The organism is Corynebacterium sp. HMSC064H12 (assembly GCF_001809925.1).
In the GTDB taxonomy this organism is placed as follows: Bacteria; Actinomycetota; Actinomycetes; order Mycobacteriales; family Mycobacteriaceae; genus Corynebacterium; species Corynebacterium jeikeium_D.
The window spans coordinates 1-41,845 of record NZ_KV799325.1 but is presented as its reverse complement, the minus strand read 5'-3'; the positions used below and the strand labels follow the sequence as shown (position 1 = coordinate 41,845).

Sequence of the window (41,845 nt, the reverse complement as noted above, 5' to 3'; positions counted from 1 at the left end):
AGATCTGGTTGGTGCCCTCGTAGATCTGGGTGATTTGGTTGTTTGTGGTGGTGGTTGTGTTTGTGCTGGTAGGTGGGCTATGTGGGGTCTGGTGGCTATGTGGAATCTGGTGGCTCTGGTGTTTTTTGCGGGACGGATGCGGGACGGGAACCGATTTTGGGCATGAAAAAGGTGCCCCCACCGGCCAACTGTTCGGAAATCCCGAACAGCTCAAACCAGCAGGGGCAAACCTCTAGTCAATGCTTTTAATCGCTTCCTCAATTTCCTCTATCGTCTGCTGCACATCAGGCGGTGGGGGTTTTGCCCCGGCTCCTATCCAGATAGCGATTTCGTGGAGTGCGTCGAGGCTGCGTTTCAACGACCTTGTTAAATCCCAGGCGTGATTCTCCCAGCGGATACGCAACCCCCGTTCGGCGTCGAACTCTGTTCGCAAATCTCGCATGCTTTTTTCTAGGTCGCTGACGCGCTGCAGCAAATCGTCTGTGAACGCCCCCTGCTTGTCGCCTTTTTTACCAGCGTAGGCACCATACGCGGTAACGGCTGTACCGGCCAGGGCAAGTAGCCCAACGATGATTGCTGGATCCATACGGGGCTACTCCTTTTCATGTCGGCTCCGGGTGTTGCGTCCCATGACGGGGCTGGTGGCCATTGCTGCGAGGGCAAGGAAGGCATAGTTTTTGCCGGACACCCACATGCGTGACTGTTCGGTGAGGCCTTCGTAGATGTAGGCGGTTGCCCAGGCAAGCAGAAGCCAAGTTGTGATGATGAGCCCTACGATGCGTGCCCACCTGCCGATGACGGGGTGCCTGCATACGGCACCCAGGGTGAGCACGGCTGCGGTCACCACCCAGCCCAGGAAAATATGCTGCCCCGGCACCAGACGCGCCACCGGGTCAAGCTGGGAGGGGGTTGTGCCCCAGTATGCAGCTGCTGCGAGCCATGCCCATGCTGCCCAGAATGCGGAGAGGATTTGGGGGTTAGTGATGATTTTCATCTGCTCGGTGTTCCCCTACGTATTCTTCGGTTGGGGTGTTGGCTGCAGCGTAGCCCGCGCCGAGGGCGGGGGCGACGATAGCCAAAATGGACTGCCACTGCGCGTCCGTACCATACCCCCAGGCGGTGAGTGCTGCGGTGATGGCTGCGAGTAGCAGGTACACGGCAGTACGCGGGTTGCTGGTGGAGTGCAGCACGGCGAACACGAGGGTAACTACTGCCGTGAGCACACCGACAACAGCCGCAGCCTTCACCTCATCGAGGACACCCCAGGCGATAAGCGCCGGTGCGATTGCTGCCACGACAGCGTATGCGGTGCCACGAGCGCTAGCGGGGACAAGATTCTTGATGGTTTCCATGATGTTTCTCCTTTGGGTATGAAAAATGCCCACGCCGGTCGACGCAGGCAAAAGAAAAACACCCCGGGCGGGGTGCCTTAGTTGGTTTCTGGTGGTAGGTCGTCCGTGTAGTAGAACGTGGACATGTTCATGCGGTTAGCGCCGGTTTCCTGCACCACAGCCAGGGCATCATCCACTTCAACAGCGAAGTTTGGGGCCATATCGTCCGATGATTTCACCGCTAGCCTGACTAGATATTTTTGCAGTTTCGTAACGAACTTCGCGCCCTGATACAGCTCAACATCGCAGAGGGCGAACCCTCCTTGCGGGAACATTTTTACCTTCGGGAAGTGCGGGAGCTTCAGCCCATCCAGCGCGCGCAGTAGCCCTTCGAGGTCGAAGGCGGAAATGTTGATGTCCACGCGCCCAGCGTGCTGAATTACCTGGACTTCCGAACCTAAGTCGTAGATAGCCGCAAAATCTTCATAGATTGCTTCATCATCAAGCAGCTCTACTGGTGTGAGGTGTGCCCGCAGTTCTGCGAGTTGGGTTTTGAGCTCTGCCGGGTCGAACAGCTCCGGGTTCAACTTCTCCCATAGCGCGTTGGTTTGGTTGGCGACAGGCCAGAACGCATCCCACTTCATCTTTAGGCTGTTCGATACCTCATCAAGTTTTGGCTCGAGTTCCCCTACTCGCTTTTCCAGCGGGGCGAGGTCAACCTTCGGTGCTCCCTCTAGCGCGTCTAGGCGCTGCTCCACCGGGGCAAGGTCAACAGCCGGGGTGTTCTCCAACGCCTCCACGCGCTTATCGAGTGCAGCCCACACCGTTTCCTGAAAGTCTTCCGCCTGCCACTCCAGCAACTCGAACAGGTCATGCTCACCAGACTCCGGTACCATAATCTGCCAGTCCTTCGACCAACAACCAGCACCCACACGAACACGCATCGCACCCGGCAACAGGTCATCAACCCTGGCTTTACCGTCACGAATCTTCACCTCCACCGCAGAAGGCACAACATCCGGGTCACCCAACACCAGACGCTCCAAACTGAACCGCAACGACCCCTCCGGACGCGAACCGTCCAAGTTCACAAGGTCAACAAAAATAGTGGTCATAAATCCCTCCTACAAAAGAAGCACCCCGGTGGGGTGCTTACTTGTTCTGTTCCTTCAGCTGTCTCTCAACAGCAGCCAAACGCCCATCCAGGCGCTCAAGCGTCTTCAGAATCAGCTCCGTGTTCTTCATCGCCACAAACGAATTTTTGTCCGCGTGGAGGATATAGTTACCGCGCTTATCCTTGAACGTTGACCCGGCAACGAACGTCTGCACGACATCATCGAGAGTTTGTGTCATCGTCTTGACCTCTTCCTTAATCTCCGTGACCGACTGCCCGGCCACACGTTTCTTCGTTTCCGCCAGCACGTAATCCCACGGGAACCCACCATTAGTTGGCGGCTGACCGTTGGAGCCGTCATATCCGCCCGGGTCCCAGTGGTCAGACCCGCCCAGGACCTTTGAGCAGTCCCAGTGACCGCCGATTCCGGTTTGCGACGGGTCGCGCATGATCGATGGAGTCAGCCGCTGCACGGTGAAGCCGTTGAGCTTACATTCGTGGGCAAGGTAGTCCACGAGCTTGTTTAACTGCTTCGGGAAAGATAGCCACTGCTCGCGGGACTGGAAGGCCGAGCCATTAAGGCAGACGTGCAGATACAGGTCGTTTCCGATACTGCCGACGGCCCACACCCCATAGACGTTATCGTTCTGCCGGCACGTGTCGCCCTCACGCCCAATCCCCATGTGGTACGAGCCGCCATTGATATCGCGCCTGCGGTTGTATTCCGCGAGCTGCTTTGCAGTCCACGCGGTAGCACGCATTTTGCCAGTTGCGTAGTTAAAACTCGACTCGTCCGTGTGGATGATGATGCCGCGACGTTTATGGCGGGAAATACCGTTGTCCCTCCATGTCAGGAGGTCAGCATCCGCCTTAAACTGTGCGGTTGGTTTCGGCGCTGGCTTCAACGCCGGTGGCTCGGGTGGTGCGACTGGTTCCGTGGTTGGGGTGTCCGCTGCCTGGTCCGGTCGTGGCGGGTGTTGCCCCCAGTACACGTGCAGTACTTGGTTGACGTCGACTTGGACACCGCCTGGGCCGGGGACGTTGTGGACGTTCTGTAGCAGCACTGCTTGGGGGTGAACTACCCCGCGTGACCATGAGATGGTTTGCCACATGAGGTATTTGCCGTCTCCGGCGGTGCCGATTACGCCGTCTTCACGCGCCCAGTCGCAGACGCGGGAGTGGCCGTAGATGCCGACGCGTTCCCGACCTAGAACCTCACACGCCGCCTTGAAATAGTTGACCGCCGTTTGGTTCCACTGGTCTAGTGTGATGTCGAAATCGACAGCGAAGAACACCGGGTAGCCGGTGCGTTTCACGGCCTTGAGCTGCTTGTCCGCTGCTTCCGCGTCCGCCCGACCCCCCTCAGCGCCGCGCATACAGTCGGGGTTAGCGACCCCGCCGTATTGCCACACGAAAGCGGTATCGAGCGCGTTTGCTTTGAAGTCCGCTGTCTCCTGCTCGGTTGCTGGTTTCCCCTGCATCCACTTCTCGCGTGGAGGTGAAATGTAGCGGACTGCGCCGAGGTGCCCCGCGTCACGGATAAGCCGCGCGGGGATAGGCTTCGCTGAATAGTCCAGGACTGTAGCCATGTTTCCTCCTTTGTTAGGTATGAAAAAAGCCCCACTGCGGGGGCTAGTTGATTGGTTGGCCGTCAGGGGTGAAAAACGGCTCACGAGACAAACCGGAATATTGGATCATACCGCTCCGGTTTGCTGGTTTGGTGCCGTCGCTGCGAATAAGGAGCACGTTGCCATCAGTAAGATTTGTGCAACGAAAAAACATGCTGGTCACAGCCGTGACCTGGGAAGTATCCAAATCCGGCACAGTGGTCAACGCCAAACATGCCTCGAACATGCTGCTCATGTCCGTGACCTGGGAGGTGTTTAAAAGCAAGGGGGCTTCCCGCAGCTTACTGCAGCCATTGAATAGATTCGAGAGTGATTTATCTTTCGCGTTTCGCGCGTCGATACTAAACGGGATTTTCTCGACTGTCTTGTAGTCCAGCCCCCGCCTAGTTAATTCTTTTTGGAGTTGAGTCCGCGCGAAACCGTCCGGGGTGAGGACAAACACGTCTCGTAGCGTTTCCAGGCGTTTTAGTTGGTTTGCCAGCGCTGCTAGCCCCGGTACGGTTGGCGCGTCCCACGTGCCCGATAGGTCACCAGCAAGCTTCACACCACCAGCGGACGAACCCGTGGCAGTCGGCACCACAGTGATAGCCGAATCAGCCCGCCCCAGAGACTCACGAACACCCTGCGACAAAGAACCAATCTCCCAGCCGCCCTCCGGCGCACCCACCTTAGCCCGACCAGCCGCAGCAACCGCCTCATCACGCGCCAACTCAGCACCAGTCCGCGCAGCCGTGGCGGTGGACACCGCCGTGTTCACGTCGCCGAGGGAGCTTGCGGCAGCGTCAGCCGACGACCTAGCAGCCCTAGCGGAACCCTCCGCCGACTCCGAAGCCGACTGCGCCGAAGTTGCGTGGCCTTCCGCCGTCTTAGCCGACCCCTCAGCACGACCCGCCGATGCTTCCGCAGCCGACGCAGAACCCGCAGCCTCACCAGCCGACGCTTCCGCCACCGATACGGAACCAGCCGCGCCGTCAGCCGACGAAGCAGCCGCGTCACGCGCCTCCTCAGCACGCGAAGCCGCCGACTCCGCACGCTCCGTCAAGTCAGTGAACTCCCCGCGCACCACCGACACCGCAGACTCAACAACCCGCGACACACTAGCCTGCGCCGACACCGCCTCATCCCTCGCACGACCAGCCACCGCAGCCGACCCAGCAGCCTCACCAGCCCACCGCTCAGCCTTAGCCGCAGCCGCAGCAGCACCATTCACCACAGCAGAATCCGGCGAATAATCCACCGCCAACTCCACCGCATCAACCAGGCTCACGGTCCCGTCCGTCGGCAAATCAAACGTCCAGCTTTCGAAAACACCAGGGGCAACAAGCTCCACCGTCGTCCTGCCGGGATCCAACTCGCCCGTCCTGAACCGGCCAGCCGACAATGGGTAATCCCGGCGCTCACGAGTAATCACACCACCAGCGTTATTCGCACGCCGAGTACGCGCCGAAAAAACCGTGACAGTACCCTCCGTAGGGGAAAGCCCCACGTCCTTAATGTCACCAACCAGAATCGTCATACCTACTCCTCAATGTAAGAATCTTCGGAGCCAGTACTACCGACACCGACCTTGTTGGAAATGTGCTGCACAACCAGGCGGTTATTACGCGGCCCACCCAGCAGTTTTCGGGAACCGTGAATCCAGGACACCTCGATTTTCACGACATAGCCCGAGTCAGGCACCACCACCGACGAGACGATAAGAGACGATTTCGCCCACGGGTTCGCTTCCAAACCAATCTGCTCCGAATACAACGTGCCGTCCGGTCGGTAAACCCTCACAAACCACTCGACCGTGCCATTACCAACACCCAAAGCGTTATTCCCGTACGCCATCTGACACCTGATATCCCACAGACCAGCAGACAAAAACCTGATGCCGTTATCGTGCAGCTCGCAGCCCTGCATCTCCCCAATCGGTCGTGTAAACGGCATCACACCATGGTTATTACCGAACTGCAGAAAACCGCCCTTAGCGTCCATATACGCGGAACCGTAATCAAGCAACGGAGACAGCAGCTCAAGCGTGTTCTTCAACGCCAACTGGCCGTCCTGAAACTCATCCGCCACGTGCTCCCAGCCCGCTGGTTTCCGACCCGCAAAAATCTGCTGCAGGGGCTTCACAATCTTCTCCTGCCCCCACTCATCAATCCGCTGGAACAGGTTCCGGTTCACATCACCCCACGCCCGGTCAATCGGCTGACGCAACTTCCGCAAAACCGCAGCCTCATCCAAAGCCTGCAACTCCGCCAAATTCGACACCGAGTAGCCGCCCTCAGGCACACCCTCACCAGGAGCCGTCATGACTGATTCCTCCGATCAAGCGCCGCCTGCACCGCAGCCGCCTCCGCATCACTAAGATTCGACAAATCCACCGACGGGGCAGGAACCTTCTCCTCATCCTCCACCGGCACCCAACGCACACCCGCCGACTGCAACGCCGCCCTCGGGTCCAGAACCTGCTTCACCTGCTGCAACTCCGGATGATGCCGAAACCCGCAGTCCCACAGGAACCGAGACACCACCGGCAAACACATCACCGGCAGAACCATCGGCGTGCCATCGGCCATCACCGGAAACGACGCCAACGCCCACGCGAAATGCTGCTCCGGGTCGGCCATATCAGCCTTACGCTGGTCAATCGCCACTATGACCACACTCCTAGTTTCTTAATCGCCTCAAAGAAGAAGCGGGACTGGTTCAGCAGCCGCTCAATCGGCGCTTGGTCGGTTCGGGGGTCGCCTACGGTCATCGACCACTTCACCGGCTCGCCACGAGAACCAGCCAGCACAAGGCCGCTGATTTGATGCACCTCGTACTGGCCGCGCGGCATGCCCTCCAACGTCACGCCGACACGGTCACCGAGCCAGCAGTGCCCCTGGCCCTCCGTGCCGATAGTCCACGGCCCGCCCTCGAGGTCAACGGTGACTTTGGAGCGTGACCGGGTTTCCCAGAACGCCTGACGGAACGCCACCAGACCGGACAGCGAATAACTTGTTTCTGCGCCGTCAGCCCAGCCCTCGTGGTAGTGCGACCAACCGGCCTTCGCCGACCGGAACGGCGACTTGATAGACCCGAACGCCAGGAAAATATCCTCGTACAGCGGTTTCAGCGCCGTGTCCGCAATCGCGCCGATACCGTTCATCAGGAACACCGCGCCAATCAGATTTCCGACCAGCTGAATGTTCGCCGAGATGAACGTATTCACCCCGGGCGCTGACCTACCGCCCGCGTTAATCTGCACCACCGTCGCGGGCTCCCATGTCCACGAACCGGATTTCACCGGGGACACATCCCCGTCTCGGAACACCACCCACGGCTGCGCCGGTTTCGTCCCCAAGAACCGAGACAGTGAGTACTCTGCGGGCTCCACCGGATTCACAACGTCCGTGATGACCTCATCAACCAGGTTGTCGCCCAGCCGGGTGACCGTGCGCCACATGCCGCCGAAGATCGTGCCGCCGGTCGCCGTCTGCTCATACACACCGGACTTGTCCACGATATCGATGATGAGCTGTCCCGTCCGCAGCGGAAACAGGTAACCCTTCGGCTTCGGGTCACCCTCAATCCACCGGCGGGTGACAATCATCAGGCCCGCGTCCTGCAGAATCGGCCGGGCCATCTCCATCCACGAATCAAACCGGGACGAAATGATGCACCACTGCGAATCATCCATGACCAGTGAATCGGGCTGCACGAGGATAGGCCACAGGTGCGGGACGATACCTTCTACCCACGTGCGCGGGTCAAGTGGGTTATCCGGCAGGTGCCAGAAATTCCCGGACAAGCGCATCAGGTTAATGAACAGCGCCAACTTCAGGGTGTAGCGTGACGGCCCCGCGAGAATGAACGCCTTCGGGAACTGCACCCCAGCCGGGAGGAACGGGTTCGGCCACACGTGAATATGGTCGAGTTCCTTCACATCGTCGAGGAACTTCAACTCGACATGGCGGGTGCCGTCCTCGTTTTTCACCAGCGTGGCGGACTGCATGCGCCCACCCCAGCGGGCACCGTCCTTATCCACAGTGATGTGAATATTGCGGGTCGGCCGCTTGTAAACGCCCATAGCCCACAGCGCGAGGTAATGATCGTGCGGGAGTTTCACGAACCCTCCACCGACGTCATTCATCCGCCACTCAAATGAGAAATCAATCTCGCCGGCGACCACGCCCCGGAAATTCCAGTCGCCATCCCACAGGCGAATCAGCGGACGCACCGACCTGCGAGCAACACGAGCAAGACGCTCATGCTGCAGTCGCTCCCACACCTCATCGAGGTGCTTATCCAATTTCTCGATAGGGTCACTCAACGCAATAGCCACGCTGCATCACTCCAAACCGTACGGGCGCGACCAGCGGCGCACCTGCCGAACCTGCACCGCAGCACCCGGCAGAGTAAACACCTGCCCCGCCGTGTAACCCACAGACTGCTCGAACAGCTGGCCGATAGTTTTCTTCGTCAGCTTCTTCGAAGCCTCCTGAACCCACGCGTAAGCATCGGTGCGCCCGTCGCCGTCCTTGTCCTTGTCGCGGAAAAACTGGAACATCTCCTGCAACGCCTGGTCCACGTACTCCGCCAGCTGGTCGATACCGAGCATGCCCGGATCACCAATATCCAGCGGGGCCATAATCCGGGTGAGAATCTCCGCCGTCTTCGCCAGAGCGTCGGTGGGGATAGCGAACGGAATCTGCAGAGCCCGCCAAATGTCGTTAGTCCACGGCAGCGGGTTCACGAACACCGGCAGTTCCGTCTCCGTTGTCCACGGTGGCACCGGGTAGCAGAAGAACTGGCCGTTCATCTTCGCACCCCAGCTAGGGCGCTGGATGGACACAATCTGCTCCACCTCCGGGTCAGTATCCACCGCGACATCGACTCCGTAGGGCTGGAACGGCAGGGTGATAAGGCGGCGCTGGTGCTCGAACCCCGGATACCCCTCGCGGGTCTCCCACGAAAAGTCCGGCAGAATCATCGAAGCCGGTCCAGTGAGCGTCCACCGCAGCCACATCGGCTGGTCGGTTGGATTCGACACCGTCACCGACCCGTTCCAGCGGATACCGTCGAAACGCCACACATCCGTGACGTCCTCGTCGTACCACATCGGGTCACCGGCCTTCAGATGCATCAGCATGCGGGCAGAGCCCTTAAACTGGCCGCCCTTACCCAACTCCACCTCCGGGGTGGCAGACAAACGACACGACAACACACGCCGCCCAGATGAGGAAATGATCTCAATCTGGGAGTCCTCCGTGTACGACCAGGCTTTACGCCACAGCGAGTCCGCCATCTGCCACGGCCGCGTTGGCGAGTCGAGGATAACCACCGGCAGGGTCACCTCACGCGCCTGGAACCGCAGCGCATTAAACGTCGCACCGACCTGCGCCGCCGACGATGACCAAATAGTCTCCACCGGCGTATCCAACAGGCCAACGTGCTCATCCATCAGCCAGATGCCCATATCCCCGGCCTTGTCGCCGGAGATACAGAACTTCATGCCGTTAACGCCAATGACGTTGACCGTGATTTTATGCCGACCATAAACAGACAAGAATTATCCTCCTACCTACCTAGGCCGAAACCGGCCAACTCACGGCGCTCCGCATGACGCTGCATCTCCAACGCCTCAGCCACCGAATGCACATTGATAACCGTTGTGGGGCCACGCAGCGAACCAGTTTGCTGCTCGCCCTGAGACTCCGACGCGCCAACGGTGCCACCACCAATCGGCATTTCATTCACCTTCGAGGACACCTGATTTACGGCACTGGATACGGGGCCGAGGATGTCCTGGAACGGCGCTTCCACCGTGCCGAACAGTTGCTCTCCGTACTGCAGGAACGCGTCAGTCCACCCGGCGGCGACCTCGCCGGTGTACCACGCCGCCATGTCCACGACGGGCTGGCCGAACGCGTCAATCGCCCCGCCACCAAGCGAGGTGACAGCGTCACCCAGCGAGCTGAACCCGGCGACCGCGCCGATACCCGGCACCGCGCTACCCGCAGCGCCAGCCACAGCACCAACACCAGCGTCCAACCCTGCCCCGGCCATACCAAGACCAGCCTTCGCACCAGACAGCGCCAACGTGCCGCCCGTGCGGACAGTGCCGGACACGATCTGGCGCGCCAGGTTCGGTAACTGCTGGCGGATGTTACCCATCGTCACACCCTGAATGTCCTTCAGGATGCCACCGTGCTTCTGCCCATCCTCACCGGTGCCGCCATTGATGGCGGTGGTGAGTTCCTGAGCGAGGTCACTGTTCATGGCACTATCGGCCATGCCCTGCAGCTGTTCCCACTGCTCGTTCGTCAGAATCGCTTCCGGCTTCTTCGAGAAGTTGAACGCAGCCGCACCGTGCTTGAGAATGCCACCGTTGTCGTACACACCGGCTTCAATCTGCTCTGGGCGCGTGACCGTGCCCTTCACATCATTCCGCCCGGTCTCCTGGTTGTAGGTGAACAGGCCAGTGTCGCCGTACAGCTGCCCCGCCCTGTCCATCTTCGCCGCGTACCGGTCAGGGAACGCGGAGCGCTGAACCTTCTGGGCAGCGTCGCCCGGCTCCATGCTCTGCCAATCGAACTTTGAGAGTTCGCGGTAGAACAGTTTCGCCGACTCGTAGGGATCCATGCGCTGTGCGACTGTGCCCCACGCACCGTTGTCGCGCTGCTGGAACAGCCCAACACTGTCATGGTCGGAGCCGACCGCGTCGTGCCGGTAGTTCAACGACTCCGGGACGCGATTGTTCGCATACATCTGCATTGGGTCACCAGACTCAACCAGCGCCGTCATCAGACCAATCTGCGCCGCGTCCGCCGCGTCACCCGACGGATTAAAACCAGAGTCAATCGCCGCACGAGAAATCTCATAAGCGAAGAACCCTGGCCCCCACTCCGGCACCTCCGGCTGCACAATAACGTCCCGCTCGCTCTCAGGAATCTGAGACAACTGCGGGTCAGCCGCAAGCTCCGCCGGAGTCATCGACGTAACAGCCGCATCGTGGTTCTCGATAGCGTGCTGCTCCGCCGTCGACGTACCCGGATTATCGCCCTGGCCGTACTTCTTATCGGGACCGTTCCAGAACTTCGATGCGAGTTTCTGCGCCCCAATCAGCCACGACGGGATAGTGTCCGGCACGCCAAACACTGCCAGCGCGTCACCGACCTGGCCGGTCACCAACTCCTGCACAACCGAACCGGCAGCACCAGAGATAGTGGTTTCCCCGCCGAACGCCTGCGGCTCACTAGCCACAGAGGTGTCCGGCATCGAGTCAGCCACATACGGCTCCGCCTGCTCCGCGTAATGCGCGGTCACAGCGTCCGGGTTCTGCGCATACGCCGCCATCTGCTCATCAGGCGACAAGTCGCCCAAATCATCTAGCTGCACGTCCTCAAACGCAGGGGCGACACTGATATAGAAAAACTCGTTGTAGTACGAGTCATCCGCACCAGCCGCGCCACCGCCCAATTGTCCGTTGCCGCGCGCACCACCCATCTCGAAGTTCGTGCCGTCCGGCAACGTACCGGAGGTGTGACCGCCCGCTGGGCCGCCGTTACGGAACCCGATACGTAGGTCGCCGGGTCCGCCATGCCCACGCTGGAACCCATGCGACGAAAGCCAAGCGGCCTCATCGCCGGTGAAGAACTTACGCGGGAACGGGTCAATACCCACAGCCTTAGCCGCAAACGCCGACGCGGTACCAGAGCAGTCACCCCAGTTAGAGCCGCCGAAAACATACGGCGCACCTTCAAGAGGGCGTGAAGCGCCCTCGCCCTGCGCTAGGCGCATCAAATCGTCCTCAGTAGCAACCACACCACCATCAGCGAACTGGGTTACGTGCTGTGGGCCGAGGTTCCCAGAGTAGTTACCGGCATACGGCTCACCGGTGCGCTCATTAACCAACTGGTAGCCGAACCGGCCAGCGACCTCATCAAGAATCGCAGTGGAGCGGCCACGCTTCGACCGAGCAAGCGGAATGTAAGCCTCACCGCCGGTCTCCGGCTCAGCCCACACACGCCACGAACCAGCCGGGGCGATCTGCGCCACATGACGCTCACCGCGACGGCCACCGTTGGCGTACTGCTCCAGCTGGTCAATGCCGCCGTCGATGTAGGCGCGCATAATGCCGCCCTCAGCGTTGACGACGATGCCGCCGGAGCGCAGACCAACCAGAGAACCAATCGCGCTAAACGACAGGTTGCTAGAGAGCCAGTTCTTCACGCTCGACCAGGCGGACTTCATGCCGTTCCACAGGCCGTTAATGATGTTCCGGCCAGCGGACACGAGCCACTGCCCCGCCGACGCGAATAGAGATTGAACCTGGCCTGGGAACTGGGATAGGCGGTCAACCATCTCCTGAATCTTCTGCTTCACCGTGTCAACGACGGTCTGCACGATGTCCTTGAACGCCTGCCAGGCGTTGCCGACCATCTCCACCAGGCCACGGAAAAAGTCCATCGCGGACTGAATCACACCCATGACAATGTCGTGGATATTCCGCCCCATGTCAGAGAAACGGTTCTTGATGTTGTCGAAATTACCGGTCAACACATCGGCGAGGACACCGACGAGGTTCTTCATGAACTCCCACACCGGGTTGACAACATTCGTCCACACCGACATAAACATGTCGCCCATGAACTGCCACGCCGGGACAATCACACCGTTGATGATGATCTGGAAAATCTGCCCCAACAGGTCAACACCGGTTTTGAAACCGTCGATAACCGGTTTGATGAACGTGTTCCACACGATCTGGAACGCCTGCCCCAGAAGGTCAAGCGCAGGCTTCGTGATGTTGTTCACCCACCAAGAAATAGCGGTGGAAAGCATGTCGATACCGGCCTTGAAGAAATCCACGACCGGGCGAATCCACGTGTCATAAATCTGGCTCATGGCGGGGCCGAGGCCAGCCCACTTCTGCCCAATCCAATCCACCGCAACACCGACAGCGTCCTTCAAGGTGGTGAACATGCCGCCGAGGTTGGAGTTCTCGCCGAAACCGGCGGAGAACAAGGACTTTAGCCCCTCCCACTTTTCGCCAATCCAGTCGAACACCGGCTCGACGTAGGCGCTGTAAGCGTCCTTGAAGAACCGGGTGGTTGCGTCCCACGCTGTTTTCATGAAATCGGTGAAGTTCGCCCAAATTTCACGGCCCTTCTCGGTCTTGGTGAAAAACGCCCACAGAGCCACACCAGCCGCCGCAATCGCGGCACCGATAAGGACAATGGGGTTAGCGGCCATGACCAGGTTAAACGCGGTCTGCACGCCCGTCCACAGCTTCGTCGCGCTCGTGAGCAGCTTCGTGGTTTTCAGCATCTGCAGAAGCCCACCAGCGGCCTTAGCCGTCTCGATAAACTTCATTGCCTTATACAGGGCAACAAACTGCGTCGCCGCAGCACCCAGACCAACCGCCAACGGCCCCAACCACGTCGCATTATCCTGCACAAACCGGCCAACCGCCTTGAAAGCGTCACCAACCGCGTCCATTACCGGACGCAAAGCGCCACCCTCACCAGTCACGTCCTTAATCGCACTGGTGACATTCTTCAGCCCACCGGTCACAAACTCGACAGCAGTAGTCAACGGGCCAATAAACGGCTCAATCACCGCAGCACCAAAATTAGAAAACGCCGTCTTCATGTTCGACATCTTCGCCGGCAACGTCTGACCCATCTCCTTAGCCAGGTCACCCGTACCCTTGTTCACCGCACCAACAAAGTCCTCGAAAGAAACCTTGCCGTCAGAAACAGCCTTCTTAATCTCCTCCTGCGACATACCCATATGGTCAGCCAAGTACTTCGTCGCATTCACACCAGCGTCGGCCATCTGGTTCAGATCCTCACCAGTGACCTTGCCCGCCGCGCTCATCTGCTGCAGCACACGACCAACATCAACGCCAGAACCCTCCGCAATCGAGGACAGGGCAGTGAACGCATCAATCGCATCGTTCATCGGCTTACCCAGCTGCACACCCGACTGGGCGAACATGGCGGAGTACTTCGCCGCGTCAGCCAAAGACACGCTGGTGCCGGTGACCTGCTCGGTCAGCTGCTCCATCTGCGCCTTCGTCTGGTCAGCAGACAAGCCCACCGACTGAAACATAATTTCAGCGCGTTGAACATTCATTAGGCGCTCGAAACCACCAGACAGCACACTAGTGACACCGCTAATACCAGCGAAAGCACCAGCCATACCACCGGCCTTCTTCGCGATATCCATCATGGAGCGGCCGAAACCACCGGCCTTACCGGTCGCGCCGCCCATCGCGCCACCGAACTTCGTGACATCACCAGCGGCCTTACGAGCTTCCGCACCGGCCTTATTAGTGGCTTGCGCTGCGTCCTGGACAGCCTGCTTATGCAGATTTTCCTTCGACTTCAACGAGTCGGTCGCGTTCTGTAGATTAGCCCGCGCCTTACCTAAATCGCCCTCAGCGCGAGCCGCCGCAGTATTCGCGCTACCGGACTGGCGCTTCGCCTTCTCCAGCTCACGCTCAGCCGCCGCCGTCTGCTTCGTACCCGCCCCATAACGGTCACGAGTATCAATCAGATTCTGCTCCGCAGCCTTCACCGCGTCAGCCGCAGACTTCGCGTTAGACCGCGCTTCATCCACCCCAGCTTCGGCGGCCTTGACCTTACCGACAGCATCCGTGGCCTTAATCCGCGCCTGAGACAGCTGATCCTCAGCACGCTTCACCGCATTAGAGGTCGTCGACTGCCCACTACGAGCAGCCTCCAAGTCCTTTTCCGAGCGGGCAACACGCATAGAAGCGTCTTCATTCTTCGCCTTCGCAGTCGCCACCTTATTCTCAGCGGCAATCATCTGCGACGCGGACGCATTACCCCTCGACCGCAGGTTCTCAAGCTCTTTCTCAGCAACCGCTAGCTCCTTCGCGGCCTGAGCCTCCTGAGAGCGGGCACGAGACAGGGTGTTAGTCGCGGCTTCTACCTTCTTCGCAAGCGACGCGCCTGCCTTCTGCCCACTCTTAGCAAACTCATCCTCAAAAGCCTTACCGGACTTCTTCGCAGCGCCGGAGGCCTCCTTCATGACAGTGGCGACAAAGCCCTTCATCTGCGCATTAACGGGAACCCAAACGCCACCAGCCATGATCTTGACCTCCAGTGCCTATAGCGAATCCAGGTAATCCGCCACCTGCTCAGGAGTAGCGTCCCCGAAATCACCGAACTTCGATTTGTTATCTGTCTCCGACCACGGGAACCGTGGCCTATTCTCCGAAGGCAGCTCAGCCTTCTTATCCCCCGCCGCGCGCGCCGCAATCACAGAGCCGCGCATGTTCTCCCACATGATTGCCCACAGCATGTCGAGTGTCGCGCCCCACTCCCTGCCGTCAGTGAGGTGACGGGTATGGGGGCCAGCGTCCGGCAACCCTTCGAGTAGGACCCGGAGTTTCCGCAGCGTTATCTCGCGCCGGAAATACGCCGCTATCGGGTCCCACCCGTAGAAACGCTCAAACGCGGCTTCTAGCGCTTCCGGCGACGCGCTGCCCGTCGCGAGGAGCGATTGCCACGAGTAGGGTTTCCCCCAACCTCATCGCGGGATTCGTTCATGTACTGGGTGAACACCATGAAGAACAGGTTGCTGGTGCCACCAACCTCAAGGAACTGGTCGTACTGCTCCGCGCCCATGTAGAACTCGGCGATATCCGGGCCGTCCTCCAGGTCGGAGAGCTCATCGAGTGCGTCATCATCCAGGAGGATTGGGTCGCGGAACGTGAACGTCTTGCCCTGGAAATCGAAGGGCACCATGCCCTTTTCGGCTCCGGTGGCTTCCTCGCGCTGCTTCAGCAGTTCATCGAGATTCAGGTTAGTCATGGCAGACCTCCAAAAAAGAGTTAAGAAAAAAGAAGTATGTGGTGGCAGACCCATTTACGCGGGCATGAAAAAAGAAAGGGGCGCGGGCCGGGTCTGCCACAAAAACAACCCGCACCCCACCCACAGCGGCCACCTGCTAGGAAGCGACCGGGATAGTCACCTGCTGCGACGCAGACAGGTTCTTCGTGTCCTTCACCGTCACGGTCGCGGACACGCTGGAACCGGAAACCGTAGACGCGGTGCCGGAAATCTTGCCGGAGGTCTTATCAATCGACAGGCCAGACGGCAGACCAGTAGCCGAGAACTCATACGGCTTCGTACCACCAGAAGCGGTAACAGTAGCGGAGTACTCCTGGCCCTTAGTCAGCTCCGGCAAAGTCGCGGCGGAGGACACCTTCAGGGTGTTCACGCCGTCGGTGGACTCACCAGTAGCGGCACGGCCACCAGAAGCCCACTCGGAGTTGAACTGCCAGTTCGCGGTCTTACCGACCGCGTCCGGCTCAGTGGAGCCGTAGTCAGCCTCAGAAGCCGGGTAGGTGTTGTAGGTGATTTCCAGGCCGACCATGTCGTCCTTCTTAAACACCAGGGAACCGCGCTCAGTGATCTGCGCATCGAACAGAGTCAGGCGCATGGCCTTACCCTTGTCGATGACATCGAGGGACAGGAACTCGTGCGGGAAGTCCGGCAGGTTACCCTCGTAGAACTCGGTAACACCGCCCTCGTTGATGAGTTCATCTTCGGTGACACCCAGGAACTTCGCGAGGTTCTCAACCGAGGACTCCCACAGGGTCATCTTGATGCCCTTAACGGCCTTAGTGACGTCAACGCGGATTGGGTTGACTTCCTGCCACGGGATGTACTCCTGCTTGTCCTCATCGAAGGAAATTTCCAGGCCGTCCGGGGACAGGTAGCCCAGGTTCTTGTGAACCTCGGAATCGTATTTCTCGCCCAGTGGGACCTTCTTGGTGCCCAGTGCGGCGGCGCGGACAGCACCGGTCATACCGACACGGGCATGGCGGGCATTGAAGCCCTCAAGGGTGGACTGTTCAGCCATTGCTGTTTCTCCTTAAAACTGCATGAAAAAAGCCACCCCGGAGGGTGGCTGGGAAAACGTCTTCTAGTCTTTTGTCAGTGTGCGACCGTCTAGCCGGTCACAGTGAGGTCAGCGACCACACCAATACGCTTCACATGAGGGTTCATGTCCTCACGTGTCGCCATGCGCGGGCAATCCACCGAGGTGATACTGTTCTCGACCTGGAACGGCAGTTGATGAAGCGCGGCGCGAACCGCGTCACCAATCGGCGTCGCCTCCAGGCGCGACCTGCCGAACACATCCACATCGAGAGCAATCATCTGCTGGATAGCAAATTCGCCCTGCCACGGCATGACCTCCCCGCCGGGCAGCAAGTCAATCACCACGCACGGCAGGTTCTTCGCTAACTCACGGTCAGGCGGCAAACGGTCGGCCACCCACACATCGTCACCGAGAACCTGCTGCACAGACTCGATAACCTGCATGAGAATATCGGCGTCGTTCATCGGCGCACGCTCCTTCCAGCCCGGCGCATAATCCCAATCGCTTTCACCCGGTCATCGTCTGCCACATTGGCGGTGACGTTGACACCGAAGCGACCCGACGGGATATACACCTGGCTGATGGACACGTTCGCGTCAACTTTCGCTTTCGCGAACTCACGGCGGGCAACAGCAGCGATTTTCGCCGCCCTGCCCTGCACCGTGCCCTTCACACCAGGCTGCTGCATGACATCGCGGAACATCTCATCGAAATCAATATCAATCTCCGGGCTACCCATTGACTACCTCCAGCTGTAGGGACGTGTGCCCGTGGGTTCGGTGCCACCAGTCGGCACGGTCACCGACGATGTCACAATCACCGATACCCGGCACGCGGATACGCTGTGTAGCCGACACGTCCAGGAACTGCCCCGGAGGGCAAATCAGCCGGAAACCCGACTGCACGAACACCCGCCGGCCACCAGCGTCATCCTCGAACCGGCCGGCGGGCTGCACCTCCACACCGAACGGCACCGACTCAACCGACGCGGGGTTGTCATAATCCAACTCATCGCGGCCATAACCCGGCCTAGTGCCCGGTGTGACGATCTCAACGGCGGTATCGAACACGACGAAGCCTCCGTTCCGGCCAAGCGGGGGCACCAGGGAACCGGCCACGCGCCGTAGCATGCTGCACCAGACCCAAATCAAACCGGTGCTTATCAGTCAGCACCAGCCCACCCCACGCGCTACCATTCACATCCGAGAAGGTGCCGGACTCTGTGATGTCACCGGCGGTAACCGAGAACTGGCGATACCCAGCACGGTCACCGACCAGCAGCACCGCCGACACCATCTCGAACGCGACACGGCACACAACCGCCTCCAGCCAATCCGAGCGGGCAATCTCCTCATCGAGGTTCATGCCTGCTCTGCTGAACTCGGCGGCAATCATGTCGCGCGCATCTTGGAGTAGTAGTTCGGCGCGTTCACGCTCCCCCGGCTTCAGGGCGCGGGGGAACCGCGCTACGAAACCATCAATCAGCATCGTGTCACCACCTAACCGACGGCGGCGATAAGCTCCGCCTTCGTCATGCCCTTGGGGTCTACGCCCTTCGCGGTCGCGTAGGCTCGCCACGCATCCAACGCCGCGGCTTTACGCGGACGCTGCGGGGCAGAACCAGCGGGCTCCTGTACGGCGTCGGCCTCGGCCTCCGGTTCACGCTGGCGCTCCACAGGGGCATCAACACGGGCAGCTCGACGCACGGAGGGAACCGCGTCAGGCTCAACGACAAGGCCACGCTCAAGAAGAACCCGCGCGTCCTCATCGTTAATTTCGACAACGCCAGGGCGAAGATACGCACGAAAAAAGCCGCCCACATGCGACCATGTGAACGGCTCAACAACGCGAACCTTCATTACCCAAGCGCCCCCTCAATCTTCACAACCGCCTTCGGGTTATCGACAGCGATAATGCGAGTGCGGAACGCATCGACGCGCCAGGACTGGGTAGCGCCACCGTAGCCGTTATCGCCATGCGGCGAGTACAGCTCAGAGACAGTCAGCGGAATGGAATCTGAGTAGAAGCCCGCAGTCTGAGCCTCCATCACGTAAATCTCATCCTCTTCCAGCCAGGAAGAAGTGACGATACGCAGCTGCGACAGAACACCCGGAGTGATGCCCTTGAAGACCGGGTTCTCAGCGGCCATATTGCCGATGAAGAACTTCTGAGTAGCTTCGTGCTCGAGTGCAGCCTCAAGGGTGGACTCGGCAATCACTAGAGTGTCTGGCTTGTAGCCAAACAGTGCCTGGTCGTCCGTCTCCGGCTTCGCCTGCGAAATCATGCGCTTAGCAGCACGAATGTCGCCCAGCGGGTTAGCCGTCGGCTCTTCCCAATTCTTGCCAACATTCAGGGTTGGGATTTCAGCGTTCGCAAACGCGGCCAGGGACGCGCGGACACTGGTTCGGACCATAGTGTTCTTCAGCCCATTGACCTGCCGAACCACCGGGTCGAGCTTGTTATGGCGACGCTGCTCAAGGGATACGGAAACACCCAGAGCAGTCTTGTGGCCAATCAGCGACTTGACCTTACCTGCGTCCATATTTGACAGCGGAATCTCGGCGTACTCCGCCACGACCTCAGCATCATCATTCAGGAACGGGGCAACCGCCTCGCTGTATGCAACAATGCCGTCATTCGTGCCAGCATCGCGGAATAGAGCTTCCTCAAGGAAAGCCTTATCCAGGTCTTCCAGGATGCGCTCCTGGATGTAAGTAGGATCCTTGACCATCGCATCGACGGTCAAGGTCTCACCGGAAAAAGCACCAGTAATAGGCATTATCTAAACCTCTTCTCTCTTAAGATGCCAGAGCAATCGGGTGGAACATATGGACACGGACGCGGCCATTCTTGACCTCACGCTCGGCAATGCCGGCCTTGACAGTGCCCTCCGCCGCGGCCTTACCGTCAGCAGCAACGAACACGGCAGCGCCAACCTTGAATGTCGCGCCCTTGGCGACCTCCACCTCGACAACCGCCTGGTGAGTGTTGACAGCCACGTACTCCGGCAGGCCGTAGGAAATATCGCCTTCCTTACGGGCAACCGGTGCAGCCAGCTGCTGAACCTGCCCATACGGCAGCTTCGAACCATCAGCATGCTTCACAAGACCATCGACGAGGTCAACGAAACGGAACTTCTCGACCTTCTCCGAAACCTTCTTGGTTACCGGGCCGGTCGTAAGAACAGCATTAGTCATCTCAATGCACCTTTCGGCTAGTAGCGAACCGACGCGAACGGGTTAGCCGCGCCGGAAATCTTGTTCTCATTGACCTCATCATCTCGACTATGGCCAATCTCACGGACAGGGAAAGTGTTCTCCGGAATGCTCGAATACAGCACGCGGGCAGCATCGCCACGAGCCTTCAAGTCCTCGAACGCCTTCTCACGATTCTGCGGGTGAAGGCGACCTTCCTTAACCCACCCATCGACCTCAGCGCGCATATCCGCTTCATCAGCCTTAGCCTTAGCCTCAGCCCCACGAGCGGCAGCGTCCTTCAGCCAGTTGTAGGTGTCCATGTCCAGCGTCACCGTCTCCGGGCCAGCCGGAGCAGACTTAGCCGGGGCCGCGCCCTCAGACTCGGACTCTTCCGGCGCGGCGGCCTTCACAGTCACCTGCGCGGAAAGCTCAACCTCGACACCATCACCAGTGACCAGAACCGGGATAGTCACCTCATCGCCCGGCTCCGCACCAGCTGGCGCGGTAACCGTGACAACACCGGTGTCCTCGGCGACCTCGACACCCCAGCCCTCCGGCGCTTCACCCGCGGCGAACACCAGCCCAGGTGGAATATCGCCGACCGGCTGGAGAACAACCTTGTCGGTCGGAACAATCTCCGCCGGTTCATACGACAGCTCCACGGTCACATTGACTGTGACCTCTTCGTTCATGATGCGGCCCAGTGCGGCGAGCACCTGGTCCTCGGACTTGCCCAGCGTCTGGGCGAGCTCATTGAGCAGTGTCATGTTCTGCTCCTCCTTCCGCCCATCACTGGGCATAGTTGTCTTGTCCCCCGATTCCGACCGGGTGACAGGCGGCGGCGGAGCCGCAGCCCGGGTTTCAATCTCAGGAACACCACGACCCCCGGCATGTTTAGCGAACCGCGACCGACCCGAGGCCACCACCGCGTGACGCTTCTCAGCCTTAGCTGACTTTTCAAACTCAGCAACAGCATCTGCCAGCCCGGCCTCAACTGCTTGCTCAGCAGTAAAAGTAGTGTCCTGCTTCATCAGCTCACGCCAATACGTAGGCTCCTGGCCTGTTTTCTCGGCGTAAATAGTGGCGAGGTTGTCTGTAATCTGGTTCAGGTCTGCTGCAAGCTGCGCCATCTCCTCCGAATTGCCCATACCCTGTGACCACGCACCATGGATAAGCAAACTCGAATTAGGCGACATGATAAGACGGTCAGCACCGCCAACCGCGATAAATGAAGCGGCGGACGCAGCTATACCGTCCACATACACCGTCACCACATCCGGGTATCGGCGTAACGCGTTAAGGATTGAGATTCCCGCGTAGACATCACCACCAAACGAATCGACGCGGACAGAAAGTGGCCCGTCCGCGTCATTCAGCTGGTTAACGATGTCTTTTGCTTGAACCTCAAATCCTATATCTCCATAGATAAGGATTTCGTTCATCCTGATTAAACTTCCCTGGTTTCATCCCATGCATTCAAGTAATCAACGGCTTTAAGTAATCGATTAGCGCTATCACCAAAATTCCCCAAAGCTGTATTGCACCCACGGCACAACAGGCCACGTACACATTTACCGCAGGACCGCCCCACTTCAGGGCAACAATTGTGATCGTGGTCTATGTGGAATCGGTGCAGTCGCTTATCTCCATACTCAACCTTCCCGCAAATCGCACACCCACCTCCTTGACGATCGAGGATTTCAAGGTACTGCACGACGGTGATATTGAAACGAGCGCGAAGGTGATAGTCGAATGCTTGATTTTCGTTCTCGGCACGCCATTTTTGTTGTCGGTTATTCCTGGCTTTCCTGCACGGTTCGCAGGCTTCCTCCCCATGCGTGTAATGAGACATCCAACCCGCGTGGGTTCCAGTTCTGCCGTTTGGGTATTTTGCTGTAGGCGCTTCACACGCACGTCCAGGAATTAATTTTGGTCGTATCGTACAACCGCACGACTTCGACCCTCGTCCATCGTTCAGGCTAGTTGACGCAATAGAGGTGATTTCACCACAGTCACACTTGCACTTCCAGAAAACGCGGCCTTTTCTGCTGTCGTCACGTTCCACCACTACGAGACGCCCATAGCGGTTCCCAGTTTTATCCTTAAAAGCAGGCACTAGTACCCGCCTTTACCAACTGGATACGTGTATCATTATCCACGCTGAAACTCCTTCATAGTTTCGGCCACGCACCCGGACGGTTGCCGCCGTCGCGGGTGCCTTTCTCTTTCATTATACCAGGTCAGACGTAGAATCTGTAGTAATCTCATCCTGAGAACTCAACGTTCTTAACCTCAATGCTTGTTGTGGAATCAGCCCCGTCGTCGCCGCCTGTCTCTACGGCAGCAGGGTTAAGCCCCACGGCCTCCAGAGCCTTGTCGAGCTCAACACCCTGTTCCTTCAGCGACAGAGCCACCTCAACCAGCTTCGCCAGCTCATCCGGCGACTTACGGCCAGCATTAGGATTCCGCTCAACAAACGACTCCCACGGCTCCATCGGCGGCAACGTGTACCGGCGCCGCAAATCCTCACGAATCGGCTTATCAGCAACAACCAGGCCAGCGTTCTTCAACGCCGCCAAGTCCTGCGGGCTGATTTCCTTCTTCGAAGCAATAGGGTCAAACGTCACACGCGGGCACAAGCCGTCATAGCCAGGAAACGCCATGTGAACCAAATCCTCGACGATGTACTGCGTCGCCGTTTCAGCAATCCACTCCGCTGTTGTCTGCAGCGACTGAATAAACAAGTCAGACTGCGTCTCAGCGAGAGCATACGAGCCGCCCTTGCCCTCAAGGTTCAGGAAGTGCGCCAGAACACCGCGGGCAATCATTGAATCGTGGTACGCGATAGCTTCACGCGGCGACACCAGCTGACCATTGACGCCAACCAGCGTCAGCTTCGCCCCAGCCGGGATAGAAGCCCCAGCCGACTCGCCGGAGCGCATGGTTTCCGCAATCTCCTGCCCATGCTGCAAGTCCGCGTCTGGGTCAATCGCCAACTCCGAACCCGTATACACAGGAACACCCATGCCGTTACGGTCGAGAACCTGCGCCTCAAGACGAAGAAAATCGTCACGCAACACCCAATGCTTATACGCAGGGCGCAGCACCGACGTGCCAGTCCATGACGCATCACGCGGATCGTGGCAATACCCGACAAGACGATTAACCGGGATAGTCACATCGCCGTCTTGCTCAATGCCCTCAAGGCCACCGTCGCCAGCGACCAGAATCTTCGTGATGGTTGACGGGTATCGAGGGGCGAGCTTCTTCAACCGGAACCTACCGCCGCGTTCCTCGTAGACCTGCTCAAAGAACATGAACCCGTAGGTCAATGCCAGTAGTGCCTGCTGCAGGTGCTCCGACCACGACACATTGCCCTGCCGCGGGGCGAGTGGCGCGTTCGGGTCATCGCCTAGGACACGCAAACGCAAATCCTCGGAGACCACAGCAACCACATCGTCCGGCGCGCCATTCGGGTCAATCTGCCAGCCAGCACGCTGAATCGGAAGACTAATAGCCTTCAGTACAGAAGTGACCTGTGAATCTTCGCGCGCCATCTTCGAGAACACACGAACCGAGTGCGGGAAACGCAAATCCCAATTGTCCTCGGAGTCACGCCATGCACGAGCTGGCCGCGCATGCCCAATCTCCTGAACCTTTACGCCATCACTCACGAGTACACCTCCTAAAACGCCATTGTCTTAACCCGCTGTTTCGCAACAACAGGCTTCGCAGACCCAACAAACCTGGTCTTACGCTTCACATCCACATGCTCCGGCGGCGCGAACTCCACAAGCCCCCACACAGCAAAAGTCGCCGCCACCAAAGGCTCAATCGAACCCGACTGCTTCGACAAAGCACGACCCCCACCATGCCCCGTACGGAACACAGCCGACTTCAACGCCTCCACAAACCGAGCGTCCCCATCATGCGTAATCTTCCCCTCCGCAAACAGCGCCAGGAACAACTCACACGCCGCCGTCACAGACTTAAAACTCATCTCCGTAGGCTCCACGCCCGCATCATTCAGGCCGCGCACAAGCGTCGACGACGGCCCCTTCGGATCCAAAAGAACACCCAGCGGGTCATTCTTCTCAACCCCAGACACCACCACGCTGATAGTCTCCGGCCGGTCGAACTGCAAAAGCGGATTCAACATCAAATGAAAACCCGTCGTAGTCTTCACCGCCGCAACAACCGCAACGCGCTGCCCATCCGGGTCAACATCAACCGCCACACACGAATCACCCGCAGGCACCGGGGACGGGTCAAACCTGCCGCCCCACACCTCCGGGTCCAACACGTACTCCTGTGTTTCCTCACCGTCACGCGGCACCCAATTACCACGCGCCAACGTCTCCACCATGAACTGCTCCAAAAGCAACTCACTGTTCTTCGCCGTCCGCGCATCAGACTCAATATCCGCCAACTGCGCACCAAACCCAGAATCCACCAACGACGGATTACACCGAGCCCACGTCTCCGGAGCAAACGGGTCATCATCCTCCGCCGGCGACCACTCCTTAAACATCACGCCCGACTCACCATCAATCCCAGCCCAACGCTTCGCCGACATCACCGCACCATGCAGATGCTCAAAACGATTCACCGGCGACGAAATAAACAACGTCTGCGCCCGCTCACGAGCACGCGTCAACTTCGACAACGCCGCATACGTCTCATGCGGCAAATCAAAACACTCATCCAACACAAGGAAATCCACCGACAAGCCACGGCCCGTCTTCTTCGTACGCGTACGGAAATACACGATCGCACCATTCGGAAAGACAATCGACTCCTTGCCGTTACCCGTGGTCTTACGAGGAACCCCCTCATACTCACCGACCCACCACGCCATGAGCTCATCGTTAGCCTCAATGACCTCCCACAGGCGCTTCTGCGCATCAATCGCCGTATCCATGAAATGCGCCGTATGAAAAAGAGTCTTCTCACCAAACAAGAAAATACCCGCCAACTCGCGGGCCACAATCACGTGACCCTTCCCGTTCTGACGTGCAACGACGCCAACGACCTCACGAGCAGACCAGCTATACGTCCCAACAACCGTCGGCCTACCCAACGCGTCCTGTGTGACCTCAACCGGCCTATCCGTAATGCACATATCCCGCAGCATGTCCTCCTGCCACGGGTACAACGTCAGCCCGCAGAACTCCGCGAACTGAACCGCCAACTCCCCAGCGTCGTAATAGCCCTCGGGGATTGACGAAAGCCTAGGCTCTTGCACACCAATCAATGCCACAACAGCCACCGCCTTCTACCGATTCATAATCGCCTCGTACCGGGCATCTGCGATTCTTTGAAAATCGTCTTTGAGGCCTGGGCGCGAGTAGATAGTGTTCTTTGCCCTGGCGCACGCCAAACAATTGCGCCAACCGCGCTTATAGTCGGCAGGCTTCAAATTCGGCTGAACAAGAAGGTGCCCACGCGGACACTTTTCTTTTTCATAGTTGTAGTGATTCCCATGAAGCACTCGGTCTTTCGCATTAGCACTTCTGGTATCCCACCGCAGATTCTCCGGTCGGTTATCGTCCGGAATGCCATTGTTGTGGCACGCGTCGTAATTCTCCGGCCTTGGCCCCACAAACGCCTCAAGGACAAGCCGGTGTACCCAGTGATACTTAGGCTTCCTGTCCTTATGGAGCATCACACGGATATGGCCGTTGTGATTCGTGACCGTTCGCAAGACCTTGCCTTTAAACTTCCGGCCATTGGCTGCGACCCTATCCAGGCTCCGGACACGGCCACGGTTACTCACCTCATACAGCCCCTCATATCCGGCAATCTGCTTCCAAACTTCCTGATTGCTAATATGGCTCACAGCCATTGTCACGCTCCTATCGTGATCAAATGGTTAAGCCCGGGCCGGTGCTACCAACACCAGTCCGGGCTGCTCTTTTTCCTGCTTCTAATCACACAATCTTCGGCTCAAACTTCCGCAACCCAGACGGGCCACTGTTCTTCCGCTCACCAAACAAATCAGGACGCGACCGAACCCAACCACGCAACTCCGCCGAACACCGCGCCTCAACCTCCGTCGCCGGATGCGGACGCCCATCAACCACACAACCCTCTTCCTCAAGAACAAGGCGGGCTTCCTTCAACCGGTACGACAGTGCTGCCACCGTCTCCACAGCCACACGATCAAACGCCGACACCGGCCTACCACCAGTCAGTTCCTTAACCTCATCAGCAAGCGACATATTCAACCCCTTGAACACTAGAATTTGATGAAAACAACACGAGAGAGAGACGAGCGAGAAGGCGGGATGCGAGAGGTCGCGCCGCGCCCACCCTCCTAAGATTATCTAGGGGGTGGGTCGCTGTTTAGGCACTAGATGTTGTGGTTACCAGGCGAAGGGGGGCGGGGTGGGTTTGTTGGTGGGGCGTTGGTGGTCTCTGGTGCCGTCGCCTCTTTGTTGGTTGCAGGTTGCGTGTAAGAGCCTGTCTGCAAGGTTGTTGTGTGCGCCGTATTGGCCGAGTGCTCGTGAATGGTCTGCGTGCAACGGCCGCTGGTCCCAATTGAGTTTCGGGTCTCGGTACATGGGTTTGCCGCACCACCAGCAGGGTGTGCCGTCGGTGTGGTTGTGGATGAGTCGGGCGCGGGTTTTGTCGTGTGCCCAGCCGCGGCCTTGTTGGGCTTTGGTGAGTTTGCGGTATTGCATGCGGGTTGGGCTCCTGGTTTTTGGTGGGTGTGTGAGGGCTTGAACCTCATGGATCAGCGTGTGCTCGCCACTGTTGTGGTTGGTTTATGGCTTGCTGATTGCTCACCTGTTGAGTCACACCCTTTGTGTGCATCGTGTGTTGATGCTGCAGTGTTCTTCGCGTTGCGTTGTCGTGTTGCAGCGTTGCTGCGCTCGTGTCGCCTCGTCATGCTTGCTGCTGTGCTCGATGTTGTTGCAGCGTTGAAGCGTTGAAGGTTCTTCGCGTTGCGTTGCCGTGTCGCTGAGCTCAGTGTGTCCGCGTCGCAGCGTTCGTTGTTGCTCGCCTGCTTCACGGCTGATGCCCTTACGCCGTTGTGCTCATGTCACCTTGCTGTGCTCACTGTCGCTTGCAGTGATGCAATGTTCTTCGCGTCGCTTCGTTAGCTCGAGTGGTTCGCGTGCCCCGTGCTGCGCCCCCTGCGTGCCGGTGGTGCCCTGCCCTGTCCCACGGCCAGTAGTGGCTATGGGCACGGTGGTCACGCAGGGGCTGGGGCCGCTTGGTGGCCCCTGGGGTGCTCCCCTTCCCTGCGGGCTGCTTAGGAGCCGAGGGGGTGGGGGTGTGTTGTGGTGGGCATAAAAATAACCCCCAGGCCCTCATCCTGGAAGGTGGATGGGGTGGGGGTTCATTTCATGCTTACGAACAGTATACCAGGTGTTGTCACGGTTGCGCTACCCGCTGCGCCAACAACCTCTGCACTTGGTCGAGTGGGTAGAGGTTGGCGTTGCCGCGTCTGCCTACGGGTGTGAGTTTGCCGCGCGCTTTCCATTGGCGGATGCAGTCTGGTGTGACTCCGAGGGTGGCTGCGAGTTCTGCGGTGGTTTGCGCCGGTGGGTGTTTGATTGCGGGGTCGAGGGTTTCTTCCAGCAGGCGGGCGTGGTTGATGGTCTCCTCCACGGCGCTCGAACCTTCTTGCCCTGTTTGCATGTGCCACCACACCTCACTGTCTGCCCACATGCACCCTGCCAGGTGCTCATGCTGATTACTGAGCCACCCGGACATGCCTGCCACTGTGGGCACGGGTTTGCCATACAGTCCCCTGGTGTCTGCACGGACTTGTCTGCAGGTGGTGCGCAGAACATTCTCGATGGTGATTTTGAGGTCGAGCCATGTCATCGACAGCGGGGGTTTGGAGCGGGGCAGCTGGGGGCTTTGTATGCGTCGGCCTGATTCCCCCGCGCTGGTTCCAACTGTTGGTCGAGCAGCGGGGCGAGACGCTGGATGGTTCCGAGTGCTTGCAGGTATTTTTGGGCGAGCATCTGTTCCAATGTTGCTTATATCTTCCCTGCTAGGAGGTAGTTTATCACCTCTATTTTAGCATGAGAGTTCTACTGTGTACCTGTGCTGCCGAACCCTGCTGTGCCTCGGTCGGTGGTGTCGAGGGGTCGGCCTACTGGCGTGAGGTTCGTGTAGGGCATGATGAGCAGCTGTGCGATGCGGTCGCCCTTGACTACCTCAAATGGTTTCGGGTCGGTGTTGTACAACACGATCTTCAGCTCACCCCGATAAGAAGGGTCAATCACGCCGGGGACTGTGAGTGTGGTGAGCCCGTGTTTCGCTGCGTGGCCGGAGCGTGGGCAGAGCAGTCCGACTTGTCCTTCTGGGATTGCGACTTGTGTGCCGAGGTTGATGGTGCGCCGTTGTCCGCTGGGGATGACTAGGTTTTCGTTTGATACAAGGTCTAGGCCAGCATCGGTCTTATGTGCGCGGGTGGGCGGGTTGCCTGTGTACGGCAGAACCTCTGGCTGTGGGTTGCGCCGGGTGATGATGATTGATGCGATAGCGACGATGAGCGCCAGCGCGCTGACGATGAGAGTTGGGGTCACTTGGTTCCTTCTTGTTCTGTGATGCGGGTCGAATATTTGTCTTGGTTGGCGCGTCTGGCGATGAGTTGCGCTTCCACCCAGGTGTCTACTGGGAGGGAGCGTTCGACTGCGCCGGTGCGCTTATCGATGAGATGAACCTCAAACGTGGTCATGGGGCTCCTAATTCGCTTCGCATACCCAGTCGTGGCGGACTTGCTTGGTGGCTGGGTCGTATCGGCTGGATTCGCGGTAGGTGGTGCCGGGGCCGCAATGCACGGAGTTGTCGGAGTTTTCTATCAGCTTTCCTATCCCGAATAGCAGCAGGGCTACGAGCACTACTGCGATGACGGTGGCCGTTACGGGTTGTTCTTCGTCGGTTCCGAGCCACAATGCGAATATGCATGCGCCGATGTAGGCGACTATTACGATGGCTGCAATAAGCGCCGTGATTACGGTCATGGGGTGTCCTTCCTGGCTTGTGTGTCTGCGTAGTCGTAGGCTTCACGCCAGGTGCCGAACAGTCGATACTCGGCGATATAGCCGGTTGGCAGGTAGGCGGTGGCTGTCCATGTCCTTGTGTTGACACCTGGGATAGTCGCCGAGACGTGACTGTCCACTCTCCACCGTGGCTTTGCTTTCACTACCCATCCGACGTACAGATTGAGGGCGATGAGGCACTGGCGAATGGTGTTGAGTGATATGTCTTCACGCCCGTCTTCGATGTAGTTGATTAGCGGTAGTGGTAGGCGTGCGGCTGCTGCTAGTTCTGCGCGTGTCCAGCCGCGTTCTTCGCGTCTGGCTTTGATGGTGGCGGGGATGCTGTCGAAGTTGCCGACACAGATCATTGTCCTTTCCCCCATCGGATGACGTGGCAGGTGGGCATGTATTCGACGGCGATAGAATGCAGGCCCCTTGTCCTGTACCAGCCATCCTCGGTTTTCGCGGCCACTTCGTGCGGGTACTCGGCGGCTTCGACAATGGTGCCTTCGGGTGCGCTCTCAAAGTCCTGTTCGGTGGTGAGGGTCACCGGGTCGATGAGGAGGGATTCAATGCGGACGAAAAACCACTCCGCGCCGTCAGTGAATCTGTCGTTTCGGTAGGCGAACCGGACTTCTCCGGCCTTATCTGGCTTGTCGCTGCCGATGATTCCTCGTCCGTATTGGGGGTGTGTTGCCCCGCGCCCGAACAGCGACTCCGGTTCCGGCTGCTGTTGCTGTCTGAGTTCTTCCAGTTCGCCCCTCAGCATTTCGAGGGTGGATGCAGCGCTTTTAATCCGAAGCTCAAGATCTTTTATATCGGTCATTGGTTCTCCTTCTGTGTGGCGTGGTTTATGGCTTGTTGCCAGGTGCGGAACAAGTATGTGGTGTGCATCGTCTCGCCGAGTTCTTCGCAGTAGTAGGTGGTGGTAACCGCCCAGCAGTCGTGCCCGGCTTTCCACACGCGGGGTCTAGTCGGCATCGAGTTCTCCCCTCTTGCGGTCTATCCACGCGACGGTGTTGTCGTCGCCGACGGCTAGGCAATGGTTGCGGTACTCATCAGCGATTTCCTCAAGGCTGGCGGTGTGCCCGCGTGCTGGCGTGCCGTCCGGGCTCCAGGCGCGGGGGAGGTTAAAACGGGGTTGCACATAGCATGGCTCGTATTCCAGTAGCGGAGCTTTCGGGTCAGGATGCCTCACGAGGACGCGGGCGGGCGCTTCCTCACCTCCTTCATATCCTGCGATGATGCCCTCGAATGTTGGCGGCTCCGGCTCGCCGAAATTATCGCAGATACGGTCGTACAGGTAGCACCACATGCCGATGTATTCCTTGCGTTGCTTCTCGGGTAGGTCTGCGAGTGTGGTCATTTCATGTCCTTGGCGTGTTGGATGAGGGCGATGGCTAGGGCTTCGAGGTCACATGCGCGGGGCTCCGAATATGGGAGCCATGCGGTTCCGAGGTCGCCCGCGTCGAACGTGGTGCCGTCATCGTCCGGGAGCTCAATCACGTGGTTCATCGCCACCGCCCCCATACGGGGGCTAAGGGGCTGAGATAGCGAGAGACTCCCCGCCCAGACTCGCGGGCTACGTGCTCCGCGAGGTGGTCTGTCCCCAGCCAAGTGATGTGGCCGTCTTCTTCTTCCTGCCCCCAAAAGACCGTGGACCCATCGGGCAATTCGTCTGGATTGAAACAGGCGCTCACAGCGGTACTCCGTTCACGATGTGGTTTGCGGCTTCGCCGAGGTAGCCGATAGCGAAACCAGGGTCAGTGAGTAGCTGAAAGATGATGTCGATGGTCACTGTTCTTGCTCCAGGGCTCTTTGGATTCGGTGTAGGTGCGCGAGTGCCATTTCGAGGGCGATGCCGGTTTCTTCTCGGCGGGTTGCGTAGCAGGTGTGGATTTCGCGTTTGAGCCATGCTTCCATGCTGGATGCTTGCTGGGATGCGGCGATTATGGTCATCGGTGTTCTCCTAGTGGCTGTGGGGCGGTGACGTAGCGGCAGACGATGCGTACAGGCAGATGTCCTGTTTTTGCTTCCTTGTAGAGTTTTTCCGCCAGTTTCTTTTCGGTTGTCCAGAATGTATTGGCGATGATTCCCGGGTACATTCCGAAGCCTATTTTTTCCCAGTCTGGTTCTCCTTCGATTACTGAACAATTACGCTCTACCGCGTATTCGGCGGTCATGTTGGCAATCATCTCGGCCATGTCCGGGGCGGCAGCCATGAGATTGAAGTTCCGCCCGGATTCATAAGCGTCACTATCGAAGTCGGTCTGCACCGCAACTTGGTTGCCGTTATGGGTGGTTACCTGAAAATCGACCACAAGTTCTGGGTAACACGGTTCTTCATACGTTTGCGTATCGAATCCCCACGGGCCGGGTGTGGTGCCTTCGAGTAGTTTCCTGGCTTGTTCTGGTGTCATGGGTGTTCTCCTAGTCGTTTGCGTGTTCTTGTGCCATGCCGCCGAGTTCCCGGAAATACAAAACCTCATTCCGGTAAAACCTCAGCTGCCTAATCCGACCCGTGCTACACGCACGGAACTTCTCCGTCCCCTGCTCCTTGAGAGCAAGGAACCGCGTGATTTTTTCGAGTGCTTCCGCGCCTTCCTCTGGTTCTGGTACCGGCACTTCAATGCGCCCCAGGTGCTCCACGGTGATGCGCTTCGCCATAGCCCCAGTGATGAACCGCTCCTTCTGTCTCGCCACATCACTGGTCGCCAGCATCTGCGCTAGTAGTTCCGCATCCATGTCAGTGCGGAAAATGATGGTTTTCGCGTCAACGGCCACCGGCCCATCGCCTTCCCACGCTGCGGCGGCGCCAACGCCGTCGGTATCCATTGCGGTGCCTGCGATGAGTAGGTCGCCGGGCATGGCTTTTCGGATGGTGTTCCACTTGCGTTCCGGTAGACGTGCTGGTGCTGTCGTGGCTACGGGTGCGAGGTGTGTGATTTGCCCGTAGTGGATAGCGGGGCCGCCGTTGTCGGTGAGGTCTTTTTTGGTGAAGTGTGTGCCCCGGCTGAATTCTCCTAGCTGGTGTAGTGGTGTTTTTGTCATGCCGTGCGGCGCTCTTCCACCAGCCGAACAATCCGGTCAAGATACTCACCGTGATCGGTGAAACCGGCGATTCGGCAAATCATCGCGTCAACCTCAAGGTCACTACGCAGGTGCTGCAGCATCTGGGAACGCGCCTGCTCCTGCAAAGCCACTTCATCGACTGGTTCCTCTTCTGGTTCCGCAGGCTGGACGTAGGTGTGAACGGAAAGGTTGTAATCCTCCGCCTGGATTTGTTTCCGGTCTACGACCTCCGTCAGGTCGTGCTCCATGTCGATGAACTGGACGCTGGTGGAGGTTCGGCACTTCTTGAAAACGAGGATGCAGGTCTCGATGCTGGTGTCCTCAAACTTGCCGCCGGGGATACGCACCACGTGGCTAATCAGGTTTTCTTCCACCAGCCACGCGCGTATCTTGCCTTCGCGTCCTCCCCGGTAGAGGATTCCGGGAAACCCCATCACCACAGCGACACCGTCGTCGTCGAGTAGGTGGAGGATGTGGAGGATGAAGGCGTAGTCGGCTTTGGATTTGGTGGGGATCGTTGGGGTGAACATAAATCGTTCGTCCACTGTTGGTTCCCATGCGATGGAGAATGGTGGGTTGGCGACGATGACGTGGAAGCGTTTGTCCATGAAGGCGGGGTTGGCGAGGGTGTCGCCGTGTACGCCGGTGAAGTTGGTGAGGGCGGCTTCTGCGTCGTCTAGTGCTTCTTGGTCGATGTCTTGCCCGTATTTGGGTGTGTCGTCCCAGGCTGCTAGTAGGTCTCCGGCTCCGCAGGTGGGGTCGTAGACGTTGCGCGCTTCGCCGTGCAGGTTTTGTTTGGCGAGTGCGGTGATGGTGGCGACGAGTTCGGGTGGTGTGTGGAATTTGCCTACGGCTTTGAATTGTTGGCGTAGGCCTTTGAGTGTGTGGGTGTTCATGGTTTTACTCGTCGTGTTCTTGGGGTGTTTCCCAGGGGCCGCAGCAGTTGGTTGACCATCGGTTGCAGGTGGCGCATGGGAAATCAGTGTCGTGTTCGTGGTTGTTCGTGTTGTCTGTGCTCATTTTTGCCCCCTAGCGTGCTCGTAGAGCGACCAGGACAGGCCGAGCGCCACCCATACCCGCATGCCAAGGTTCAACGCCTTAAATCGACGTTTAGGCAACATTCGGAATCTCCTCCCCCTGCTCCACATGGATCATCACGCCCGGTTCCTCTGCCGTGCCTGCGCGCCGCTTCACAACCAGCAGCCGGGTCACCTGCGAATCGTCCTCGAAGCACACGCCGGTAATGCCGTCGAGGACAGCGCGCGCTAATTTGTCTGCGTCCGGGCGGGCACACATCGTCAGCGGTGCTGACTTCGGCATGGCCTTCGGCCTCGGCATCAAAAACGTGAGTTTCACCGACACCGGCCCGTTCAACGACTGGCAGCCGTGAGTGATGGCCGCGTCCTGCACGGCCTCACGCCACGGCTTCACCCGCTTGCTGACTTCCACCAGCACCGCGCGTTTACCGCGCACGAACGCCTGCTTCGAGCCTTGCGGGGCTGGGTGCCCCGGAACAAAAAACCTCATCGTTGGTTTCTCCTTGCATGACAAAACCGCGCCCGATACAGGTCGCGGTCAAGAACGTAAGTCAAGGTGCGCCACGCCCGGCGCTCCCTTGGGGTTGTGGGTGGCACGATCCAATACGCCCACCACAAAGCTTCAAGACGGCTCATGCGCCACTACCACGCCCCAACTCCCCTACAGCCACATCACGCCGTGACTCATCCCCATTCGGCCACCGCACACCATCAATCGACGGCATCGTGCGTACCTGTCGGAGTTCCCCGCGCTCGAGTGCTGCGTCGCGGGCTTCACGACGCGCCAGCCTGTACTGCTCGAGTAGCTGTCGGCGCTGTGGGTCGCGTTCCCAACGGTCACGGACATCACGCGCAGCAGCGACAATGTCACTCGGCTTCGCCATCCGCTCACTACGGTCATGCATCGCCCAGAACACAACCGCCTCTAACCAAATCTCGACCGGGATGTTCACCGTCCCCAAAGCGTCACCCCAGGCCTCAGTGACAGCAGGACTCGGAGCCACAAACCGGTCAGGGGCAAGGTTCTTGCCACGCTGCAGAACAATCGCAGCGAGCCTCTTCTTTTCATCGGGGGTCATTGTCCAGCCTCCTCAATGCTGGGGTGTTCCCAGAACTCCGCGTCTACGAAGTCTGGTTCGTTGATTGGTTCGCCTAGCCAGGCTTCGATGGTGTTGTTGTCCATCGGGGTGCGTGGCGCTGCTGGTTTGTCTGTGGCATCGACGGTTTCCCAACGGCACTGATTCAGCCACGTAGTCGGATGCGGGATCTTCGACTCGTCAGAGATGCCGTGAGTCGCCGCGTAGCGTTCCGTCAACGACTGCAGCTCGGCTGGCGGCATTTGCTTGGTTGCTTTCCGCCATGACTCGAGTGCTTGTTTCTTCGATGCGTTGCGGTGACGCGGGTACGCCCGCCACCACGACTCAAACTCGGCAGGGTACGAAAAACGCTTCGGCTTTCCCTGCCCGTCCGAACTTGTTTCGGACATATGTTTATTACCCGTAAGGGTAATGGTCGGGTCGGGTCGGGTCGGGTCGGGGTAAGGCGAACGTTCGCCCAATCCCTCTGAGCGAACTTCTTGCGAACGTTCAGCGTTTGTTCGCGCGAACATTTCAGCGTCCTTGCTGGTAGGGGCTTTTTTAGCCCGCGCTTTAGCCATTCTTTCGCGTGCCTGTTGGCGCTTCGACGTGACCTCATCGCGCGTTGGCTGAAAGTCTCGCCAATCCTCGAAGAAGAAGCGCCGAGCGCTCGGCGCGGCTCCGTCGTGGCTCCAAAGACCCGCTAACACAAGTTTTTCGGCCTGTTTCCTAGTCCCGCCGAGCATCCGAATTTGACGGTCATCAATGACTCCATCGGTGAGTTGCTGCGCGCACCACGACCCTGCTGTGACCCATAACCCGCGTGCCGCCATGTCTAGCCCAACGACTTTCGGGTGCACGCAAAACCCGTCATCGACTTTGAACCAAGTCATGTTGAATCAATCTTCCTTTGTTGCTCGGTGGCGGTGGGCTAGAACGGGGGTTGTTCGTTCTGTGGGAAACCGCCCTGCGGGGTGCTGTTCCACGGGTCACGCGCCGGAGCACCATTCACAGCACCATTCGGACGCAAACTCGGAACCTCCGTCACAACATCAGCCTTAATGCTCGGAGTCCGCTGCCTATTCCCCTCACGGTCTTCCCACTGCTCAATCTCCACCTGCCCCGCCACCTGCCAGCGAGCGCCCTTCTTGATCTGCGACACCAGCGCCTCCGCGTCGTTGCCGAGGTATGACACGTTCCAGAACGACGTGTTTGTTGTCTCCCACTGGCCTGTCTGCTGGTTCTTCTTCCTGTGGTTATGGGCAAGCCGGAACTTGCAGATGCTAATTCCGGTCTTGGTGACGAACAGTTCCGCATCCGCTACCGCGTTGCCATCGACAACAATATGATTGATGCTCTTCATGGTTACTTCTCCTTCAAATGAAAAATGACCAGCGCTTTGCTGGTCAGTAGTGTTCAGGGTCAACATCCACCAAAAGGACGTAACCCCCGTTTCGGTACCGGACTTTCGTAGTGTCCGGGTCATGCACGCTGCGGACTATCAGCCCACGCGCCTCCGCCTGCCTGGGGTTGCGGTGCGCCCACTCATGGCATGCGGCACAGATAGCGACAAGGTTATTTACCGTGTGTTCCCCGCCCTGCGACCTCAACTGCCTGTGGTGCAAATGCTCACCCGCGCCAGTACACACCGGGGGAACCATCGCCTCGCACGCATACCCAGCGCGGGCGTGAACCGCGTCCACAACCTCCTGAGGCATACGCTCACTCACGCACCCTCACCCCTCCCAGCCGTTGAGTACATCGCCCGCACCATCGCACTAATCGTCTGGTATGAGCTCATCTCGTCCCTGTACGACTTCACAAGGTCTTTCGCGTAGTCCAGGCTGGCCTTGGCAACGTCACGCGCCTCACACGCATCCCCAGTCGCCAACACCGCATGCTGCTTACGATCCTCAACACTGCCGTCCGACGTTGTAAACGCAATAGCGAATGCCTTTTTATACAGGCGCTCTTTCTCATCGAACTCATACTGACGCTCACTGACGTACCGCACGCCTTTAGCAATCCGGTTCGACAACTCACGCAGATGGTGCTCAACCTGCACCGGGTTGAGTGGCTCGAAATTATCCGGCTGGCTCATTGCCCGCTCCGTTCAGCTCCGCGACCTTCGCCTCAATCTCCGCCTTGAGCGCGTCTAGAGCGCCCGCAGCCGACGCTTGCCGCCACAAGTCCTGAAGCTGCTCCTTCGTCGTGGCCTGCGCAATCTCAGCGCGTGCCTGCACCACGAAGGCCTTCATCATCTCCTGCCGGTTCGCCCGCTTATCACCCGAGTAGCCAGCGTTAGCCAATGCGCGTCCGATAGCGGACGTTTCGCAGTTCTCAAGCGCGCTGGACTGATTCGCCATGCCAGTACCATCCACCTCGAAGGCGTAGCCGGTCGCAGTCGGCTCCGACTGGGTAGCGTCCCGATACACCTCCGCTCGGACAACCCACCGCGTCGCCCCAATCTCGCCCTCAATATGCGTCGGGTCGGTGCTGATGCGCCCGTTCGGGTTCTCGGACCAGAACAGTCGTAGGCGCTCATCGACGGTCGAATAGTCTTGTGGATTAAACTTAGGCATCGTTCTTTACCTCCGTGACGCGCAGCGTCCTAGTCTTAGCCGGAACCTCTGTAGTGAACTCCGCCACCAAATCAGGGTGCGCCTCCTCAAACGCCTTCTTCTGCCACGTCTTACGAGGCTTCGGGAGCGTCCAGGAAACCTTGAACCCAGCGTCCTCAAACGCCGTGTCCTCATCACCCAGGCACTCACGCAGCTCATCGAGTAGTTCCTGCTCTTCCTCATCAAGCGGGCGCTTCATCAACCGCACCTCATGCAGCCTGCTGAGAATACGCGACACACCAGGGCGCTCATCCTGCTCGCGCCACTGCTCGGACAAAAACTCATCACGAACCTGGCAGAGCTCACGCACACGATCAGCGTCACGCTCCACCAGACACCACTCAACCGGCTGCGGGAAGAAATCATCATGCGGCTCCCACGCAAACACACACCTATGCGAGCCCGTCACGTAGAGCTGCCATTGCACCTGGTCGTAATACTTGCCGGGGATGAAATCACGCGGATTCGAACCAGCAGGCGGACGCGACCAAGCAATCTCAGCTTTCACCGTCTTAATCTCCGCCAGCATGAGCTGACCCTCATCGTCTAGCACCATGTCCGGGGTGGCGGCACTCACACCGTCCTCATGCACGAATAGGGCTTCGTTCCGCTCAAACCGGCTATCAGTGAACATCTGGATGTACTCAGCGATCTTCGGCTCACGCTCTTTACCCCAGTCGGTGTAGCGGTTGCCGTGGAACGTCGAACCGCGTTCCCGCTCATCCCACACCCGCTGCCACTCCGACCGAGACTGCGCAAGCCTGGCGATCATCGTTGCTGTGATGTACTGCCGTCGAGCAGCAAGCCACTCATCCTCAGTCTCAAAACTCAAAATCTTCATCTATCCGTCCTTAAAACAACGTGGCCGCAGCCAACACCGCGACCACAACCAACAAAAAACCGCCGCAGCCAACAGCCACAGCGGAAAGAACATCCTCCGGATACTCCCTACCTTCTGGCGGGCGCACCTCCGGAAACTCAGCACTCATCTCCTGCCCTCCTGCTCACGCAGCTTCCGTTCCTGCTCCAACAAGGCGCGCCCCAGCCCCGTCAGCCGATACGACCGGCCAGAACCAACACGCTCAACCAACATCGCGCTTTCCAGACGGTCAACGTCCAGGCCACGGATATACGGCAGGCAACCCCACTTATCGATGTTGTGCAGCGCCCGATACCGCACCCCAGACATACGCTCAGCCACGGTCATCACCCGGCGAATACAAGATCGCTGCGACCTCCCACGGTTCGAATCCGTAGTGCTCACACAGGCGGAAACGGGCGAGCGTTGGGGAAATCTGGCGGCACAGTTGCCGGTACTCAAACCGCACCTTTGACGCTGGAACCTCCTCCTGGAGAACAGGCTTCTTCGCCTTATCCAAGCGTTTAAAGCAATCAGCCGTCACAACCCCACCCACTCCAATCACCACTTTCCGTAAACATGATTCGGATAGCCTCATCTGGCGCCCACGGGGAAACAACAATCCACGACGCAACACCACTCACCTCAGGAGCTGCAGGAGGTAGTGGTGTCGGCTGAAACTTGAAAATCCGCGCGCGCTCAGCGTCGGTTAATCGACGGAGCGTCATGGCCTCACCCCATCATCGAAGCGATTCAACACCAGCTCCGTCAGCCCAATAGCGTCATCAGAACTCACGCCCCGCATCTTCTGGTACACCAGTGTGACCTGCTCCGTCAGCGCGTTCAGCCGTGCTTTCTCGACCTCCCACGGGTCAGGGCTGCGCTCCTCGCTGTGTTTCAAACTCGCAGCCGTCTCAGGCATATCTTTTGGAGACCTCACCGGCCACCACCTCTTTCTCTACTTCTTTCTCCGGCTGCCACACGGCAAACACAACACCATCCCGCGACCGCGCCCGATAACGCCCCGGCAACCGAGACCACGCCACCGAGCAATTAATCCGCTTCACAATCCGGTCACAATCCCGCCCCGGCGAAACCACTGTCCGAAACGGCATCACACCAGCAGGCACCGGCAACGCACGCCCAGGAACCTCCCGCAGCTTCGCCGCGAAATCCTCCTCAGATCGGGATAGCCCACGCGACCGCTGTTTCCATTTCTCTTCCAGGGGCACCGGCACCACACGCGGCCCACCATTGAGCCCCAGGTGTGTCGTACACGCACCCAACGCAGCAGCAGGAGCGCTACAGCCCTCCACACAACACGTCCGCTTCACAGGTCACCCTCCTCCAGCCCAAACTTGCTAAGAAACAGATTCGCCCTGGCACGCCGGTTAGCGTTCACCAACGCGCGCATCTTCCTGGCCGACGGCCTCTGCGACTCCCCCAGGACGTGAGATGACACGTCGTAGTACTGGCCCAAATACTCACAAGCCTTCTTGAAATCACCGAACACGGCAGTGAAATGAGGTAGTTCCTCTACCGCCCGGCCAGCCCGAACGTCCCGAGTCATCGGAGGGTCACCAGGCGTGCCCATGATCTTTTCAGCTACTTCATCGGTGATTCGGCCACGGAATAGTAGGTTCTCCGTTTTGTGCCGGGTGATTCCGTAGTGTTGTTGGATTGGCGGCCGGGTGTACCCGTCGAGTAGGAGGCTGTAGATGCGTTCGATGGCGTCTTTTTGTGTCTTTTTCACAGGCACATCACCAGTGCCATGAAGATAAGCGTCCCGAAGGTGAGACACAGCGCGGTTGCTGCCCAATCCCACTTCACGCCACGCGGTTCGATACGACGCGGACGCCGCGTATACAGCTCCAACAAATCCGGGCGCTCATCAAACGTCCGCTTATCCGGCACACGCAGGTCGCACGCGTCCACCAGGTCGAAAAGGTCATCATGCTGGCTCATCGCTTCTCCTCCTTCCGACGCTGAATCCACGCCTCCAAATCCGGCTCATCAATACGCAACCCACCACGGGTCTCCCCCAGGCGGTACAGCGGTAGCGGGTCACGCTTACGGTCCGCGTAGCCGTAAACGCTGGACTCTGTGGTGGCTAGTCGCTCCGCGACCTGCTTCACCGTGAGTGCTATAGTCATTGGGGAATCCTTTCTTGGGGACAGTAGGGATTAACAGGCCTGCTCGTGTTGCAGCACGGGCAGGCCATTTCTTTTACGTAGGAGGGCGCGCAGCACGCATCTAGCGGCAGGATGTGACTGTGAAACGCATCATGGATGAGGCTTCAGCGCTCCGCGAACCGCGCTGTTAACGCGCCCTAGTGGTCTTGGCGGGAATCGAACCCGCGCCCCCGCTTCCGTTGTCGAGCCAAAAGGCAAAAGGGGCAAACCGGCTTCAAGACCCTTGAGTAGGTTTATTTATGGTCGGCGCGCGTTACCTCCAGGTACATCACCTGAGTTCCTGCCCTCCGGCTTGCGCGGGTCATCGCAATCTACACACCATGCTCGCCGCGCCAGTATCAGCACCGACCTATGAAATTCTTCAAATAACACACGGAAACCGAACAAGTGTTCTATTTCCAGCGCCCACAGGTGGCATCGAACCAACCACGGAGGCCTGACTACCTCAAGGGCTGCTTACGTCACAGTGACGCACACCTACTCAAACGCCGAGTAATCAACCAGCGGCACCCACTCCGGCGAATCCGCCCGCGTATCCAGCCACGCAATACCGCAAGCATAAAAATGCGCATCAACAAGGGCCGCCGTCGAAAACCTATCCCCCCAGCTATCCACCCAACGGCCCTCAACCACGTCCGGAACCTGAAAATCATCAGGCATCTCATCAATCTCGCGGCACTCCTCAACCACTTCCTCCGGCGACATAGACACCTTCAAAGCCACCGGACAAAACCGAACGCCGCCATCAAACCCGGCAACCACAGCCCCATTAGGCAAATTCGTCAACGCCAAACGCTCAGCCTGATACCTCTCCGGCACATCACCCACATACGACGCCGCCAAACACGCATGAAGCACCGCCTCAGCAACCCGCTCGTAAAACTTGCTGCCATCAAGACCCATCACGCCACGTCCTCAATCGTGAATCGCCCGTCCATAAACCGGCTGACAAAGTACTCCTGCCCCTTACCAGTCACCTTCGACGTCTTACTCACACCAACATGTCCATCCGAGTGCTGAATCACCGTCTCCTTCACGCGAAACAAACCAAGCTCCATCGACTTCTGCGTCGGCATGTTCCAATCCGTCCCCTTACGGGCAATGAGGAATCCGTTCTCGCGCAACCACTTGAACAATCGGTTCGCCCCTACCTCAATGCCGTTACCCTTCAGGATCTTGGCCAGGTCGCCGACAAGAATGTCCGTCTTGGCGGTTGCGACCGCGTTAGCGAACAGAACCTTCGGGGCGTTCTCCTTCGCCTGCGCTTCGAGCTCTGCGCGCCGCGCCTGCTCTTCCTTGAGGGTTGTGGCGAGTTGGATAATGGTGTCTGGGTTAGTGAGCGCTTTTTCGATGGCTTCAGGGGTCATGTATGCGCCGTGCTTGCGAATTGACGGCAGGACTTCTTCGAACACCATGCGCTCGAATTCCTGCGCTGTGTCCAGGTCGCTGCCAACAATCAGGCGGTAGAGGTCTGGTTCGGCAATGACTCGGACATTCTGCATCCCGCCGACGGTCTGAAGGGGGTAGTGATTCGCGACCCCCTTGCAGTGGCGCTTAATTGCGTCGGAGGTGTTCTTGTATCCGAGCGCTGTTGCTACGTCGCGCGCTACCCAGAGTGGCTTTTCCGGATCATCGGCAATGACGCGGACTTCCTTGCCTTGGAAGTTGAACGGGGTGATACTCACTGTGGTATCCTTTCTTATGTCTTTTGGTTGACCTTTGTGGTCTGCTTTGCCCCTCGTTCCAGCGAGGGGCTTTTCTTATGCGGCGAGTGGTTCGCAGTACCGGGTTAAGTAAAGAAAAGTGTGTCTTTTCCGGG

At 58.8% G+C, this 41,845-nt stretch carries 57 protein-coding genes and 1 tRNA gene; 1 reads left to right on the top strand and 57 read right to left on the bottom strand.

The annotated features are described in order from the left end of the window. Nucleotides 1-232 precede the first annotated feature (232 nt). The 27 genes from HMPREF2681_RS01915 to HMPREF2681_RS01790 form a co-directional block, all read right to left on the bottom strand. A complete protein-coding gene (locus HMPREF2681_RS01915; RefSeq protein ID WP_070545895.1) occupies nucleotides 233-586 on the bottom strand; it encodes a hypothetical protein in 354 nt (117 codons plus the stop codon). Nucleotides 587-592: 6 nt separating this feature from the next. Beyond that, nucleotides 593-994, bottom strand: coding sequence for a hypothetical protein (locus HMPREF2681_RS01910; RefSeq protein ID WP_070545894.1), 402 nt, complete (start codon nucleotides 992-994; stop codon nucleotides 593-595). After that, nucleotides 978-1,352: a phage holin gene (locus HMPREF2681_RS01905; RefSeq protein ID WP_070545892.1), complete on the bottom strand. Its 375-nt coding sequence runs from the start codon at nucleotides 1,350-1,352 to the stop codon at nucleotides 978-980. Before HMPREF2681_RS01905 ends, HMPREF2681_RS01910 begins: the two co-directional genes overlap by 17 nt. Nucleotides 1,353-1,429: 77 nt before the next feature. Next, a complete protein-coding gene (locus HMPREF2681_RS01900) occupies nucleotides 1,430-2,446 on the bottom strand; it encodes a hypothetical protein (protein ID WP_070545890.1) in 1,017 nt (338 codons plus the stop codon). A 37-nt stretch (nucleotides 2,447-2,483) separates the two neighbouring features. Next, nucleotides 2,484-4,034, bottom strand: coding sequence for a glycoside hydrolase domain-containing protein (locus HMPREF2681_RS01895; RefSeq protein ID WP_070545888.1), 1,551 nt, complete (start codon nucleotides 4,032-4,034; stop codon nucleotides 2,484-2,486). A gap of 43 nt (nucleotides 4,035-4,077) precedes the next feature. Next, nucleotides 4,078-5,589, bottom strand: a complete 1,512-nt coding sequence (locus HMPREF2681_RS01890; RefSeq protein ID WP_070545886.1) for a BspA family leucine-rich repeat surface protein — start codon at nucleotides 5,587-5,589, stop codon at nucleotides 4,078-4,080. Between the two features lie 2 nt (nucleotides 5,590-5,591). Then, a complete protein-coding gene (locus HMPREF2681_RS01885) occupies nucleotides 5,592-6,374 on the bottom strand; it encodes a hypothetical protein (protein ID WP_070545884.1) in 783 nt (260 codons plus the stop codon). Continuing rightward, nucleotides 6,371-6,718 (bottom strand): phage gene 29 protein family protein, encoded by a 348-nt coding sequence (locus HMPREF2681_RS01880; RefSeq protein ID WP_070545883.1) that lies wholly within the window; start codon nucleotides 6,716-6,718, stop codon nucleotides 6,371-6,373. Before HMPREF2681_RS01880 ends, HMPREF2681_RS01885 begins: the two co-directional genes overlap by 4 nt. Then, nucleotides 6,718-8,391: a Gp37-like protein gene (locus HMPREF2681_RS01875; protein ID WP_070545880.1), complete on the bottom strand. Its 1,674-nt coding sequence runs from the start codon at nucleotides 8,389-8,391 to the stop codon at nucleotides 6,718-6,720. The genes HMPREF2681_RS01880 and HMPREF2681_RS01875 overlap by 1 nt, the downstream gene beginning before the upstream one ends. Nucleotides 8,392-8,397: 6 nt before the next feature. Further along, nucleotides 8,398-9,615 (bottom strand): hypothetical protein, encoded by a 1,218-nt coding sequence (locus HMPREF2681_RS01870; protein ID WP_070545878.1) that lies wholly within the window; start codon nucleotides 9,613-9,615, stop codon nucleotides 8,398-8,400. Nucleotides 9,616-9,626: 11 nt separating this feature from the next. Then, nucleotides 9,627-15,170 carry a tape measure protein gene (locus HMPREF2681_RS01865; protein WP_070545875.1) on the bottom strand — a complete coding sequence of 1,848 codons (5,544 nt, stop codon included), beginning with the start codon at nucleotides 15,168-15,170 and terminating at the stop codon, nucleotides 9,627-9,629. An 18-nt stretch (nucleotides 15,171-15,188) separates the two neighbouring features. Beyond that, nucleotides 15,189-15,383, bottom strand: a complete 195-nt coding sequence (locus tag HMPREF2681_RS11195; RefSeq protein ID WP_232250850.1) for a hypothetical protein — start codon at nucleotides 15,381-15,383, stop codon at nucleotides 15,189-15,191. Between the two features lie 161 nt (nucleotides 15,384-15,544). Then, a complete protein-coding gene (locus HMPREF2681_RS01855; RefSeq protein ID WP_049171406.1) occupies nucleotides 15,545-15,895 on the bottom strand; it encodes a hypothetical protein in 351 nt (116 codons plus the stop codon). 136 nt (nucleotides 15,896-16,031) lie between these two features. After that, nucleotides 16,032-16,949, bottom strand: a complete 918-nt coding sequence (locus HMPREF2681_RS01850) for an Ig domain-containing protein (protein ID WP_070545871.1) — start codon at nucleotides 16,947-16,949, stop codon at nucleotides 16,032-16,034. Nucleotides 16,950-17,038: 89 nt separating this feature from the next. After that, nucleotides 17,039-17,434, bottom strand: coding sequence for a hypothetical protein (locus HMPREF2681_RS01845; protein ID WP_070545869.1), 396 nt, complete (start codon nucleotides 17,432-17,434; stop codon nucleotides 17,039-17,041). Then, nucleotides 17,431-17,709 carry a hypothetical protein gene (locus HMPREF2681_RS01840; RefSeq protein WP_070545867.1) on the bottom strand — a complete coding sequence of 93 codons (279 nt, stop codon included), beginning with the start codon at nucleotides 17,707-17,709 and terminating at the stop codon, nucleotides 17,431-17,433. The genes HMPREF2681_RS01845 and HMPREF2681_RS01840 overlap by 4 nt, the downstream gene beginning before the upstream one ends. Continuing rightward, nucleotides 17,702-18,040 carry a hypothetical protein gene (locus HMPREF2681_RS01835; RefSeq protein ID WP_070545865.1) on the bottom strand — a complete coding sequence of 113 codons (339 nt, stop codon included), beginning with the start codon at nucleotides 18,038-18,040 and terminating at the stop codon, nucleotides 17,702-17,704. Before HMPREF2681_RS01835 ends, HMPREF2681_RS01840 begins: the two co-directional genes overlap by 8 nt. Further along, nucleotides 18,021-18,458, bottom strand: coding sequence for a Gp19/Gp15/Gp42 family protein (locus tag HMPREF2681_RS01830; protein ID WP_070545863.1), 438 nt, complete (start codon nucleotides 18,456-18,458; stop codon nucleotides 18,021-18,023). The genes HMPREF2681_RS01835 and HMPREF2681_RS01830 overlap by 20 nt, the downstream gene beginning before the upstream one ends. A gap of 11 nt (nucleotides 18,459-18,469) precedes the next feature. Beyond that, nucleotides 18,470-18,829: a hypothetical protein gene (locus HMPREF2681_RS01825; protein WP_070545861.1), complete on the bottom strand. Its 360-nt coding sequence runs from the start codon at nucleotides 18,827-18,829 to the stop codon at nucleotides 18,470-18,472. Next, on the bottom strand, nucleotides 18,829-19,749 hold the full coding sequence (locus HMPREF2681_RS01820; protein WP_070545859.1) for a phage major capsid protein: 921 nt from the start codon (nucleotides 19,747-19,749) through the stop codon (nucleotides 18,829-18,831). Before HMPREF2681_RS01820 ends, HMPREF2681_RS01825 begins: the two co-directional genes overlap by 1 nt. A gap of 19 nt (nucleotides 19,750-19,768) precedes the next feature. Further along, on the bottom strand, nucleotides 19,769-20,167 hold the full coding sequence (locus HMPREF2681_RS01815; protein WP_070545857.1) for a hypothetical protein: 399 nt from the start codon (nucleotides 20,165-20,167) through the stop codon (nucleotides 19,769-19,771). Nucleotides 20,168-20,184: 17 nt separating this feature from the next. Continuing rightward, nucleotides 20,185-21,609, bottom strand: a complete 1,425-nt coding sequence (locus HMPREF2681_RS01810; protein ID WP_070545855.1) for a head maturation protease, ClpP-related — start codon at nucleotides 21,607-21,609, stop codon at nucleotides 20,185-20,187. A gap of 5 nt (nucleotides 21,610-21,614) precedes the next feature. After that, complete coding sequence (locus HMPREF2681_RS11315) at nucleotides 21,615-22,019, bottom strand: endonuclease VII domain-containing protein (protein ID WP_083301580.1); 405 nt, start codon at nucleotides 22,017-22,019, stop codon at nucleotides 21,615-21,617. 412 nt (nucleotides 22,020-22,431) lie between these two features. Next, on the bottom strand, nucleotides 22,432-23,841 hold the full coding sequence (locus tag HMPREF2681_RS01805) for a phage portal protein family protein (protein WP_070545853.1): 1,410 nt from the start codon (nucleotides 23,839-23,841) through the stop codon (nucleotides 22,432-22,434). Between the two features lie 11 nt (nucleotides 23,842-23,852). Beyond that, nucleotides 23,853-25,427, bottom strand: coding sequence for a phage terminase family protein (locus HMPREF2681_RS01800; protein ID WP_246822692.1), 1,575 nt, complete (start codon nucleotides 25,425-25,427; stop codon nucleotides 23,853-23,855). Nucleotides 25,428-25,442: 15 nt separating this feature from the next. Continuing rightward, nucleotides 25,443-26,012 carry an NUMOD4 motif-containing HNH endonuclease gene (locus HMPREF2681_RS01795; protein ID WP_070545850.1) on the bottom strand — a complete coding sequence of 190 codons (570 nt, stop codon included), beginning with the start codon at nucleotides 26,010-26,012 and terminating at the stop codon, nucleotides 25,443-25,445. 85 nt (nucleotides 26,013-26,097) lie between these two features. Continuing rightward, a complete protein-coding gene (locus HMPREF2681_RS01790) occupies nucleotides 26,098-26,388 on the bottom strand; it encodes a hypothetical protein (RefSeq protein ID WP_070545900.1) in 291 nt (96 codons plus the stop codon). Between the two features lie 378 nt (nucleotides 26,389-26,766). Between HMPREF2681_RS01790 and HMPREF2681_RS01785 the strand changes: the two genes are divergently transcribed. Beyond that, on the top strand, nucleotides 26,767-27,102 hold the full coding sequence (locus HMPREF2681_RS01785) for a hypothetical protein (RefSeq protein WP_070545848.1): 336 nt from the start codon (nucleotides 26,767-26,769) through the stop codon (nucleotides 27,100-27,102). A 445-nt stretch (nucleotides 27,103-27,547) separates the two neighbouring features. Here the strand turns inward: HMPREF2681_RS01785 and HMPREF2681_RS11160 are convergent, their stop codons facing one another. The 30 genes from HMPREF2681_RS11160 to HMPREF2681_RS01660 all read right to left on the bottom strand — a co-directional run bounded on the left by HMPREF2681_RS11160 (nucleotide 27,548) and on the right by HMPREF2681_RS01660 (nucleotide 41,711). Further along, the gene (locus HMPREF2681_RS11160; protein WP_070545846.1) at nucleotides 27,548-28,003 is read right to left on the bottom strand and encodes a MerR family transcriptional regulator; all 456 of its coding nucleotides are present in this window, start codon (nucleotides 28,001-28,003) and stop codon (nucleotides 27,548-27,550) included. 212 nt (nucleotides 28,004-28,215) lie between these two features. Continuing rightward, nucleotides 28,216-28,713, bottom strand: a complete 498-nt coding sequence (gene dut, locus HMPREF2681_RS01775; RefSeq protein ID WP_246822691.1) for a dUTP diphosphatase — start codon at nucleotides 28,711-28,713, stop codon at nucleotides 28,216-28,218. After that, nucleotides 28,710-28,865 (bottom strand): hypothetical protein, encoded by a 156-nt coding sequence (locus HMPREF2681_RS11100; RefSeq protein ID WP_168164891.1) that lies wholly within the window; start codon nucleotides 28,863-28,865, stop codon nucleotides 28,710-28,712. Before HMPREF2681_RS11100 ends, dut begins: the two co-directional genes overlap by 4 nt. Before the next feature lie 7 nt (nucleotides 28,866-28,872). After that, entirely contained in the window at nucleotides 28,873-29,151 is a 279-nt protein-coding gene (locus HMPREF2681_RS01770) for a hypothetical protein (protein ID WP_070545844.1), read from the bottom strand. Then, on the bottom strand, nucleotides 29,148-29,537 hold the full coding sequence (locus HMPREF2681_RS01765) for a helix-turn-helix domain-containing protein (RefSeq protein WP_070545843.1): 390 nt from the start codon (nucleotides 29,535-29,537) through the stop codon (nucleotides 29,148-29,150). The genes HMPREF2681_RS01770 and HMPREF2681_RS01765 overlap by 4 nt, the downstream gene beginning before the upstream one ends. Further along, nucleotides 29,534-29,995 carry a hypothetical protein gene (locus HMPREF2681_RS01760; protein ID WP_070545841.1) on the bottom strand — a complete coding sequence of 154 codons (462 nt, stop codon included), beginning with the start codon at nucleotides 29,993-29,995 and terminating at the stop codon, nucleotides 29,534-29,536. Before HMPREF2681_RS01760 ends, HMPREF2681_RS01765 begins: the two co-directional genes overlap by 4 nt. Nucleotides 29,996-30,139: 144 nt before the next feature. After that, nucleotides 30,140-30,535 carry a hypothetical protein gene (locus HMPREF2681_RS01755; protein ID WP_070545839.1) on the bottom strand — a complete coding sequence of 132 codons (396 nt, stop codon included), beginning with the start codon at nucleotides 30,533-30,535 and terminating at the stop codon, nucleotides 30,140-30,142. Then, on the bottom strand, nucleotides 30,532-30,684 hold the full coding sequence (locus tag HMPREF2681_RS11095) for a hypothetical protein (protein ID WP_168164890.1): 153 nt from the start codon (nucleotides 30,682-30,684) through the stop codon (nucleotides 30,532-30,534). The genes HMPREF2681_RS01755 and HMPREF2681_RS11095 overlap by 4 nt, the downstream gene beginning before the upstream one ends. Nucleotides 30,685-30,963: 279 nt before the next feature. Then, a complete protein-coding gene (locus HMPREF2681_RS11090; protein WP_168164889.1) occupies nucleotides 30,964-31,128 on the bottom strand; it encodes a hypothetical protein in 165 nt (54 codons plus the stop codon). Further along, nucleotides 31,125-31,589, bottom strand: a complete 465-nt coding sequence (locus tag HMPREF2681_RS01750) for a hypothetical protein (RefSeq protein WP_070545837.1) — start codon at nucleotides 31,587-31,589, stop codon at nucleotides 31,125-31,127. Before HMPREF2681_RS01750 ends, HMPREF2681_RS11090 begins: the two co-directional genes overlap by 4 nt. Before the next feature lie 10 nt (nucleotides 31,590-31,599). Further along, nucleotides 31,600-32,220 carry a restriction endonuclease subunit S domain-containing protein gene (locus HMPREF2681_RS01745; RefSeq protein WP_070545835.1) on the bottom strand — a complete coding sequence of 207 codons (621 nt, stop codon included), beginning with the start codon at nucleotides 32,218-32,220 and terminating at the stop codon, nucleotides 31,600-31,602. Next, the gene (locus tag HMPREF2681_RS01740; protein ID WP_070545833.1) at nucleotides 32,217-33,137 is read right to left on the bottom strand and encodes an N-6 DNA methylase; all 921 of its coding nucleotides are present in this window, start codon (nucleotides 33,135-33,137) and stop codon (nucleotides 32,217-32,219) included. The genes HMPREF2681_RS01745 and HMPREF2681_RS01740 overlap by 4 nt, the downstream gene beginning before the upstream one ends. A 214-nt stretch (nucleotides 33,138-33,351) precedes the next feature. After that, complete coding sequence (locus HMPREF2681_RS01735) at nucleotides 33,352-33,768, bottom strand: RusA family crossover junction endodeoxyribonuclease (RefSeq protein WP_070545831.1); 417 nt, start codon at nucleotides 33,766-33,768, stop codon at nucleotides 33,352-33,354. Nucleotides 33,769-33,910: 142 nt separating this feature from the next. Beyond that, on the bottom strand, nucleotides 33,911-34,357 hold the full coding sequence (locus tag HMPREF2681_RS01730) for a hypothetical protein (RefSeq protein ID WP_070545829.1): 447 nt from the start codon (nucleotides 34,355-34,357) through the stop codon (nucleotides 33,911-33,913). Next, a complete protein-coding gene (locus HMPREF2681_RS11005) occupies nucleotides 34,354-34,764 on the bottom strand; it encodes a hypothetical protein (protein ID WP_141746269.1) in 411 nt (136 codons plus the stop codon). The genes HMPREF2681_RS01730 and HMPREF2681_RS11005 overlap by 4 nt, the downstream gene beginning before the upstream one ends. Before the next feature lie 521 nt (nucleotides 34,765-35,285). Next, nucleotides 35,286-35,717, bottom strand: coding sequence for a single-stranded DNA-binding protein (locus tag HMPREF2681_RS01720; protein WP_070545826.1), 432 nt, complete (start codon nucleotides 35,715-35,717; stop codon nucleotides 35,286-35,288). Between the two features lie 43 nt (nucleotides 35,718-35,760). After that, nucleotides 35,761-36,015, bottom strand: coding sequence for an HNH endonuclease (locus HMPREF2681_RS01715; protein WP_246822693.1), 255 nt, complete (start codon nucleotides 36,013-36,015; stop codon nucleotides 35,761-35,763). A gap of 65 nt (nucleotides 36,016-36,080) precedes the next feature. After that, entirely contained in the window at nucleotides 36,081-36,455 is a 375-nt protein-coding gene (locus tag HMPREF2681_RS01710; RefSeq protein ID WP_049171471.1) for a hypothetical protein, read from the bottom strand. After that, entirely contained in the window at nucleotides 36,439-36,936 is a 498-nt protein-coding gene (locus HMPREF2681_RS01705) for a hypothetical protein (protein ID WP_049171472.1), read from the bottom strand. Before HMPREF2681_RS01705 ends, HMPREF2681_RS01710 begins: the two co-directional genes overlap by 17 nt. Continuing rightward, a complete protein-coding gene (locus tag HMPREF2681_RS01700) occupies nucleotides 36,929-37,816 on the bottom strand; it encodes a YqaJ viral recombinase family protein (protein WP_070545825.1) in 888 nt (295 codons plus the stop codon). Before HMPREF2681_RS01700 ends, HMPREF2681_RS01705 begins: the two co-directional genes overlap by 8 nt. Before the next feature lie 10 nt (nucleotides 37,817-37,826). Then, complete coding sequence (locus HMPREF2681_RS11085) at nucleotides 37,827-37,964, bottom strand: hypothetical protein (RefSeq protein ID WP_168164888.1); 138 nt, start codon at nucleotides 37,962-37,964, stop codon at nucleotides 37,827-37,829. Then, nucleotides 37,961-38,176 carry a hypothetical protein gene (locus HMPREF2681_RS01695; protein WP_141746268.1) on the bottom strand — a complete coding sequence of 72 codons (216 nt, stop codon included), beginning with the start codon at nucleotides 38,174-38,176 and terminating at the stop codon, nucleotides 37,961-37,963. The genes HMPREF2681_RS11085 and HMPREF2681_RS01695 overlap by 4 nt, the downstream gene beginning before the upstream one ends. Then, nucleotides 38,169-38,378, bottom strand: coding sequence for a hypothetical protein (locus tag HMPREF2681_RS01690; protein ID WP_141746267.1), 210 nt, complete (start codon nucleotides 38,376-38,378; stop codon nucleotides 38,169-38,171). Before HMPREF2681_RS01690 ends, HMPREF2681_RS01695 begins: the two co-directional genes overlap by 8 nt. 180 nt (nucleotides 38,379-38,558) lie before the next feature. Continuing rightward, entirely contained in the window at nucleotides 38,559-38,756 is a 198-nt protein-coding gene (locus HMPREF2681_RS01685; RefSeq protein WP_070545819.1) for a hypothetical protein, read from the bottom strand. Between the two features lie 408 nt (nucleotides 38,757-39,164). After that, the gene (locus HMPREF2681_RS01680) at nucleotides 39,165-39,587 is read right to left on the bottom strand and encodes a hypothetical protein (RefSeq protein WP_070545817.1); all 423 of its coding nucleotides are present in this window, start codon (nucleotides 39,585-39,587) and stop codon (nucleotides 39,165-39,167) included. Then, nucleotides 39,584-39,799, bottom strand: coding sequence for a hypothetical protein (locus tag HMPREF2681_RS01675; protein WP_070545815.1), 216 nt, complete (start codon nucleotides 39,797-39,799; stop codon nucleotides 39,584-39,586). The genes HMPREF2681_RS01680 and HMPREF2681_RS01675 overlap by 4 nt, the downstream gene beginning before the upstream one ends. Next, nucleotides 39,796-39,987 carry a helix-turn-helix domain-containing protein gene (locus tag HMPREF2681_RS01670; protein WP_070545813.1) on the bottom strand — a complete coding sequence of 64 codons (192 nt, stop codon included), beginning with the start codon at nucleotides 39,985-39,987 and terminating at the stop codon, nucleotides 39,796-39,798. Before HMPREF2681_RS01670 ends, HMPREF2681_RS01675 begins: the two co-directional genes overlap by 4 nt. Before the next feature lie 180 nt (nucleotides 39,988-40,167). Beyond that, nucleotides 40,168-40,248: transfer RNA gene (locus HMPREF2681_RS11080), tRNA-OTHER, on the bottom strand. A gap of 255 nt (nucleotides 40,249-40,503) precedes the next feature. Further along, nucleotides 40,504-40,932 carry a hypothetical protein gene (locus HMPREF2681_RS01665; RefSeq protein ID WP_141746266.1) on the bottom strand — a complete coding sequence of 143 codons (429 nt, stop codon included), beginning with the start codon at nucleotides 40,930-40,932 and terminating at the stop codon, nucleotides 40,504-40,506. Further along, complete coding sequence (locus HMPREF2681_RS01660) at nucleotides 40,929-41,711, bottom strand: phage antirepressor (protein ID WP_070545810.1); 783 nt, start codon at nucleotides 41,709-41,711, stop codon at nucleotides 40,929-40,931. The genes HMPREF2681_RS01665 and HMPREF2681_RS01660 overlap by 4 nt, the downstream gene beginning before the upstream one ends. Nucleotides 41,712-41,845 lie beyond the last annotated feature (134 nt).

Bases quoted from the DNA above. Each gene is read 5' to 3' on its own strand.
- HMPREF2681_RS11095 (WP_168164890.1), bottom strand. From the start codon at position 30,684: ATGAACCACGTGATTGAGCTCCCGGACGATGACGGCACCACGTTCGAC.
- HMPREF2681_RS01765 (WP_070545843.1), bottom strand. From the start codon at position 29,537: ATGATCTGTGTCGGCAACTTCGACAGCATCCCCGCCACCATCAAAGCC.
- HMPREF2681_RS01730 (WP_070545829.1), bottom strand. From the start codon at position 34,357: ATGACCCCCGATGAAAAGAAGAGGCTCGCTGCGATTGTTCTGCAGCGT.
- HMPREF2681_RS01685 (WP_070545819.1), bottom strand. From the start codon at position 38,756: ATGCCTGAGACGGCTGCGAGTTTGAAACACAGCGAGGAGCGCAGCCCT.
- HMPREF2681_RS01850 (WP_070545871.1), bottom strand. From the start codon at position 16,949: ATGGCTGAACAGTCCACCCTTGAGGGCTTCAATGCCCGCCATGCCCGT.
- HMPREF2681_RS01720 (WP_070545826.1), bottom strand. From the start codon at position 35,717: ATGAAGAGCATCAATCATATTGTTGTCGATGGCAACGCGGTAGCGGAT.
- HMPREF2681_RS01710 (WP_049171471.1), bottom strand. From the start codon at position 36,455: ATGAGCCAGCCGGATAATTTCGAGCCACTCAACCCGGTGCAGGTTGAG.
- HMPREF2681_RS01905 (WP_070545892.1), bottom strand. From the start codon at position 1,352: ATGGAAACCATCAAGAATCTTGTCCCCGCTAGCGCTCGTGGCACCGCA.
- HMPREF2681_RS01675 (WP_070545815.1), bottom strand. From the start codon at position 39,799: ATGAGCCAGCATGATGACCTTTTCGACCTGGTGGACGCGTGCGACCTG.
- HMPREF2681_RS11085 (WP_168164888.1), bottom strand. From the start codon at position 37,964: ATGAGTGCTGAGTTTCCGGAGGTGCGCCCGCCAGAAGGTAGGGAGTAT.
- HMPREF2681_RS01770 (WP_070545844.1), bottom strand. From the start codon at position 29,151: ATGACCGTAATCACGGCGCTTATTGCAGCCATCGTAATAGTCGCCTAC.
- HMPREF2681_RS01915 (WP_070545895.1), bottom strand. From the start codon at position 586: ATGGATCCAGCAATCATCGTTGGGCTACTTGCCCTGGCCGGTACAGCC.
- HMPREF2681_RS01830 (WP_070545863.1), bottom strand. From the start codon at position 18,458: ATGCTGATTGATGGTTTCGTAGCGCGGTTCCCCCGCGCCCTGAAGCCG.
- HMPREF2681_RS01820 (WP_070545859.1), bottom strand. From the start codon at position 19,749: ATGCCTATTACTGGTGCTTTTTCCGGTGAGACCTTGACCGTCGATGCG.
- HMPREF2681_RS01895 (WP_070545888.1), bottom strand. From the start codon at position 4,034: ATGGCTACAGTCCTGGACTATTCAGCGAAGCCTATCCCCGCGCGGCTT.
- HMPREF2681_RS01890 (WP_070545886.1), bottom strand. From the start codon at position 5,589: ATGACGATTCTGGTTGGTGACATTAAGGACGTGGGGCTTTCCCCTACG.
- HMPREF2681_RS01855 (WP_049171406.1), bottom strand. From the start codon at position 15,895: ATGACTAACCTGAATCTCGATGAACTGCTGAAGCAGCGCGAGGAAGCC.
- HMPREF2681_RS01815 (WP_070545857.1), bottom strand. From the start codon at position 20,167: ATGACTAATGCTGTTCTTACGACCGGCCCGGTAACCAAGAAGGTTTCG.
- HMPREF2681_RS01840 (WP_070545867.1), bottom strand. From the start codon at position 17,709: ATGGGTAGCCCGGAGATTGATATTGATTTCGATGAGATGTTCCGCGAT.
- HMPREF2681_RS01740 (WP_070545833.1), bottom strand. From the start codon at position 33,137: ATGAACACCCACACACTCAAAGGCCTACGCCAACAATTCAAAGCCGTA.
- HMPREF2681_RS01715 (WP_246822693.1), bottom strand. From the start codon at position 36,015: ATGGTTCCCCCGGTGTGTACTGGCGCGGGTGAGCATTTGCACCACAGG.
- HMPREF2681_RS11315 (WP_083301580.1), bottom strand. From the start codon at position 22,019: ATGTCTCATTACACGCATGGGGAGGAAGCCTGCGAACCGTGCAGGAAA.
- HMPREF2681_RS01705 (WP_049171472.1), bottom strand. From the start codon at position 36,936: ATGCCTAAGTTTAATCCACAAGACTATTCGACCGTCGATGAGCGCCTA.
- HMPREF2681_RS01790 (WP_070545900.1), bottom strand. From the start codon at position 26,388: ATGTCGCTTGCTGATGAGGTTAAGGAACTGACTGGTGGTAGGCCGGTG.
- HMPREF2681_RS01670 (WP_070545813.1), bottom strand. From the start codon at position 39,987: ATGACTATAGCACTCACGGTGAAGCAGGTCGCGGAGCGACTAGCCACC.
- HMPREF2681_RS01825 (WP_070545861.1), bottom strand. From the start codon at position 18,829: ATGAAGGTTCGCGTTGTTGAGCCGTTCACATGGTCGCATGTGGGCGGC.
- HMPREF2681_RS01700 (WP_070545825.1), bottom strand. From the start codon at position 37,816: ATGAAGATTTTGAGTTTTGAGACTGAGGATGAGTGGCTTGCTGCTCGA.
- HMPREF2681_RS01795 (WP_070545850.1), bottom strand. From the start codon at position 26,012: ATGGCTGTGAGCCATATTAGCAATCAGGAAGTTTGGAAGCAGATTGCC.
- HMPREF2681_RS01865 (WP_070545875.1), bottom strand. From the start codon at position 15,170: ATGGCTGGTGGCGTTTGGGTTCCCGTTAATGCGCAGATGAAGGGCTTT.
- HMPREF2681_RS01845 (WP_070545869.1), bottom strand. From the start codon at position 17,434: ATGAACGACGCCGATATTCTCATGCAGGTTATCGAGTCTGTGCAGCAG.
- HMPREF2681_RS01810 (WP_070545855.1), bottom strand. From the start codon at position 21,609: ATGAACGAAATCCTTATCTATGGAGATATAGGATTTGAGGTTCAAGCA.
- HMPREF2681_RS01910 (WP_070545894.1), bottom strand. From the start codon at position 994: ATGAAAATCATCACTAACCCCCAAATCCTCTCCGCATTCTGGGCAGCA.
- HMPREF2681_RS11090 (WP_168164889.1), bottom strand. From the start codon at position 31,128: ATGACCATAATCGCCGCATCCCAGCAAGCATCCAGCATGGAAGCATGG.
- HMPREF2681_RS01745 (WP_070545835.1), bottom strand. From the start codon at position 32,220: ATGACAAAAACACCACTACACCAGCTAGGAGAATTCAGCCGGGGCACA.
- HMPREF2681_RS01735 (WP_070545831.1), bottom strand. From the start codon at position 33,768: ATGAGGTTTTTTGTTCCGGGGCACCCAGCCCCGCAAGGCTCGAAGCAG.
- HMPREF2681_RS01750 (WP_070545837.1), bottom strand. From the start codon at position 31,589: ATGACACCAGAACAAGCCAGGAAACTACTCGAAGGCACCACACCCGGC.
- HMPREF2681_RS11100 (WP_168164891.1), bottom strand. From the start codon at position 28,865: ATGACCACGTTTGAGGTTCATCTCATCGATAAGCGCACCGGCGCAGTC.
- HMPREF2681_RS11195 (WP_232250850.1), bottom strand. From the start codon at position 15,383: ATGCTGTGGGCAATCATGTGGGAGAACATGCGCGGCTCTGTGATTGCG.
- HMPREF2681_RS01885 (WP_070545884.1), bottom strand. From the start codon at position 6,374: ATGACGGCTCCTGGTGAGGGTGTGCCTGAGGGCGGCTACTCGGTGTCG.
- HMPREF2681_RS01900 (WP_070545890.1), bottom strand. From the start codon at position 2,446: ATGACCACTATTTTTGTTGACCTTGTGAACTTGGACGGTTCGCGTCCG.
- HMPREF2681_RS01755 (WP_070545839.1), bottom strand. From the start codon at position 30,535: ATGACCACACTCGCAGACCTACCCGAGAAGCAACGCAAGGAATACATC.
- HMPREF2681_RS11160 (WP_070545846.1), bottom strand. From the start codon at position 28,003: ATGACATGGCTCGACCTCAAAATCACCATCGAGAATGTTCTGCGCACC.
- HMPREF2681_RS11005 (WP_141746269.1), bottom strand. From the start codon at position 34,764: ATGTCCGAAACAAGTTCGGACGGGCAGGGAAAGCCGAAGCGTTTTTCG.
- HMPREF2681_RS01760 (WP_070545841.1), bottom strand. From the start codon at position 29,995: ATGACCGATATAAAAGATCTTGAGCTTCGGATTAAAAGCGCTGCATCC.